The sequence below is a fragment of the Streptomyces sp. NPDC093085 genome (assembly GCF_040683935.1).
Classification (GTDB): Bacteria; Actinomycetota; Actinomycetes; order Streptomycetales; family Streptomycetaceae; genus Streptomyces.
The window spans coordinates 57,672-114,691 of the sequence record NZ_JBFBFB010000016.1 but is presented as its reverse complement, the minus strand read 5'-3'; the positions used below and the strand labels follow the sequence as shown (position 1 = coordinate 114,691).

At 70.5% G+C, this 57,020-nt stretch carries 49 protein-coding genes, 2 pseudogenes and 1 riboswitch (2 of these 52 cut by a window edge); of the genes and pseudogenes, 31 read left to right on the top strand and 20 right to left on the bottom strand.

Annotation, left to right across the window (positions count from 1 at the left end; genetic code table 11):
• Together AB0O07_RS31695 and AB0O07_RS31690 are read right to left on the bottom strand one after the other, a co-directional pair.
• Nucleotides 1–305: the start of an inositol-3-phosphate synthase gene (locus AB0O07_RS31695; RefSeq protein WP_365639844.1), read on the bottom strand. 778 nt of this gene lie to the left of the window's left edge; the window shows 305 of its 1,083 coding nt (coding positions 1–305); the start codon lies at nt 303–305; the stop codon falls past the left edge of the window.
• A gap of 58 nt (nt 306–363) precedes the next feature.
• Nucleotides 364–1,080 (bottom strand): helix-turn-helix transcriptional regulator, encoded by a 717-nt coding sequence (locus AB0O07_RS31690; protein WP_365639843.1) that lies wholly within the window; start codon nt 1,078–1,080, stop codon nt 364–366.
• 381 nt (nt 1,081–1,461) lie between these two features.
• On the opposite strand from AB0O07_RS31690, the gene AB0O07_RS31685 reads away from it, so the two are divergent.
• Together AB0O07_RS31685 and AB0O07_RS31680 are read left to right on the top strand one after the other, a co-directional pair.
• A complete protein-coding gene (locus AB0O07_RS31685) occupies nt 1,462–4,131 on the top strand; it encodes a transglycosylase domain-containing protein (RefSeq protein ID WP_365639840.1) in 2,670 nt (889 codons plus the stop codon).
• A gap of 186 nt (nt 4,132–4,317) precedes the next feature.
• On the top strand, nt 4,318–5,847 hold the full coding sequence (locus tag AB0O07_RS31680) for a glycosyltransferase 87 family protein (protein ID WP_365639837.1): 1,530 nt from the start codon (nt 4,318–4,320) through the stop codon (nt 5,845–5,847).
• Nucleotides 5,848–6,148: 301 nt separating this feature from the next.
• On the opposite strand, the gene AB0O07_RS31675 is transcribed toward AB0O07_RS31680, so the two are convergent.
• From AB0O07_RS31675 to AB0O07_RS31665, 3 genes are all read right to left on the bottom strand, one after another.
• Nucleotides 6,149–7,180 carry an alanine racemase gene (locus AB0O07_RS31675; protein ID WP_365639835.1) on the bottom strand — a complete coding sequence of 344 codons (1,032 nt, stop codon included), beginning with the start codon at nt 7,178–7,180 and terminating at the stop codon, nt 6,149–6,151.
• Nucleotides 7,181–7,355: 175 nt separating this feature from the next.
• Nucleotides 7,356–8,474 carry a peptidoglycan bridge formation glycyltransferase FemA/FemB family protein gene (locus AB0O07_RS31670; RefSeq protein ID WP_365639833.1) on the bottom strand — a complete coding sequence of 373 codons (1,119 nt, stop codon included), beginning with the start codon at nt 8,472–8,474 and terminating at the stop codon, nt 7,356–7,358.
• Between the two features lie 156 nt (nt 8,475–8,630).
• Nucleotides 8,631–8,945 (bottom strand): hypothetical protein, encoded by a 315-nt coding sequence (locus tag AB0O07_RS31665; protein WP_365639831.1) that lies wholly within the window; start codon nt 8,943–8,945, stop codon nt 8,631–8,633.
• A 282-nt stretch (nt 8,946–9,227) separates the two neighbouring features.
• Between AB0O07_RS31665 and rpsF the strand changes: the two genes are divergently transcribed.
• The 4 genes from rpsF (at nt 9,228) to rplI (ending at nt 10,926) form a co-directional block, all read left to right on the top strand.
• Nucleotides 9,228–9,518: a 30S ribosomal protein S6 gene (rpsF, locus tag AB0O07_RS31660; protein WP_006604399.1), complete on the top strand. Its 291-nt coding sequence runs from the start codon at nt 9,228–9,230 to the stop codon at nt 9,516–9,518.
• Between the two features lie 73 nt (nt 9,519–9,591).
• Nucleotides 9,592–10,182, top strand: a complete 591-nt coding sequence (locus AB0O07_RS31655) for a single-stranded DNA-binding protein (RefSeq protein WP_365639829.1) — start codon at nt 9,592–9,594, stop codon at nt 10,180–10,182.
• A gap of 42 nt (nt 10,183–10,224) precedes the next feature.
• A complete protein-coding gene (gene rpsR, locus AB0O07_RS31650; RefSeq protein ID WP_003967857.1) occupies nt 10,225–10,461 on the top strand; it encodes a 30S ribosomal protein S18 in 237 nt (78 codons plus the stop codon).
• Between the two features lie 18 nt (nt 10,462–10,479).
• A complete protein-coding gene (gene rplI, locus AB0O07_RS31645) occupies nt 10,480–10,926 on the top strand; it encodes a 50S ribosomal protein L9 (protein ID WP_365639828.1) in 447 nt (148 codons plus the stop codon).
• Nucleotides 10,927–11,146: 220 nt separating this feature from the next.
• On the opposite strand, the gene AB0O07_RS31640 is transcribed toward rplI, so the two are convergent.
• Entirely contained in the window at nt 11,147–12,484 is a 1,338-nt protein-coding gene (locus AB0O07_RS31640; RefSeq protein WP_365639826.1) for an MATE family efflux transporter, read from the bottom strand.
• A 407-nt stretch (nt 12,485–12,891) separates the two neighbouring features.
• Between AB0O07_RS31640 and dnaB the strand changes: the two genes are divergently transcribed.
• From dnaB to AB0O07_RS31610, 6 genes and pseudogenes are all read left to right on the top strand, one after another.
• Nucleotides 12,892–14,382: a replicative DNA helicase gene (dnaB, locus tag AB0O07_RS31635; RefSeq protein ID WP_365639954.1), complete on the top strand. Its 1,491-nt coding sequence runs from the start codon at nt 12,892–12,894 to the stop codon at nt 14,380–14,382.
• A gap of 270 nt (nt 14,383–14,652) precedes the next feature.
• A pseudogene (locus AB0O07_RS31630) lies at nt 14,653–15,152 on the top strand (ATP-binding protein); the annotation flags it as partial.
• 491 nt (nt 15,153–15,643) lie between these two features.
• A complete protein-coding gene (locus tag AB0O07_RS31625; protein ID WP_365639823.1) occupies nt 15,644–16,207 on the top strand; it encodes a hypothetical protein in 564 nt (187 codons plus the stop codon).
• 52 nt (nt 16,208–16,259) lie between these two features.
• Complete coding sequence (locus AB0O07_RS31620; protein ID WP_365639821.1) at nt 16,260–16,868, top strand: SMI1/KNR4 family protein; 609 nt, start codon at nt 16,260–16,262, stop codon at nt 16,866–16,868.
• Nucleotides 16,869–17,145: 277 nt separating this feature from the next.
• On the top strand, nt 17,146–17,736 hold the full coding sequence (locus tag AB0O07_RS31615) for a WHG domain-containing protein (RefSeq protein ID WP_365639818.1): 591 nt from the start codon (nt 17,146–17,148) through the stop codon (nt 17,734–17,736).
• Complete coding sequence (locus AB0O07_RS31610; protein ID WP_365639816.1) at nt 17,736–18,572, top strand: alpha/beta fold hydrolase; 837 nt, start codon at nt 17,736–17,738, stop codon at nt 18,570–18,572. The genes AB0O07_RS31615 and AB0O07_RS31610 overlap by 1 nt, the downstream gene beginning before the upstream one ends.
• A 66-nt stretch (nt 18,573–18,638) precedes the next feature.
• On the opposite strand, the pseudogene AB0O07_RS31605 reads toward AB0O07_RS31610, so the two are convergent.
• Nucleotides 18,639–19,007 (bottom strand): annotated as a pseudogene (locus AB0O07_RS31605) (VOC family protein); the annotation flags it as partial.
• A gap of 129 nt (nt 19,008–19,136) precedes the next feature.
• Here AB0O07_RS31605 and AB0O07_RS31600 point away from each other — a divergent pair.
• Nucleotides 19,137–20,519 carry a serine hydrolase domain-containing protein gene (locus AB0O07_RS31600; protein ID WP_365639814.1) on the top strand — a complete coding sequence of 461 codons (1,383 nt, stop codon included), beginning with the start codon at nt 19,137–19,139 and terminating at the stop codon, nt 20,517–20,519.
• A 95-nt stretch (nt 20,520–20,614) separates the two neighbouring features.
• Here the strand turns inward: AB0O07_RS31600 and AB0O07_RS31595 are convergent, their stop codons facing one another.
• The gene (locus AB0O07_RS31595; RefSeq protein ID WP_365639811.1) at nt 20,615–21,067 is read right to left on the bottom strand and encodes a GNAT family N-acetyltransferase; all 453 of its coding nucleotides are present in this window, start codon (nt 21,065–21,067) and stop codon (nt 20,615–20,617) included.
• 70 nt (nt 21,068–21,137) lie between these two features.
• Nucleotides 21,138–21,698, bottom strand: a complete 561-nt coding sequence (locus tag AB0O07_RS31590; protein WP_365639809.1) for a DUF2269 domain-containing protein — start codon at nt 21,696–21,698, stop codon at nt 21,138–21,140.
• A 76-nt stretch (nt 21,699–21,774) separates the two neighbouring features.
• Between AB0O07_RS31590 and AB0O07_RS31585 the strand changes: the two genes are divergently transcribed.
• On the top strand, nt 21,775–22,434 hold the full coding sequence (locus AB0O07_RS31585; RefSeq protein WP_365639807.1) for an HAD-IB family phosphatase: 660 nt from the start codon (nt 21,775–21,777) through the stop codon (nt 22,432–22,434).
• 317 nt (nt 22,435–22,751) lie between these two features.
• Nucleotides 22,752–24,824 (top strand): globin domain-containing protein, encoded by a 2,073-nt coding sequence (locus tag AB0O07_RS31580; RefSeq protein ID WP_365639805.1) that lies wholly within the window; start codon nt 22,752–22,754, stop codon nt 24,822–24,824.
• Between the two features lie 4 nt (nt 24,825–24,828).
• On the opposite strand, the gene AB0O07_RS31575 is transcribed toward AB0O07_RS31580, so the two are convergent.
• The 4 genes from AB0O07_RS31575 to AB0O07_RS31560 all read right to left on the bottom strand — a co-directional run bounded on the left by AB0O07_RS31575 (nt 24,829) and on the right by AB0O07_RS31560 (nt 28,106).
• The gene (locus tag AB0O07_RS31575) at nt 24,829–25,311 is read right to left on the bottom strand and encodes an NUDIX hydrolase (RefSeq protein ID WP_365639803.1); all 483 of its coding nucleotides are present in this window, start codon (nt 25,309–25,311) and stop codon (nt 24,829–24,831) included.
• 49 nt (nt 25,312–25,360) lie between these two features.
• Nucleotides 25,361–26,254, bottom strand: a complete 894-nt coding sequence (locus AB0O07_RS31570) for a LysR family transcriptional regulator (RefSeq protein ID WP_365639801.1) — start codon at nt 26,252–26,254, stop codon at nt 25,361–25,363.
• A gap of 279 nt (nt 26,255–26,533) precedes the next feature.
• Nucleotides 26,534–27,718, bottom strand: a complete 1,185-nt coding sequence (locus AB0O07_RS31565; RefSeq protein WP_365639799.1) for a cystathionine gamma-lyase — start codon at nt 27,716–27,718, stop codon at nt 26,534–26,536.
• 7 nt (nt 27,719–27,725) lie between these two features.
• Entirely contained in the window at nt 27,726–28,106 is a 381-nt protein-coding gene (locus AB0O07_RS31560; RefSeq protein WP_365639797.1) for a phage holin family protein, read from the bottom strand.
• A gap of 14 nt (nt 28,107–28,120) precedes the next feature.
• Here AB0O07_RS31560 and AB0O07_RS31555 point away from each other — a divergent pair, with 14 nt between their 5' ends.
• The 4 genes from AB0O07_RS31555 (at nt 28,121) to AB0O07_RS31540 (ending at nt 30,340) form a co-directional block, all read left to right on the top strand.
• Nucleotides 28,121–28,438 (top strand): cupin domain-containing protein, encoded by a 318-nt coding sequence (locus AB0O07_RS31555; RefSeq protein WP_365639794.1) that lies wholly within the window; start codon nt 28,121–28,123, stop codon nt 28,436–28,438.
• A gap of 226 nt (nt 28,439–28,664) precedes the next feature.
• On the top strand, nt 28,665–28,886 hold the full coding sequence (locus AB0O07_RS31550) for a DUF5326 family protein (RefSeq protein ID WP_365639791.1): 222 nt from the start codon (nt 28,665–28,667) through the stop codon (nt 28,884–28,886).
• 142 nt (nt 28,887–29,028) lie between these two features.
• On the top strand, nt 29,029–29,802 hold the full coding sequence (locus AB0O07_RS31545; RefSeq protein ID WP_365639789.1) for a helix-turn-helix domain-containing protein: 774 nt from the start codon (nt 29,029–29,031) through the stop codon (nt 29,800–29,802).
• Between the two features lie 103 nt (nt 29,803–29,905).
• Nucleotides 29,906–30,340, top strand: coding sequence for an SsgA family sporulation/cell division regulator (locus AB0O07_RS31540; protein WP_365639787.1), 435 nt, complete (start codon nt 29,906–29,908; stop codon nt 30,338–30,340).
• Between the two features lie 93 nt (nt 30,341–30,433).
• Here AB0O07_RS31540 and AB0O07_RS31535 read toward each other — a convergent pair whose 3' ends face one another.
• Nucleotides 30,434–31,798 (bottom strand): YibE/F family protein, encoded by a 1,365-nt coding sequence (locus AB0O07_RS31535; RefSeq protein ID WP_365639952.1) that lies wholly within the window; start codon nt 31,796–31,798, stop codon nt 30,434–30,436.
• A 141-nt stretch (nt 31,799–31,939) separates the two neighbouring features.
• Nucleotides 31,940–32,083: riboswitch (TPP riboswitch) on the top strand.
• On the opposite strand from AB0O07_RS31535, the gene thiC reads away from it, so the two are divergent.
• A complete protein-coding gene (gene thiC, locus AB0O07_RS31530; protein ID WP_365639785.1) occupies nt 32,076–33,977 on the top strand; it encodes a phosphomethylpyrimidine synthase ThiC in 1,902 nt (633 codons plus the stop codon). It overlaps the preceding riboswitch by 8 nt.
• A 134-nt stretch (nt 33,978–34,111) precedes the next feature.
• Here the strand turns inward: thiC and AB0O07_RS31525 are convergent, their stop codons facing one another.
• The 3 genes from AB0O07_RS31525 to AB0O07_RS31515 form a co-directional block, all read right to left on the bottom strand.
• Entirely contained in the window at nt 34,112–34,954 is an 843-nt protein-coding gene (locus AB0O07_RS31525) for a hypothetical protein (RefSeq protein WP_365639783.1), read from the bottom strand.
• Nucleotides 34,955–35,103: 149 nt separating this feature from the next.
• The gene (locus tag AB0O07_RS31520; protein ID WP_365639950.1) at nt 35,104–36,345 is read right to left on the bottom strand and encodes a metallophosphoesterase; all 1,242 of its coding nucleotides are present in this window, start codon (nt 36,343–36,345) and stop codon (nt 35,104–35,106) included.
• 448 nt (nt 36,346–36,793) lie between these two features.
• Nucleotides 36,794–37,906 carry a LacI family DNA-binding transcriptional regulator gene (locus tag AB0O07_RS31515; RefSeq protein ID WP_365639780.1) on the bottom strand — a complete coding sequence of 371 codons (1,113 nt, stop codon included), beginning with the start codon at nt 37,904–37,906 and terminating at the stop codon, nt 36,794–36,796.
• A gap of 473 nt (nt 37,907–38,379) precedes the next feature.
• Here AB0O07_RS31515 and hisC point away from each other — a divergent pair, with 473 nt between their 5' ends.
• The 5 genes from hisC to AB0O07_RS31490 all read left to right on the top strand — a co-directional run bounded on the left by hisC (nt 38,380) and on the right by AB0O07_RS31490 (nt 48,127).
• Nucleotides 38,380–39,492, top strand: coding sequence for a histidinol-phosphate transaminase (gene hisC, locus AB0O07_RS31510; protein ID WP_365639778.1), 1,113 nt, complete (start codon nt 38,380–38,382; stop codon nt 39,490–39,492).
• A 253-nt stretch (nt 39,493–39,745) separates the two neighbouring features.
• Nucleotides 39,746–41,254, top strand: coding sequence for a cytochrome ubiquinol oxidase subunit I (locus AB0O07_RS31505; RefSeq protein WP_365639776.1), 1,509 nt, complete (start codon nt 39,746–39,748; stop codon nt 41,252–41,254).
• Nucleotides 41,255–41,268: 14 nt separating this feature from the next.
• Entirely contained in the window at nt 41,269–42,267 is a 999-nt protein-coding gene (gene cydB / locus AB0O07_RS31500) for a cytochrome d ubiquinol oxidase subunit II (protein ID WP_365639774.1), read from the top strand.
• Between the two features lie 96 nt (nt 42,268–42,363).
• Nucleotides 42,364–46,269, top strand: coding sequence for a thiol reductant ABC exporter subunit CydD (gene cydD / locus AB0O07_RS31495; protein WP_365639771.1), 3,906 nt, complete (start codon nt 42,364–42,366; stop codon nt 46,267–46,269).
• 88 nt (nt 46,270–46,357) lie between these two features.
• Nucleotides 46,358–48,127: a GAF domain-containing protein gene (locus AB0O07_RS31490; RefSeq protein ID WP_365639947.1), complete on the top strand. Its 1,770-nt coding sequence runs from the start codon at nt 46,358–46,360 to the stop codon at nt 48,125–48,127.
• Between the two features lie 87 nt (nt 48,128–48,214).
• On the opposite strand, the gene AB0O07_RS31485 is transcribed toward AB0O07_RS31490, so the two are convergent.
• Nucleotides 48,215–49,108 (bottom strand): HAD hydrolase family protein, encoded by an 894-nt coding sequence (locus tag AB0O07_RS31485; RefSeq protein WP_365639768.1) that lies wholly within the window; start codon nt 49,106–49,108, stop codon nt 48,215–48,217.
• Between the two features lie 221 nt (nt 49,109–49,329).
• Here AB0O07_RS31485 and AB0O07_RS31480 point away from each other — a divergent pair, with 221 nt between their 5' ends.
• From AB0O07_RS31480 to AB0O07_RS31455, 6 genes are all read left to right on the top strand, one after another.
• On the top strand, nt 49,330–50,229 hold the full coding sequence (locus tag AB0O07_RS31480; protein ID WP_365639766.1) for an LLM class flavin-dependent oxidoreductase: 900 nt from the start codon (nt 49,330–49,332) through the stop codon (nt 50,227–50,229).
• A 339-nt stretch (nt 50,230–50,568) separates the two neighbouring features.
• Nucleotides 50,569–51,624, top strand: a complete 1,056-nt coding sequence (locus tag AB0O07_RS31475) for an ABC transporter ATP-binding protein (protein ID WP_365639944.1) — start codon at nt 50,569–50,571, stop codon at nt 51,622–51,624.
• Nucleotides 51,614–52,561 (top strand): ABC transporter permease, encoded by a 948-nt coding sequence (locus tag AB0O07_RS31470; protein WP_365639764.1) that lies wholly within the window; start codon nt 51,614–51,616, stop codon nt 52,559–52,561. Before AB0O07_RS31475 ends, AB0O07_RS31470 begins: the two co-directional genes overlap by 11 nt.
• On the top strand, nt 52,558–53,469 hold the full coding sequence (locus tag AB0O07_RS31465; RefSeq protein WP_365639763.1) for an ABC transporter ATP-binding protein: 912 nt from the start codon (nt 52,558–52,560) through the stop codon (nt 53,467–53,469). Before AB0O07_RS31470 ends, AB0O07_RS31465 begins: the two co-directional genes overlap by 4 nt.
• A 25-nt stretch (nt 53,470–53,494) precedes the next feature.
• Nucleotides 53,495–54,214 (top strand): ABC transporter permease, encoded by a 720-nt coding sequence (locus AB0O07_RS31460; RefSeq protein ID WP_365639760.1) that lies wholly within the window; start codon nt 53,495–53,497, stop codon nt 54,212–54,214.
• A 378-nt stretch (nt 54,215–54,592) separates the two neighbouring features.
• A complete protein-coding gene (locus AB0O07_RS31455; protein ID WP_365639758.1) occupies nt 54,593–55,285 on the top strand; it encodes a hypothetical protein in 693 nt (230 codons plus the stop codon).
• Between the two features lie 494 nt (nt 55,286–55,779).
• On the opposite strand, the gene AB0O07_RS31450 is transcribed toward AB0O07_RS31455, so the two are convergent.
• Together AB0O07_RS31450 and serS are read right to left on the bottom strand one after the other, a co-directional pair.
• Nucleotides 55,780–56,565, bottom strand: coding sequence for an HAD family hydrolase (locus AB0O07_RS31450; RefSeq protein WP_365639942.1), 786 nt, complete (start codon nt 56,563–56,565; stop codon nt 55,780–55,782).
• A gap of 92 nt (nt 56,566–56,657) precedes the next feature.
• Nucleotides 56,658–57,020, bottom strand: the final stretch of a protein-coding gene (serS, locus tag AB0O07_RS31445; protein WP_365639757.1) for a serine--tRNA ligase. The gene runs 915 nt beyond the window's last position; 363 of the gene's 1,278 nt are visible here — the last part of the coding sequence; the start codon falls outside the window, past its right edge — the gene reads right to left on this strand; its stop codon occupies nt 56,658–56,660.

Here is a 57,020-nt window from a genome sequence, read left to right as displayed (position 1 = left end):
TTGCCCAGACCGTCGAGGGTGTGGCCGCGCTGGACGGTGACGCCCGATGCTGGCACGTCGCAGATCTTGATGGTGTTGTTCTCGCTGGCGCCGATGGCGTCCGAGAGGTCGAGGCCGACCTTCTTCGCGTCCACGTCGAACGCGGCCACGAACTCGATGTCCCGTACGTGGTAGTCGCCGAACTGGACGTGCATCAGCCCCGGTACCTTGCCCGCCGGGTCGGCGTCCTTGTAGTACTCGACACCCTGCACCAGCGAGGCGGCGCAGTTGCCCACGCCGACGATGGCTACGCGAACCGAACCCATTGCGGTTGCTCCCTGTGTGTTCTCAGCTACGTGACGAGGCCCCGCGGAGATGCGGGCCTCAGGTGGTGGGGCCGGCGGACGGATCCGGCGGTCCGGGACGTCCCGGGGGCGTACCCCCGGGAGACGCGTCGTCCCGGTGCCGGGGCAGGCCGTCCGCTGCTCCCGATGTGCCTTCCCGCTCGGCGGGCTCCCGGGGGCCGGACCGCATCTGATCCCGCCCCGCCCGCTCGCTCTCGATCAGCTCGTTCAGCCAGCGCACCTCGCGCTCCACTGACTCCATGCCGTGACGCTGTAGTTCGAGCGTGTAGTCGTCGAGCCGTTCACGGGTACGGGCCAGCGAGGCGCGCATCTTCTCCAGGCGCTCCTCCAGCCTGCTGCGACGGCCCTCCAGCACCCGCATGCGCACCTCGCGCTCCGTCTGCCCGAAGAAGGCGAAGCGAGCCGCGAAGTGCTCGTCCTCCCAGGCGTCGGGGCCGGTGTGCGACAGCAGCTCCTCGAAGTGGTCCTTGCCGTCCGCCGTGAGCCGGTAGACGATCTTCGCCCGGCGCCCCGCGAGGGAGGCGGCGAGCGCCTCCTCCGGGGCGCTGCCCGGCTCCTCGATCAACCAGCCGTTGGCGACCAGCGTCTTCAGGCAGGGATAGAGCGTCCCGTAACTGAAGGCACGGAAGATCCCCAGCGAGGTGTTGAGCCGTTTCCGCAGCTCATAGCCGTGCATGGGGGACTCGCGGAGGAGGCCGAGGACGGCGAACTCAAGGATGCCCGAGCGTCTGCTCACCCTCGCCTCCTCTCCGGTCCCGAAGACCTTTCCGGACACTTATGCCGTACCGATGTATCGGCTCGATACATCCCGACGATAGAGCGAGGCCATGGCAGGGACAAGAGAGGCTTGAGTGAACGGCGTCACATCCCCGATTCTCATGATGCAACTTGCCTGATTTAGGGTGAACTTCAGCTCTCGGTGCGTTTTGACCGTGCGTAGTCTGTGCGGCATGCGGACCACCGGGAACCCCTTGACGCCCCTGCGCGTCGAGACTGTCGGCTCGCCGGATGCATACCGGATGAGCCCTACGCAGGGCCGGTCCGTATTCATTTCGGGGGGACCGGAACTCAACTGCCGCTTCCAGGCGTACATGCCTGCCCGAGGAGTAGTCGTTCGATGAGCGAGCACCGTCGCAAACAGTCGCAGCCACCAGGCGGCGGCCGTGCCGCGTCCAGGCGTGCGGCCCAGCAGCCGTCCGGTCGCCGTGCAGCCCCGCACCAAGAGACCACGGTTTCGCAGAGCGAGCCGTATGGAGAGCAGCCCGCCTACGGGGGCCGCGCCGAGGCCAGACGAGCCGCCCAGCGCGCCGGACGCCGGGGCGGCGGTTCCGGCCATGGCTCGGGCGGCGGCGGCCGTCGCGGTGGCGGCGGTGGCGATTACGGCAGCGACGAGCCGTACAAGAAGCGGCTGATCGACTACCCGCGCCAGAACAAGTACGGCTGGCGGCGCTGGATGCCGTCCTGGAAGCAGACGACCGGGCTCACCATCGCCTTCGTCGGCGGGATCCTGGCCGCCGGTACGGTCGCGTACGCCATGGTCGATGTCCCCGACCCGAACAAGGCGTCCGAGGCCCAGAAGAACGTCTACTACTGGGACGACGGCACGCAGATGGCCTCGGCCGACGGCGCGGTCAACCGGCAGATCATCGAGATCACGCAGATCCCCAAGGCGATGCAGAGCGCGGTCGTCTCCGCCGAGAACAAGACGTTCTACGACGACCCCGGTGTCGACTTCAAGGGGATGGCCCGCGCCGTGGTCAACATGGCCAAGGGCGAGAGCACCCAGGGTGGCTCCACCATCACCCAGCAGTACGTGAAGAACGCGCGGCTGGGCGACCAGAGCCAGACCTTCAGCCGTAAGTTCAAGGAACTCTTCATCGCCATGCGTGTCGGCAACGACATGAGCAAAGACGACATCATGGCGGGGTACCTGAACACGTCGTACTACGGACGCGGTGCCTGGGGCATCCAGGCCGCGGCCCGTACGTACTACGGCAAGGACGCCAAGGACCTCAACCCGAGCGAGTGCGCCTTCCTCGCCGCGCTCCTCAAGGGCGCGACGCTCTACGACCCGGCCGGCGCCACCGAGCTGAACCCCCTGGCCACCGCCGAGGGGAACACCAGGCGCGCCAAGATCCGCTGGAAGTCGACGATGGAGGCGATGGTGGCCGACGACCGGCTCGACGCCTCCGCGCTCACCAAGTACTCCGAGTTCCCGATGCCCGACCCGCCGAAGAAGTCCAACGAACTCGGTGGCCAGGTCGGCTATCTCGTCGACCTCGCCAAGGCGAACTTCATCAACAACAACGACCAGGGCTACACCGCCGACGACCTGAGCGCGGGCGGCTACGAGATCCACACGACCTTCAACAAGAAGAAGGTCGAGGCGCTGGAGAAGGCGGTCAAGAAGGTCTACGACGCCAACATCGACCCGGAGAAGCGTCCCGAGACCGACACCCACGTCCAGTTCGGCGGCGCCTCCGTCGAACCGGCCACCGGCAAGATCGTCGCCATCTACGGCGGCGCCGACGCCACCAAGCACTTCACCAACAACGCCGACCAGACCGGCGCCCAGGTCGGCTCGACCTTCAAGCCGTTCGTCCTGGCCGCTGCCATGGAGCACGGCAAGCGCAACCCGAGCCTCCCCGACGAGCAGACCGACGAGCAGCGCACCCCGGTCTCGCCCGACAAGGCCATCTACAACGGCGACAACAAGCTCAAGATCAGGAGGTACGACGGGTCGATCTGGACCAACGAAGAGGACAAGGAGTGGCTGCAGACCAACGACGGCGGCCATTCCTACGGCGACATCAACCTGCGCGAGGCCATGCGGGAGTCCGCCAACTCGCCCTATGTCCAGCTCGGCATGGACGTCGGGGTCGACAAGGTCCGTGAGGCCGCCATCAACGCGGGTCTGCGCCCCGACTCCCTCACCAAGGCCAACGTGCCGGCCTTCTCGCTCGGCATCTCCGACCCCAGCGCCATCCGGATGGCCGGTGCGTACGCGACCTTCGCCGCCAGCGGCAAGCAGCGCGACCCGTACTCCGTCGACAAGGTGCTGAAGGGCGGCAAGACCATCTACCAGCACAAGACGACCGCGACGAGCGCCTTCCCCGCGCAGATCGCGGACAACGTCACCGATGTGCTGAAGACCGTGGTCGAGAAGGGCACGGGCACCAACGCGCGGATTCCGGGCCGCGAGGTGGCCGGCAAGACCGGTACGACCGACGGCAACAAGTCGGCCTGGTTCGTCGGGTACACGCCGCAGCTCTCCACCGCCGTCGACATGTACCGGATGGACGACGACGCCAACAACACCAACCGCCAGTTCGAGAAGATGTTCGGCACCGGCGGCCAGAAGAAGATCCACGGCGCGTCGTTCCCGTCCGACATCTTCAAGGACTACATGTCGGAGGTCCTCAAGGGGGTGACCCCCGAGAAGTTCCCCAAGCCGGAGCCCATCGGTGAGGCCGTCTACGGAGGCGGCGCCGAGTCCCCGTCCCCGACCCCGTCCGAGACCCCGGAGGAGACGCCGTCGGAGACCCCCTCCGAGACGCCGTCCGAGACCCCGGAGGAGACGCCCTCCGACACGCCCACGCCGACGGACAGCTGCACCAAGCTCTTCGGCTGCGGCAACGACGGCAATACCAACCAGGGCAACAGCAACCAGGGCAACACCAACTCCGGCGCGGGAGGTGCCGAGACCCCGTCGTCCTCACCGAGCGACGACCAGACGGCCAGCGACGGCGGCGGAGGAGGCTTCATCCAAGGCCAGAACGGAGGCTGACGCCGCCACCGGCCGAGCCGACCGAGGCAGCCGAAGCCGCCGAGGCCGAAGCCGCCGAGGACGCCGCGAGCGCGACGTACAGGCCGCCGTTCACCGCGAGGGCCGTCGCACCGGATACGTACACCACGTACGTACGGTGCGGCGGCCCTCGCCGTGTCCACAGCGCCATACGGCAGGATGGGCGCCATGCCGAGCACAGAAGAGCACCCCGTGCACCCCGTGCACCAGGACCGGCCGGACGTGGCGCCCACCCGGCGGGACGAGATCGCCGCGGCCGGCAGCGAGCTGATCGGCGGGCCCCTCGGCCGCTGGGCCTGGCCCGGCGGCGGCCGGCTCTCGCCCGTACGGGTCGTCGCCCTGGTGGCCATCGGCATGTTCGCCCTCGGCATGGTGCAGAAGCTGCCCTGCTACAACTGGGCCTGGTTCCGCGGCGCCAGCTCCCAGTACACCCACGCCTGCTACTCGGACATCCCGCACCTCTTCATCGGACGCGGCTTCGCCGACAACCTCGTGCCGTATTTCGACCGGCTCAGCGGCGATATGCAGTACCTGGAGTACCCCGTCCTCACCGGCCTCTTCATGGAGGTCGCGTCCTGGCTCACCCCCGGCGGCTCCCTCCAGTACCGCGAGCAGATGTACTGGATGGTCAACGCGGGCATGCTGATGATCTGCGCCGTGATCATCGCCGTCTGTGTCGCCCGCACCCACCGCCACCGCCCCTGGGACGCGCTCCTGGTCGCCCTGGCGCCCGCCTTCGCGCTCACCGCCACCATCAACTGGGACCTGCTGGCCGTCGCCCTCACCGCCGCCGCCCTGCTCATGTGGTCCCGGAGCCGCCCGCTGGCCTTCGGCATCCTCATCGGACTCGCCACCGCCGCCAAGCTCTACCCCGCGCTCATCCTGGGGCCGCTGCTCGTCCTGTGCTGGCGCGCGGGCCGCTACCGCGCGTACGGTACGGCGCTGTTCGGCGCGGCGGCGGCGTGGCTGGTGGTCAACCTGCCCGTGATGGTGTTCGCCCCCGAGGGGTGGAAGAAGTTCTACACCTTCAGCCAGGAGCGCCAGGTCGACTTCGGTTCGTTCTGGCTGGTCATCACCCAGCGCACCGGCCAGTCCATCGAGGTCACCACCGTCAACACGTACGCCATGGTGCTCATGGTGCTGGCCTGCGCAGGCATCGGCGCGCTCGCGCTCACCGCGCCCCGCCGGCCGCGCTTCGCCCAGCTCGCCTTCCTCGTCGTGGCCGCGTTCATCCTCACCAACAAGGTCTACTCGCCGCAGTACGTGCTCTGGCTCATCCCGCTCGCCGTGCTGGCCCGTCCCCGCTGGCGCGACTTCCTCGTCTGGCAGGCGTGCGAGGTCCTGTACTTCCTGGGCATCTGGATGTATCTCGCGTACACGACCAGCGGAGACGCCCACAAGGGGCTGCCCGCCGAGGGGTACCAGCTCGCGATCGCCCTGCATCTGCTGGGCACGCTCTACCTGTGCGCGCTGGTCGTACGGGACATCCTGCTGCCCGAGCGGGACGGCGTACGCGCCGACGGCACCGACGACCCCTCCGGCGGCGTGCTGGACGGCGCCGAGGACCGCTTCGTCCTCGGCAGGAGCGCGCCGGAGCCGGCCGGGGCGCCCGTCACCCACTTCGGCGGGGTCAGGCTCGAATGGGGCGTACGGAAGAGCCTGCCGTCCGCGCAGGAACGCTCCCCCGACTTCGGCTGAGCACGCCCTGGCCCGGCTCGGGCCGGTCAAGGCCGGCCCGGCTCCGGGGACGACGGAAGGCTCCCCCCGCGTACGGTCGCGAGGGGAGCCTTCGGACGTTACGGTTCCGCGATTCCGCCTTACGGGGCCGACGCGGCCACGGTGGTACGGGCCGACGCGGCCCGAGAGGGCCACCAGGGGCCCGGCGGGGCGGAACGGGGGCCTTCCGGGGTTCCGGGGGCTCCAGGGCGTTCTGGCGAGCCCCCGGTGGCCTCCGGCGGTCAGTGGTCTCGGCACTCAGTGGCCTCGGCGCTCAGCGGCCTCAGCGGTCCACGAGGCGGTCGAACTGCGTCGTCGTGTGGCGCAGATGCGCCACCAGCTCGTCCCCGACCTTCGGCTCCCGAGCCTCCGCCGGTACGAAGAGGATCGACACCTGCATGTGCGGCGGCTCCGCGAACCAGCGCTGCTTGCCGTCCCAGACGAACGGCGACAGATTCCGGTTCACCGTCGCCAGCCCGGCCCGCGCGACGCCCTTGGCCCGGGGCATCACCCCGTGCAGCGCCTTCGGGGCCTCCAGGCCCACCCCGTGCGACGTACCTCCGGCCACCACCACCAGCCAGCCGTCGGAGGCGGCCTTCTGCTGCCGGTAGCCGAACCGGTCACCCTTGGCGACCCGTGTCACGTCCAGCACCGAGCCCCGGTACTCGGTCGCCTCGTGGTCGCCCAGCCACAGCCGGGTGCCGATCCGGGCCCGGAACCGTGTCTGCGGGAACTGCTGCTGGAGCCGCGCCAGTTCGGACGCCGCGAGATGGCTCACGAACATCGTGTGCAGCGGCAGCCGCGCCGCGCGCAGCCGGTCCATCCACGCGATGACCTCCTCCACCGCGTCCGAACCGTCCGTACGGTCCAGCGGGAGATGCAGGGCGAAGCCCTCCAGCCGTACATCCTCTATGGCGGCGTGGAGCTGCCCCAGCTCCTCCTCCTTGACGCCGTGCCGCTTCATCGAGCTCATGCACTCGATGACCACGCGGGCGCCCACCAGGGCGTACACGCCGTCCACGGAGGAGACCGAGCGCACCACCCGGTCCGGCAGCGGCACCGGTTCCTCGCCCCGCCGGAACGGGGTGAGCACCAGTAGATCGCCGCTGAACCAGTCCTTTATGCGGGCGGCCTCGTAGATCGTGCCCACGGCCAGCATGTCGGAGCCGAAACGCGTCGTCTCGTCCGAGAGCCGTTCGTGACTGAAGCCGTAGCCATTGCCCTTGCAGACCGGGACGAGCCCCGGGAACTGCTCGATGACCGACTTCTGGTGCGCCCGCCAGCGCGCGGTGTCGACGTAGAGGGAGAGCGCCATTGCCGGTCCGGAACCTTTCTCTCGGCCGCGGTGTGTTCGGAGTGCCGCGAAGTATGAAGAACGACTGGTCGTACGGGTGTGTACGGTACGGGTGTGTACGAGTGGGGAGGGGCGACCCCACTGATAAGGATCCGCCCCGGGAGTCCGCCGGAAACCTCCGGGGGCACATCTGCCGTCAGCGGCGGGACATGTACATGTCGAGTGCCTTGTGGAGCAGCTTGTTCAGCGGGAAATCCCACTCGCCGATGTACTCCACGGCCTCGCCGCCCGTTCCCACCTTGAACTGGATCAGACCGAAAAGGTGATCGGTCTCGTCGAGCGAATCGGAGATCCCCCGCAGGTCATAGACGGTCGCACCCATCGCATACGCGTCCCGCAGCATCCGCCACTGCATCGCGTTCGACGGCCGCACCTCACGCTTGTGATTGGCCGAAGCGCCGTACGAATACCAGACATGACCGCCGACGATCAGCATCGTCGCCGCCGCCACGTTCTCCCCCTCGTGACGCGCGAAATACAGACGCATCCGATTCGGGTCCTCGGCGTTCAGAACGCTCCACATACGCTCGAAATACGACTGCGGGCGCGGACGGAAATGATCCCGCTCGGCCGTGATCTCGTACAGCCGCTGCCACTCACCGAGATCCTGGTAACCGCCCTGCACCACATCCACACCGGCCTTCTCGGCCTTCTTGATGTTGCGCCGCCACAGTTGATTGAATCCTTTGAGCACATCATCGAGCGAACGATTCGCCAACGGCACCTGGAAGACATAGCGCGGCTGGACGTCCCCGAATCCCGCGCCGCCGTCCTCCCCCTGCTGCCACCCCATCTTGCGCAGCCGGTCCGAGACCTCGAAGGCGCGCGGCTCGATGTGCGAAGCCTCCACATCACGCAGCCGCTTCACATCCGGATCCTGTATCCCCGACTTGATCGCGGCCGCGTTCCACCGCCGGATCACCACCGGCGGCCCCATCTTCACCGAGAAGGCACCCTGGTGCTTCAGATGCGCCAGCATCGGCTGCATCCACTCCTCCAGGTTCGGCGCGTACCAGTTCAGCACCGGACCCTCGGGGAGATACGCCAGATACCGCTTGATCTTCGGCAGCTGGCGGTACAGCACCAGCCCCGCGCCCACCAGCTCGCCGTGCTTGTCGAACCAGCCCAGGTTCTCCGAGCGCCACTCCGTCTTGACATCAGCCCACGCCGGGACCTGGCAATGACTCGCCGCGGGCAGACTCTGGATGTACGCCAGATGCTGCTCACGGCTGATGGTCCTCAGGGTCAGACTCATACGGGGCGCTCCTCGGCAGGTGTGTCCCCATCGATACAGGGGCTCCGGCTCTCGCGCCGAAGCCTACTGCGCCCAAGGAGCGCCCCGTCTGGCGCTCGGCCGGAGCCGGCCGAGATACCCGGACCGATCCCGGAGCACGGTCCGGCCGGCGCGGCCCTACCCGATCACTCCACCGAACAGGCCGCCGTGCGCCATCCCCAGGAAGAACCCGACGGCCGAGGCACCCAGACCAATGATGATCAGGAAGCGTTCACGCGTCGTCACGGAGATGAACTGCCCGTACGCCCCCGTCAGGATTCCGATCAGCCCCGCCCATGAACTGATCAGATGCAGGTGGTGGAAGAACGCCGTGACGAACGCGAGCAGCCCCAGTGCCAGCGTCACCACCATCAGCGTGTCCTGCACCGGATGAGGCTTCCCGTCCGTCGCGAAAAGGGAGGTCGAGGGGTTCGGTCGCATTGCCTGTGCCATCTGGCACCTCCTGGCCTTGCCGGAGGCGGCGCATCGTAGCGCCGCGCACACCCGATGTGTACAGATTGCGCCCGCGGGCGGCAGGATTTCAACAGGAAGCCGCCCTGCGGGTAGTCTGTACGGTCTGCACCGGTGTCTGCCCAGGTCCGCTCAGGGCCCGTACCACGATCCCTCGCCCGTCGAGCCGGATTGTCAGTGGCGGCCGATACCGTTGCTCACGCATCACGACCCTCCTGCCACGGAACGACCGTGGCCGCTGAGTCCAAAGGAGGTGGGTTCCACATGCGTCACTACGAGGTGATGGTCATCCTCGACCCCGATCTGGAGGAGCGCGCTGTCTCCCCCCTGATCGAGAACTTCCTCTCCGTCGTCCGTGAGGGCAACGGAAAGGTCGAGAAGGTCGACACCTGGGGCCGTCGTCGTCTCTCCTACGAGATCAAGAAGAAGCCCGAGGGCATCTACTCGGTCATCGACCTCCAGGCCGAGCCCGCGGTCGTCAAGGAGCTCGACCGGCAGATGAACCTGAACGAGTCGGTCCTCCGGACCAAGGTCCTCCGCCCCGAGACCCACTGAGCCTCCCGCTCAGCGTCACGGGCTCCGAGTAGCAGCAAGCAGCCAGAAGCAATCCCCGCCGAGAGGTTCACCCATGGCAGGCGAGACCGTCATCACGGTCGTCGGCAATCTCGTCGACGACCCCGAGCTGCGCTTCACCCCGTCCGGTGCGGCGGTCGCGAAGTTCCGCGTCGCGTCCACTCCCCGCATGTTCGACCGGCAGACCAACGAGTGGAAGGACGGCGAGAGCCTGTTCCTCACCTGCTCGGTCTGGCGACAGGCGGCGGAGAACGTCGCCGAGTCGCTCCAGCGCGGCATGCGCGTCGTCGTCCAGGGCCGGCTCAAGCAGCGGTCCTACGACGACCGTGAGGGCGTCAAGCGCACGGTCTTCGAGCTGGACGTCGAAGAAGTCGGCCCCAGCCTGAAGAACGCCACGGCCAAGGTCACCAAGACCACCGGCCGAGGCGGCCAGGGCGGATACGGCGGCGGCCAGCAGGGCGGCGGCGGAAACTGGGGCGGCGGCTCCGGTGGCGGCGGCCAGCAGGGCGGCGGCGGTGCACCCGCCGACGACCCGTGGGCCACCAGCGGCCCGGCCGGCGGCGGTCAGCAGTCGCAAGGCGGAGGCAATGGAGGCGGCTGGGGCGGAAGCTCCGGCGGCGGCTACTCGGACGAGCCGCCCTTCTAGGGCGAGTCGTCCCCCACTTCTTGATCACACAGGAGAAACACCATGGCGAAGCCGCCTGTGCGCAAGCCTAAGAAGAAGGTCTGCGCATTCTGCAAGGACAAGACCCAGTACGTGGACTACAAGGACACGAACATGCTGCGGAAGTTCATTTCCGACCGCGGCAAGATCCGTGCCCGCCGCGTCACCGGCAACTGCACGCAGCACCAGCGTGACGTCGCCACGGCCGTCAAGAACAGCCGTGAGATGGCGCTGCTGCCCTACACGTCCACCGCGCGATAAGGGAAGGGTGACCGACACATGAAGATCATCCTCACCCACGAGGTCTCCGGCCTCGGCGCCGCCGGCGACGTCGTCGACGTCAAGGACGGCTACGCCCGCAACTACCTGGTCCCGCGCGGTTTCGCGATCCGCTGGACCAAGGGCGGCGAGAAGGACGTGGCGCAGATCCGCCGCGCCCGCAAGATCCACGAGATCGCCACGATCGAGCAGGCCAACGAGGTCAAGGCCCGCCTCGAAGCCGTGAAGGTCCGGCTGGCCGTCCGCTCCGGCGACGCCGGCCGTCTCTTCGGCTCCGTCACCCCGGCCGACCTCGCCTCGGCGATCAAGTCCGCCGGTGGCCCCGAGGTCGACAAGCGCCGTATCGAGCTGGGCACCCCCATCAAGACCCTGGGCGCCCACCAGGTCTCGGTACGCCTCCACCCCGAGGTCGCCGCGAAGCTCGGCATCGAGGTCGTCGCCGCCTAAGCGACACGCTCACCAGAGCACCACGAGAGGGCCGTACCCCGTAAGGGATACGGCCCTCTTCTCGTTCCCGGCTTCCTCTTGCCGCTGTTTTCACCGCTGCCCGCTGCCCGCTGCCCGCTGCCCGCTGCCCGCTGTCGGGTGTCGGGTGTCGGGTGTCAGGTTTCACGTGAAACATGGCGTGTGCCCGTTTCACGTGAAACGAGCGCCCGGCTTCCCCTTGTCACCGCGCCGCACCGGTCACCAGCCACCGCCCCGAACGGGTCCGCAGCCAGAGGGTCACCAGACGAACGCCCATCATCAGCCCCATCGCCCACCAGAGAGCCGTCAGGCCCCCGCCCACGACCGGCACGAGCAGGGCGACCGGGGCGAACACCGCCAGCGTCACCAGCATCGCCCCCGCGAGATACGGCCCGTCCCCCGCCCCCATCAGCACCCCGTCCAGTACGAAGACGATCCCCGCCACCGGCTGTGTCACCGCCACCACCAGCAACGCCGGCACCAATGTCCCCCGTACCGAGGGATCCCCGGTGAAGAGCGGAAGGAACAACGGGCGCGCGCCCACCAGCAGCACCCCCAGCACCACCCCCGACACGATCCCCCACAGCACCATGCGACGGCAGACCGCCCGAGCACCCTCCGTGTCCCCCGCACCCAGACAGCGCCCTATGATCGCCTGCCCCGCTATGGCTATCGCGTCCAGCGCGAAGGCCATCAGGCTCCACAGCGAGAGCAGAATCTGATGCGCCGCGATATCGGCATCCCCGAGCCGCGCCGCGACCGCCGTGGCGATCATCAGCACCGCGCGCAGCGAGAGCGTACGGACCAGCAGCGGCACCCCGGCCTGCGCACTGGCCCGTATCCCCGCCGCCTCGGGCCGGAGCGAGGCACCGTGGCGCCGCGCCCCGCGTACGACGACCAGCAGATAGACGGCGGCCATGGCGCACTGGGCGATGACGGTGCCCCAGGCGGAGCCGGCGATGCCCAGCCCGGCTCCGTAGACCAGCACGATATTGAGCACCGCGTTGGCGCCGAACCCGCCGATGGCGACGTACAGCGGTGTACGGGTGTCCTGGAGCCCGCGCAGGACGCCGGTGGCGGCGAGCACCACCAGCATGGCCGGGATGCCGAGGCTGGATATCCGCAGATACGTGAGGGCGTACGGGGCCGCGGTCTCCGAGGCGCCGAAGAGGCCGATGAGCCAGGGGGCGGTGGGCAGTGTGACCGCGATGACGGCGGCGCCGATCATCAGCGCCAGCCAGATCCCGTCCATGCCCTGGCGGATCGCGGCGGGCAGATCGCCCGCGCCGACCCGCCGGGCGACGGCCGCGGTGGTGGCGTAGGCGAGGAAGACGAAGACCGACACGGCGGTCGTCAGCAGGGCCGCCGCGATGCCCAGTCCGGCGAGCTGCGGGGTGCCGAGGTGGCCGACGACGGCGCTGTCGAAGAGCACGAAGAGCGGTTCGGCCACCAGCGCGCCGAAGGCCGGGAGGGCGAGCGCGAGGATCTCCCGGTCGTGCCGCCGCCGTCCGGTCGTGGAGGCTGTGGGGGCCTGTGTCATGCGCTCAACCCAATCTTCCACAGGTAAGTGATGAAAGCCGTTCAGGATCCTTACTCTAACCGTCGGTGAAGGATCGGTTGTGCGTCGGTTCCGCTGATCTTGGCCCAGTCGGGAAAGTTTTTCTCCTGCACAAGCGGTGGACGGAAAAATGCCAGGTCAGCGTAGGTGCGAAAGGGTGGCTATGACTTTGTCCACAGCGCTGTCCCCCGGTCCGTGCACAGGTTCACGCGAGTTCTCCACAGCATCTGGTCTTTCGTCCACACGGCCTGTGGATAACAAGATTGGCTGACGTCGCCGGCGGGCCTACCGTGGACCGGCGTCCGACGCGCCGGAACCGGAGTCAGACCTCTCGTTTTGTCAGTGTCGTGCCGTACAAAGAGTGGCACGGCGAGGTCCGCTGGGCGGACATGAGGAGGTGGCCGGTGAGCATTCCCGAGCCGTTGGACGACCCCTGGACCGAGGCCGGTCCCGGCGACCGTCTGCCCGTCTCCCGGCAGCGTCGTGGGGAGGGCCGGGGCCGCGAGGAGCAGCACGACCGTGGCTCCGAGAGCGGCCCCTGGGACAGCGGCTCCGGGTTCGAGCGGGTACCTCCGCAGGATCTCGACGCGGAACAGTCGGTTCTCGGCGGCATGCTGCTGTCGAAGGACGCGATCGCCGATGTCGTGGAGATCATCAAGGGGCACGACTTCTACCGGCCGGCGCACGAGACGGTCTTCCAGGGGATCCTCGACCTCTATGCGAAGGGCGAGCCGGCCGACCCGATCACGGTCGCGGCCGAGCTGGTCAAGCGCGGTGAGATCGGCAAGGTCGGCGGGGCCTCGTACCTCCACACGCTCGTCCAGTTGGTGCCGACGGCGGCGAACGCGTCGTACTACGCGGAGATCGTGCACGAGCGGGCGGTGCTGCGCCGGCTCGTCGAGGCGGGTACGAAGATCACACAGATGGGGTATGCGGCGGACGGGGACGTCGACGAGATCGTCAACTCCGCCCAGGCCGAGATCTACGCCGTCACGGAGCAGCGGACGAGCGAGGACTATCTGCCGCTGGGCGACATCATGGAGGGGGCGCTCGACGAGATCGAGGCGATCGGTTCGCGCAGCGGTGAGATGACCGGTGTGCCGACCGGTTTCACGGATTTCGACTCGCTCACGAACGGTCTGCACCCGGGCCAGATGATCGTCATCGCGGCGCGTCCCGCGATGGGCAAGTCCACACTGGCCCTGGACTTCGCGAGGGCGGCATCGATCAAGAACAACCTGCCGAGCGTGATCTTCTCCCTGGAGATGGGCCGCAACGAGATCGCGATGCGCCTCCTGTCGGCGGAGGCCAGGGTGGCGCTGCACCATATGCGGTCGGGCACGATGACGGACGAGGACTGGACGCGGCTGGCGCGCCGGATGCCGGATGTGTCACAGGCGCCGCTGTACATCGACGATTCGCCGAACCTGTCGATGATGGAGATCCGGGCGAAGTGCCGTCGTCTGAAGCAGCGCAATGACATCCGCCTGGTGGTCATCGACTATCTCCAGCTCATGCAGTCGGGCGGCTCGAAGCGGGCCGAGAGCCGTCAGCAGGAGGTCTCGGACATGTCGCGAAACCTGAAGCTGCTCGCCAAGGAGCTGGAACTGCCGGTGATCGCCCTGTCACAGCTCAACCGTGGCCCGGAGCAGCGTACGGACAAGAAGCCGATGGTCTCCGACCTGCGTGAGTCGGGCTCGATCGAGCAGGACGCGGACATGGTGATCCTGCTCCACCGCGAGGACGCCTACGAGAAGGAGTCCCCGCGCGCGGGCGAGGCGGACCTGATCGTGGCAAAGCACCGCAACGGCCCGACGGCGACGATCACGGTGGCCTTCCAGGGGCACTACTCCCGTTTCGTGGACATGGCGCAGACCTGATCGGGGTGTGCAGGTTCTCAAATGCCGTGTCATTTTCTCAGCCGCAATGTCATCTGACTGGCCGAACTGACACGGGATTGAGAACCGCTGTTCACCGCCATCACTCGTTTGGTTGACCTGCCCTCGGCCTGGCGTGGGAGCCTCGCGCGGATGCGGACGCAGCGCTCGCGGAGGCTGCCGACGTTCCGGGGTTGACTCATGGCGGCAGAGCTGAGCGCGACAGCGATCACCGTGAGCCTGCGGAGCGCGAGCGGCAGGCTGGTTGAGAACAAAGACCTTGCCGCCCTCTCCTTCGTCGAGGCCAAGGCCAGCGCTGCCCTCCTCGGGCCGCCAGGAGTGGGCAAGACACATATCGCCGTCGCTCTCGCGGTCGCGGTCTGTCTGGCCGGCTATTCGATCTACTTGACCAGCCTCGACGACAGGTCCGCAACGTCAAGACCACCGAGGCCGCCGGACGGCTGACCAGCAAACTCGGCAGCTACCTGCGGCCAGCTGTTCTCGTGGTCGACGAAGTGGGCTACCCGCCCCTCGAACGCGCAGAGGCCAACCTGGTCTTCCAGGTGATCTCAAAGCGCTACGAAAAGGGCTCGATCATCCTGACCTCGAACAAGACCTTCAGTGAATGGGGGCAGGTGTTCGGTGACGAGGTCCTGGCCACCGCCATCCTCGACCGTCTCCTCCACCACTGCGACGTCATCTCCATCAACGGCCCCAGTTGCCGGCTGAAGAATCGGATCGCCGCCATCGAGCGCGACACAGACGCGACCTGAGCCCGTCACGCCACCGGCCCCACTTGTCAGACCCTGCCTTTAGAGTGCGGCCGGATGGGGCCGGTTCCGAGGCCACCAGCACTGGAGAACGGCAGCCTCCCTGGTCTGCACGGGGGTGGTTACGGCCCAACCGGCGTCCAGGCATCGTCGAGGGCCACGAGTGCAGTCTGACAGCCCGGCCCCATCCCGCCCGACCCGTTCACTGCCAACTCACCACGACTGGCGCACGTATCTCCGTACTCCGCGATGCCCTTTCAGAAGTACGCCGACATCCCCTTCACAACTGAGCAGAGCGTTTTCCCGGTGGCTGCGGCTTCGACCTCACCAAGGCCAGAACGCTTCTGCTGCCCGCAGGCCATCCGGCGCTGACCACCCAGGACCGGCTGCTGGAGATCATCGACTCCGGGACAGCCGCCTTCGGTGCCTGCACCGCCAGCCCACCGTCGGCATTCGACGCTCTCGCGGACATCCGAGCAGTCGCGGGGCGAGTGTTGGCAGACCTCTCGGCCGACGTCATCACGAACCTGCTGCCCATCGATCTCGCCGACGAGCACTTCGCGCCCGACGCCGGCTTTCGACTCGCATCCCGAGCCGTGGAGCGGCCCGGCTCCATGGCTCCGCCAACGGCCGCGAGCGCCGCAGTCGCGGAGACCATCGCGCTGCGAATCCTTGAACACCGGGTTCTCCACCTGGCTGGGGAGGTGATGCGCGGACTGCTGGAGGCGATGCGCGAGGAGCTCTGGCAGATCAGTGCCACCAGCATCGACAGCTGGGGCCGTAGCCTGAGCTCCGTCCTCAACGCGGTGCACCTGGCCGCGCTCGCCCCGTCGCGCCGGCCCAGTGACCAGCTTCGCTTCCGCGTGGTTACCGCCATGCCCAGCAGACCGAAACGCCTCGAAGCCATCGGTTCGGACGCTGTAGTAGGCATCGTCCCGTCCGGCCCCAGATCGAAGTTCCGTGCTCGTGCTGGTCACCTCTCGTGCTGGTCACCTGGGGAGGATCCCAGCGCGCGACACCGGGCACAACTGGCTTACAGGCAGCGATCACAGCAGTGACATCCATGCCAGTGAGCAGGTACTTTGCGGGAGGACAGAGAGAAGAGTTCGCATGGACTCCCAGATCGCCCGCATCCGACGCAAGCTGGCCAAGGTGCCCTATGCCGCGATGCGAAGTCATTCCTTCGGCGAAGAGAAGCACGGGTTCCGCCTCGAACCCCCGTTGCCGGACGCGAAGGTCGCCGAGTTCGAGGCCGACCATCACATCGAGCTGCCCGGTCCCTACCGCAGCTTCCTGACCACACAGGGCGGGGGCGGAGCCTCGCCTTTCTACGGCCTGCTGCCGTTGCAGTCATGTCGGCTGTTCACGATGGACCCCTGCGGCGAGCCCGGCCGCCCTCGGGGGTTCACGTTCGCCGGTGGCCCGCCTCACCGAGGTGACCTCTTCCTGCACATCATCGAGGCAGGGTGCACCGACCTGGTGCTTCTCGGCATCACTGGTCCACTGGCCGGCCGCGTCGTCACCGGCAACGCCGACGGCTTCTGGGGCCCCGACGTCTCGTCGGCCACCGACTTCCTGGCCTGGTACGAACGCTGGCTCGACCACATGCTCGACGGCCGGGACAACCGTGATCTGGAACTGACCTCGCCCGCCCTGCGAGCGCCTCTCGACCGTCTGCTGAGGAAGCACCGCAGCCGAGAGGATCTTTCACGCAACTGAGAATCCGGGGCGATGTCATCCGATTGAAAATGGGCCGAAGGTGCAGGTCACCCATTCGGTCGCATGACATCGAGGCTGAGAACCTACAGGGAGCGCGCTGGTGTGCGCGGCCTCGGCCGGTTTCGGCGTCGGCGCGGATGCGACGGGGGCGTGGTGGGCGCCGCGTCACCTTGCTCACTGTCCGTGGAGGCTCGGGGTCATGGGCCGGGTCTGAAGTCGGTTGCCTCCCTAGGATACCTAGGTTAAAACTAGGGACACTAGGTTCTGGGAGGGTGCAATGGCTCGGGCTGGGCTGACGGCGGAGCGGCTGACGGCTGTGGGGGCGGAGTTGGCGGATGAGGTGGGGCTTGAGCAGGTGACCATGGCGCGGGTGGCGCGGCGTCTGGGGGTGAAGGACGCGAGCCTCTATACGCATGTGCGTGGCCTGGAGGATCTTCGGGGGCGGATCGCTTTGCTGGCGGCGGACGAGAAGACCCTCCGGATCGCGGAGGCGACGACCGGGCGGGCCGGGAAGGATGCGTTGGTCGCCTTCGCGGACGCCTGGCGTGGGTACGCGCACCAGCATCCGGGCCGCTACATGGCGACGCAGCTTCCGGTGCGGATCGATCCCGAGCTGGCGGCGGAGGCGCCCGGACCGCGACGGGCGGTCGAGCTGACGTACGGCATGCTGCGTGGGTACGGGCTGGCCGAGCCGGATCTGACCGACGCGGTGCGGTTGTTGCGCAGCACGTTCCACGGGTTTGTCGCCCTGGAGGCGGCGGGCGGCTTCGCGCACGAGCGTTCGCCGCAGCAGTCCTGGATCCGGACCCTCGACGCCCTGCACACCCTCCTGGAGCACTGGCCCGCTTCCGGAGGAGGGGATTTCTGATGGCCGGTCCGACAATCGGCAGTCTGCGGGTGAGCGGGGCGACCCTGCACTACGAGGTGCGGGGCAGGGGTCCGCTTCTGCTGCTGATTCCTGGAGGGACGGGTGGTGCGGCCGCCTTCGACGGCATCGCCGAGGATCTGGCGGGCGCGTACACGGTCGCCGCGTACGACCCGCGCGGTATGTCCCGCAGCCCCTTGGACGACCCCGAAGCCGAGCAGCATGTGGCCGAGCACGCCGAGGACGCGTTCCGGATGGTGGAGCTGCTGTCGCCGGGCGAGCCGGCTCGGGTGTTCGGCGCCAGTTCGGGGGCGATCGCCGCCCTGCATCTGCTCACCGCGCACCCGGACCGTCTCGCACGTGTCGTGGTGCACGAACCACCTGTGGTGGAGGTTCTGCCGGACGCCGCCGAGCACCGTGCGCTGCTCGCGCGCGTGCAGGCCACGTTCCGAACAGAAGGGCTCATGCCGGCGATGGCTGTGTTCGCGGCGGGGGTGAAGGGGGACGGAGCCACCGCAGCGCCGGAGACGGAGCCGAAACTTCCGCCCCAGGCGGCGGCGCGCGCCGAGCAGACGATGGCCGGCCTGCCGTATTTCGTCGGGCGGATCGTCCCCGCGTTCATGTCGTACGCGCCGGATGTCCTGAGGCTGGAGGCATTGGTGGACCGCCTGGTGATCGCCGGTGGTCAGGACTCACGTGGTGAGCTGCCCCACCGCGCGGCCGCCTTTCTGGCCGAGCGTCTTGGCGCGGAATTCCGGTATTTCCCGGGCGGGCACGTCGGGCTGACCACGCACCCTGTCCCGTTCGGGGAACGCCTGCGGGAGGTGATCGGGCCGTGAACGGGGTTGTTCCACCGCCGGGTGCTGGTGCCGGCCTCGCCGGGATGGCCGGAGCGCTGGTCAGGCGGCGCGTTCGGTGGCGCTGCGTTCTACGCAGAACTCGTTGCCTTCGGGGTCTGCCAGGGTGACCCAGCCCGTGCCGTCGGGGCGGCGGTGGTCGGCGACGAGGGTGGCGCCCAGTGCGAGGACGCGGTCGACTTCCTCGTCGCGGGTGTGCTCCTGGGGCTGGAGGTCGAGATGGACCCGGTTCTTGGTGATCTTGTTGTCGGGGACGGCGATGAAGAGCAGGGTGACGCCCCGCGCTTTCAGAAGCGCCTCGGGGTCACCCGGCTTGTCGTCGTCGGCGAGAGAGGCACCGAGGACCTTGGCCCAGAACGTGCCGAGGGCGTAGGTGTCGGCGCAGTCGATGGTGATGTGGCGTACGAGAGAGGTCATGCGGGCCACTGTGAGGAGCGCCGCCGGGCGTGTCCAGCGCATTTTGACGCCATGTCCGGTTACCGGCGGGCGGTCGGCGCACCGGGGAATGGGGTCGACGTGGAGGTCTGTCGGGGGTAGGTGTGGCCCATGAGTACTCCTTCGGAAGAGTTGTTGCCCGGTACGCGTCGGTCCCTGCTGCGCCGTGTCGCCGTCGCGCAGGCGGAGGGACGGGTGCCCTCGGTGGTCGCGGCGGTGGCGCGGGACGGGCGCTTGGTGTGGGCGGGGGCCCGGGGAGCGGTGGACGGGCGGGAGCCGGACACCGGTACGCAGTACCGGATCGGGTCGATCACCAAGACGTTCACCGCCGTGCTGGTGCTGCGCCTGCGGGACGAGGGGCTGATCGCTCTCTCGGACCCGCTGGAGAAGCATCTGCCGGGGACGGGGGTGGGCGAGGTCACCGTCGCTCAGCTCCTGGCGCACAGCGCGGGGCTCGCCGCGGAGGCCCCGGCGCCCTGGTGGGAGCGCACACCGGGAGCGCTCCGTCCGGAGCTGCGGGACGTGCTGGGCGAACGGCCGTCGCTTCACCCCGCGGGGCGGCGGCACCACTACTCCAACCCGGGTTACACGCTGCTGGGTTCGCTCGTCGAGACCGTACGGGGGGAGTCCTGGGAGGAGGTGCTGCGGCGGGAGATCCTGGAGCCGCTGTCCATGGACCGTACGACGGTACGCCCGGTCGCCCCGGCCGCCGATGGCTGGGCCGTGCACCCATGGGCCGATGTGCTGCTCCGGGAGCAGGTCGAGGACCTGGGGGTGATGGCACCGGCGGGGCAGTTGTGGTCGACGGCCGCTGATCTTCTGCGGTTCGCGGGGTTCCTTGCGGAGGGCGACGAACGGGTCCTGGGGGCGGCGTCCGTGGCGGAGCTGAGGACCCCGGCGGTGCCGCCGGAGCCGGGCCAGTGGGACGCCGGTTATGGCCTGGGCGCGCAGCTCCTGCGGCAGGGTTCCCGGACGCTGGTGGGCCATTCGGGCTCGCTGCCCGGCTTCGTCGCCGGCCTCTGGGTGAGCGTGTCCGACGGAGTGGCGGCGGTGACGCTGGCCAACGCCACCTCCGGGCTCGCCGCCGCTTCCGTGGCGGCGGAGCTGGTCGGGATCGTGGCGGACGCGGAGCCGCGCATCCCGGCGCCCTGGCAGCCGCTGCCCGAGGTGGACCAGGCGCTGCTGGCGCTCACCGGGCCCTGGTACTGGGGGACACAGGCCGTCGGGGCTCGGCTCACGGAGAACGGCGGGATGGAACTGCGGCCCCTGCGCGGCGGTGGCCGGGGCTCGGCCTTCATCGCGGCGGGCGACGACTGCTGGACAGGGCTCGACGGCTACTACGCGGGGGAGACCCTACGGGTCGTACGGCGGCCGGATGGTTCGGTGAGCCACCTCGACCTCGGGTCGTTCGTCTTCACCCGGGGACCGTACGAGCCGGACGACGCGGTGCCCGGCGGCGTGGACGAGGCGGGCTGGCGCGGGCTCGGGGGATAGCGGGGAAAGCGGCCGGGAGGGGGTGTTTCACGTGAAACACCCCCGATCCGGGCCCGCTGTTCGAGCGGCCGGGAGGACCGCCCGTGCCGCAGGCGTCAGATACTCAGTTTGAATCCGACGTGGGAGGCGGTGAAGCCGAGCCGTTCGTAGAAGCGGTGCGCGTCGGAGCGGGAGACGTCCGAGGTGAGCTGGACCAGGTGGCAGCCCTCGCTGCGGGAGGCGTCGATGGCCCAGGTGATGAGCCGGGTGCCGAGGCCGCTGCCGCGCTCCTCGGCGTGGACCCGTACGGCTTCGATGACCGAGCGGGTGGCGCCACGGCGGGAGAGCCCGGGGATGACGGTGAGCTGGAGGGTGCCGACGACGCGCTGATCGCGTACGGCCACGACGAGGTGCTGGTTCGGGTCGGCCGCGAGCCGTTCGAAGGCTTCGGTGTACGGGGCGAGGTCGTCCGGGGTCTCGCGCCGCGCGCCGAGCGGATCGTCCGCCAGCAGGGCGACGATCGCGGGGATGTCCTCGGGGGCGGCCGGCCGTATCTCCAGGTCGTTCATGGTCGGCAGCGTACGCCGCCGGGTGCCCCGGGCTCACGGAGAGGGCAGAGCTCTGCCGGGGGCACCGAGGTCACCGGGGTTGCAGAGCCCCGCGTGTTCCCCGGGCTGCCTTGGGCCCCTCGGTCCCCCGGGCCTCGTGAGCCTTCTGGGCTTCCTGGGCCTTGAGGCGGCGGCCGCGACGGGTGAGTCCCCACGGTTTGAGGACGGAGATGGCCGTCATGAAGAGATACGCCGTGGAGGAGACGATGGGGGCCGCGATCAGGCTGGAGTTGGGCTCCCCGAGGGCCGCTGCCTCGTGGACGGACGGCCGCAGCGCGAAGGTGGTCGCCGTGAGAGTGACCAAAGTCAGCCAGAACTTGATCCAGACCCAGTGGCGGCGGGCGAGTCCCCATGGGGTGCCGAGGGAGAGGACGAGACCGCTGATGAAGGTCGTCAGGCCGATGGGGACCATCAGCCAGTCGGTGAAGACCCGCATGGAACGGTAGGCGGCCTGGGTGGTGGTCGGGTCGTGGGCGGTGTAGCCGGCTGTGCCGAGAGCCAGCAGGCCGAGGCTGAGCCCCAGCCAGCTCACGGAGACGGCGACGTGGAGGACGAGGAGGGTCCGGCGCGTGGGCCGTTGGAGAGGTTTCACGTGAAACACGGTGCCTGGTGCGCGGCGTCCCGGCGTCTGCCCACGGGAGTAACCGCTCGTACTAACCTCGGCGTACATGGCGGGTATGACGGATACGGCGCGTGGACGCAGGCTGCACCTCTTCGACCTCGATGGCACGCTCATCCGGGGCTCGGCCGCGGCCGTGGAGATCTCGCGGCAACTGGGCGTGGAGCGGGAGATCGCGGCGCTGGAGCGCGAGTTCCACGCGCTCGGGCTGGCCCCGGACGAGTTCGCGGTGCGGGCACGGGAGCTGTGGTCCGAGCTGACGGTGGATCACGTGGCGGCGGCTTTCGAGGGCGCCCCCTGGCTCGCGGGAATTCGTGACGTGTGGGCGGACATCCGGAAGAGGGGTGATCACTGTGCCGTTATCTCCCTCTCGCCCGATTTCTTTGTGTCGCGGCTGCTGGAGTGGGGCGCCGATGCCGCACAGGGCTCGCGGTGGCCGGCTCCGCCTTTCACGGAGCCGGTGGACCGTGCGGGCATTCTCAATCCGGCGGCGAAGGTGAAGATCGCGAACCGGCTGTGTGCAGAGTTCGGGGTGGGGCTGGACCAGTGTGTTGCCTATGGTGATTCGATGTCCGATACGGAGCTCTTCACCGTGGTGCCCTGTGCGGTGGCCGTGAATGCCGATCATCATCTGGCCGGGCTCGCCACGCATGTGTACTCCGGTGGCGATCTGCGTGAGGTCTATGAACTGGTGAGCCTCCAGCAGTAATACTCTGACCCGGAGGTTGCCGCGGAAACGCGGTGAGGATCGGGCGATTGAGCGCGGGAGCGATGCACCCTAACGGTAAGTCCCTTGAGGATGACCGAATTTCGCGCTCTTTGTCCGACGTGGTGGCGTGGCCTGCCATGCTGCGACGACGGGCGCCGGGTGCTGTGCCGTATTCCTGTGCCTCGAATCCCTGAGAGTCTGTGGCGGGGAGGGGAGCGGGCTGCCGGCAGTCCGCGTCAGAACGGGGAATTGCCTGCGCATCCCGGGCCAGCGGAGCTGCGCAGACCGACCGAAAGATGTTCGAGGCGAGGCACATCATGGACGCTCCGACCACCACGTCGGCTGACAACGGCACTTCCGGGGACGACAGCGGCTCCGGAGAGGGCACGGGCGGCGGTTGGTTCGCGCCTCGGCGGGCGCCGGGTGGCGGGGGCCGCCCGGACCCGACAGGGCCCGGCGGGTCCGGGGAGGCCGCAGGCCGGGACCGAATAGCCGTCCAGGGCCGTACCTTCGCCTCGCTGCGCCCGGTGGGCTCCGGTGCCAACCGCACCGCGATGCCGTCTCGGCAGGGCGCGCAGGAACCGGGCCAGGCGCCCGGCACGGGCCAGGGGGTCCCCGGGCAGGCGCCGGTGGACGACGGCGTTCCCGAGGCGTTCCGGCCACGGGCCAAGGGCGCGCCTGCGGGCGAGGGCCCAGCGGCCCATCCGCAGCTCTCCGAGGGCCTTGGGGCGCCGGTCGCGGGGCCGGTCTCCGCCGCCGCCGCGGAGGCCGCCGTACGGTCGGCGGGCGCCGCCCCCGTTCCCGGGCCGGCGGAGGCGCCCGACGCCGTACGCCACCACCCCGTACCGCAGGAGTACGAGCAGCGGGAACAGGAATACGGGCGCCAGGATTTCGGGTTGCCGGAGTTCGAGCGGCCCGCGGGCGCGGAGGGCGTCGCCGGGGCACCCGCCCCCGTGGAGGGGCAGGGGGACGAGCGGCGGACGGTCTCCGCCGAACTGCCGCCGCAGCGCCCGGTGTCGGCCGTACTGCCGCCCGAAGCGCAGCCGCCCGCCGGGACGGCACCGGCTGCCGAGAGCCTGCCCGCCGAGTCACTGCCCCCCGAGGCCCCGCACCCCGCGGAGCAGCCCCCGCAGCAGCCCCCGCAGGCCGAGCAGACGCCTCAGGGCCCCGGGGCGGCGGCGGCCGGGTCGGTGGCTTCCTCGGCGGCCCCGTCGGGGCAGCCGTCGGTCGTACGGCCCGCGCCCGCGCCCCCGGATCCGAACGCCTCGCCGGACGCGATCCTCGTGCGCCGCACGATGGCCGAGGTCGGCCCGATGGCGGATCAGCTCACGTCGTACTTCTACTCACTGCTCTTCGTGCGCCACCCCGAGCTGCGGGCGCTCTTCCCGGTGGCGATGGACGCCCAGCGCGACCGGCTGCTCAAGGCGCTGCTGACGGCCGCCGAGCACATGGACTCGCCGGCCGTCCTCACCGACTACCTCCGCCAACTCGGGCGCGGCCACCGCAAGTACGGCACCCAGTCCGCGCACTACCCGGCGGTCGGCGAGGCGCTCATGGGCGCGCTGGCGCGTTACGCCTCGGCCTGCTGGGACGAGGAGACGGAGGCCGCCTGGGTGCGGACGTACACGACGATCTCCCAGATCATGATCGACGCGGCGGCCGAGAACGAGCAGTACGCCCCGGCGTGGTGGCAGGCGGAGGTGGTCGCGCACGAGTCGCGGACCTCCGATATCGCCGTGGTCACGGTCCGCCCCGACCAGCCGTATCCGTTCCTGGCGGGGCAGTACACGAGCCTGGAGACGCCATGGTGGCCCCGGGTCTGGCGGCACTACTCCTTCGCGTCGGCGCCCCGTCCGGACGGTCTGCTGTCGTTCCACGTGAAGGCGGTGCCGGCGGGCTGGGTCTCCAACGCGCTGGTGCACCACGCCCGCCCCGGTGATGTGCTGCGGCTCGGGCCGCCGGCCGGTTCGATGACCGTCGACCACACCACCGACAACGGTCTGCTCTGCCTGGGCGGCGGCACCGGAATAGCGCCGATCAAGGCGCTCATCGAGGATGTCGCCGAGCACGGGCACCGCCGTCCGGTGGAGGTCTTCTACGGCGCGCGCAGCGATCAGGACCTCTACGACATCGAGACGATGCTGGAGCTCCAGAGCACCCACCCGTGGCTGTCGGTCCGTCCGGTGGTGGCGGAGGGGCCCACGGCCGGGCTGACCGGGCGGCTTCCCGATGCGGTGCTCGACCACGGCCCCTGGCACGAGTTCGACGCGTATCTGTCGGGTCCGCCCGGGATGATACGGAGCAGCCTGGACGCGCTGCGGGTCTCGGGGATCCCCGCGGAGCGGATACGCCACGACTCGCTGGAGGAGCTGGTCGCCGCGGCCACCTGAGGGGTCACCCCAGGTCGGGGGCGTGCATCGCGCGTACGCCCTCGATGTTGCCGTCCAGGTAGTGGCGCAGGGAGAGCGGCACGAGGTGGACGGCGGCGATGCCGACGCGGCTGAACGGCACCCGGACGATCTCGTACTCCCCGCGCGGTTCGTCGACCTCGGGGCCGTGGCGCAGGGACGGGTCCATCGAGTCGAGGCGGCAGACGAAGAAGTGCTGCACCTTCACGCCCGTGATGCCGCCGCCCTCGCCGATGTGCTCGACGGTGTCGACGAAGCACGGCACCACATCGTTGATCTTGGCGCCGAGTTCCTCGGCCACCTCGCGGTGGAGGGCGTCGACCACGGTGGCGTCCGTTCTCTCGACACCGCCGCCCGGGGTCACCCAGTACGGGTCCACCCCCGGCTTGGTCCGTTTGATCAGAATCAGGTCGTCGCCGTCCAGCAGGATGGCGCGTGCGGTGCGCTTGACCACGGGCCGTTCGGTCATGGGAAGAGGTTCGCCCGTACCGCGGTGTCTGAAACTCCCGGGGGCTCGCTCACCACTCCGCGGCGGCCCTGAGCAGCCACTCGTGCGCCCGCGCGACCGGCGGCAGGGCGAGTGTGCCGGTGCGTACGGCCAGGAAATAGGTGCGCAGCGGGGGGACGGGTGGGTCGAGGAGGGCGACGACCTCGCCGCGCTCCAGGGCCGGCGCGCAGAGGTAGCGGGGCAGGACGGCGAGGCCGGCGCCGGCCGCCGCGCACTCCAGGACGGCCCGCAGGTCGGGGGCGATCACGGTGCCGGCGGCCGCGGGGCCGGTCTCGAACACGGCGGCCCAGTAGCGGGAGACGAACGGGAGGGACTCGTGGACCTCGACCACCGGGAGCTGTTCGAGGACCACGACGCCCTCGCGCAGTACCTGGCGGCCGAGGCGGGCGGCCCAGCGTGGCGCGGCGACCAGGATGTGTTCCTCGTCGCAGAGCGGAGTCGCGGTGAGGAGCTGGCCGCGTGGCCGGGCGGTGGTGATGGCCAGATCGTGGTGTCCGGCGGCCAGGCCCTCCAGGGTTTCCTCGGAGTTTCCGAAGAACGAGGTGCGCAGGGCGAGCCCCTGGGCGGTGAGCGGGGTGAGGGCGGGCAGGGCGCGCAGGGAGGTGAATTCGGGGGGTCCGGCGAGGTGGAGGGTGCGTACGCCGGAGTCCTCGTCGAGTCCGGCCTCGGCGATCTCGACCAGGGCGTCGAGGTGGGGTGCGGCCCGGTGGGCGAGTTCGTCGCCGATGGTGGTGGGGGTGACGCCGCGGGCCTGGCGGAGGAAGAGGGGGCGGCCGAGCTGCCGTTCCAGGGTTCTGATCTGGCCGGTCACGGCGGGCTGGGAGAGGCCGAGGAGGGCCGCGGCGCGGGTGAAGGAGCCGGCGCGGTGCACGGTGACGAAGGTGCGCAGCAGAGCCAGGTCCATGTGCCCGCTCTCCCGTCTCGAACCGCGCCCTCGCCGTGTCCGGACGGGGCCGAAGCATTACTGGCCCCCGTGTCAGCCCCGCGCGTCAACTATAAATAAGTCGATAGCCCCCTGTCGCTACTGTGATTGGACACTGACGCAGAGTCAACTAGCCTTGGTGGAGTGGTTCTCCGCGCGTGGATCCGGGGGGATTTGCGGGGAGCCCAGGACGGTCCGAGCCATGAGGGGGGAGGCTCGGACCGTCGCTTTCGTATACGGCTCGAACGGCCGCCCGGTGGGTCAGCGCACCGTGTCGAGGGCGCGCAGGATGTCCGCGAGGAGGTCCTCGGGGTCCTCGGCGCCGACGGAGAGGCGGATGAAGCCCTCCGGTACGGCGTCGCCGCCCCAGCGGCCGCGGCGCTCCGCCGTGGAGCGTACGCCGCCGAAGCTGGTCGCCTCCTCGACGAGGTGCAGCGCGGCGAGGAATCGTTCCGCCTTGTCGCGGTCGGGGAGGACGAAGGAGACCACGGAGCCGAAGCGGCGCATCTGGCCGGCGGCGACGGTGTGCGAGGGGTCGTCGGGGAGCCCGGGGTGGCGCACTCCGCTGACGTCGTCGCGTGCGGCGAGCGCGTGGGCGATGGTGAGCGCGCCGGCGCACTGCCGTTCGTGGCGGAGGTGGAGGGTGGCGAGCGAGCGGTGGGCGAGCCAGGCCTCCATCGGGCCGGGGATCGCGCCGACGACCTTGCGCCAGCGCCGTACGCCGGCCGCGAGTTCCGGGTCGGCGGTGGTGACATGGCCGAGGAGCAGATCGCCGTGGCCGGTCATGCCCTTGGTGTCGCTGGCCACGGAGAAGTCCGCGCCGAGTTCCAGGGGGCGCTGGCCGAGGGGGGTGGCGAGGGTGTTGTCGACGGCGACGAGGGTGCCGCCGGCGTGCGCCTCACGGACGAGCCGCCGGATGTCGCAGACGTCGAGCCCGGGGTTGGAGGGGCTCTCGATCCAGAGGAGGCGGGCGCCGGCCAGGACACGGAGCTGGGCGTCGCCGCCGGTCGGCGCGGTCCGTACCGTCACCCCGTACGCCTCCAGGCGTTCGCGGAGCAGCGGGAGGGCCTGGTAGCCGTCGTCGGGCAGGACGACCGTGTCGCCGGCGCGGAGCTGGGAGAAGGCCACCGCGGAGATCGCTGCCATGCCGGAGGCGAAGGTGACGGTCTCGACGGGCCTGCCGGGGGCTTCGAGCTCGCTGATGGCCGCTTCGAGCCGGTTCCAGGTGGGGTTCTCGTCGCGGCCGTAGGTGTACGGTCCGGTCGGCTCGCCGGGGAGGTGGAAGTGGGCGGCGAAGACCGGTCCGGGGAGGGTCGGTTCGTTCTTGACGGGTTCGGGGAGTCCGGCCCGTACGGCGCGGGTGCCGTCGCCGATGGCCGCCGCGGCGGTCTCCGCGGGGCCTGTGCCGGTGCTGTCCGGGGGGCCGGTGTGCGGGGAGGGGGGCATGGTGGTCTCAGTCCTTGTCGTCGGGGAGTGCGATGTTCAGGGCCCACGAGACGACGGAGATGACCAGGCCGCCGAGTACGGCGGTCCAGAAGCCCTCGACGTGGAAGCTCAGACTCAGCTTGTCCGCGAGCCAGGAGGTGAGCAACAGCATGAGCGCGTTGACCACCAGGGTGAAGAGCCCGAGGGTGAGGAGGAACAGGGGCAGCGTCACCAGCTTGAGGACGGGCTTGACGAGGAAGTTGACCAGCCCGAAGAGCAGCGCCACCAGGATGAGCGTCAGGACCTTGCGGCCGGTGTTCGCTCCGGTCAGGGTGATGTTGTCGAAGAGCCAGATCGCCACGGCGAGGGCTCCGGCGTTGGCAACCGTCTTGACTAGGAAATTCTTCATGGTCTGATCGTGGCATGAAGGCATTTCGACTTGATGAGCTGGAGGCGGAACGTGCCGCCAACGACGGTGCGTATCTGCAATTCCTGCGGGAGCGGAACATGTCCGTGGGGCTGTACGCGCTGGACGCGGGGGCGGTCGACCCGCAGCAGCCGCACCGGCAGGACGAGGTGTACTTCGTCGTGAGCGGCCGGGCGTCGATCACGGTCGGGACGGAGACGACGCAGGTGGGACGCGGAAGCGTGGTCTATGTGCCGGCCGGGGCCGTGCACAAGTTCCATCACATCACGGAGGATCTGAGGGTGATGGTGGTGTTCTCGCCGCCCGAGGGCTGACCTGTGTCCGAGGGCCGACCTGCGCCCGGGGGGCCGGTCCCGCTGATTCCGGCCCCTCTCCGAGGGCTTGTCCCGGGGGTTCGTCTGGGGGGTGACCCTCAGACGCGTCTCAGGGTCGGATCAGGGGAGAGCGGGGGCCGCGGGGCCACCATGGAGGCTGTCGCGGCCCTAGCATCGAAGGCGTACAGCGGATACGTCAGCGACATGGTGAAGCGAGGTAAGGACGATGGCGGTTCGGGAGATATTCATGGGCATGCCGTGGTGGGTCAAGTGGATCGCGGTGCCCGCGATCGCCGTCGTGGTCTTCGGCGGGTTGATCATGAGCGTGCTCACGTTCGTGATCGGGGTGCTGTTCAAGGTGCTGGTCTTCGTCGCACTGGTCGGTGGACTGATCTACGTCGTACGGAAGTTCACGGCGTCCTCCTCGTCCTCGCGGAGTGACTGGTAGGGCTGTCAGTCCATAGGTCTGTTAGCCCGCCCGGGGGAAAGGTGAAGGGGAAACCAACCCCCGCTCCGGGCTGCCCCTAAAGTGACTCACCTCTGCCGCACCCGGCGGGCCCCCGGCCCGTCCGCACGCCTGGGGGTGATCTTTGGTCACAGCTACATCCGCCGCGGCTCCCACGCTGATCGGTTCGGTGCGGCGGGCGCTGCGGCTGCTGGAGTCGGTGGGTTCGCACCCGGACGGCGCCAGCGCGAAACAGCTCGCACGGGAGGCGGGGCTTCCCCTCCCCACCGCCTACCACCTGTTGCGCACCCTCGCCCACGAGGGCTATCTCCGCCGTGAGCGCCGGGGTGTCTTCGTCCTCGGGGACGCCGCCCGGCGGCTGGCGGACGCCGAGGCCGTCCTGAGCCGCCGCACCGCCCTCGCCGGGCTCATGGGGCGGCTCCGGGACGCGATCGGCGTCCCCGTGTACTTCGCGGTCCACCACGACGGTGAGATGGACCTGGTCTCCGTGGCCGACAGTCCCGCGTGCCCCGCGGTCGACGCACGCGGAGACTTCCATGCGACGGCCCACGCCCATGCGATGGGCCAGTGTCTGCTCAGCCAGCTCGATGACGCGGCGCGCCGCGACCATCTCGACCGCTATCCCGTACGCCCCCTCACGCCCTACTCGGTGCCGGACCGCCGGACCCTGCTGGCGCGCCTCGACGCGCTGGGGCGTACGGAACCGGTCGTGTCCCGGCAGGAGTACCGGCTCGGTACGGTCTGCGCCGCCGTGCCGATCACCGTCGGATCCGTCGCGGCCACCGTGGCCATTTCTTTACCGCTTCGTCAACAGGAGCGACTGCTTCCGTCGGTCGAACGGTTACGCAGAGAGATCGGATCGCTGCTGACCTCGCATATTCTCTCTATCAGTATCTGAAAAATTACTCCTTGTGATCCGCTAGCGCTTACAGCACGATTGCGTCAAGAGGGTCAACGGGGATCATTCCCAGCCACTGTTCCATCTACTCCGGAGTACAACGATGCGCGAGTCGGTTCAGGCCGAGGTCCTGATGAGCTTCCTCGTCTCCGAGGAGCTGTCGTTCCGTATCCCGGTGGAACTCCACTACAAGGTGGCTGATCCCTACGCGGTGCGCATGACATTCCATCTGCCCGGCGATGCGCCTGTGACCTGGACTTTCGGGCGCGAACTGCTCCTCGACGGCATCAACACGCCCAGCGGGGACGGCGATGTGCACATCTCGCCGACCTCGCCCGAGGACCTCTCCGATGTCCATATGCGGCTCCAGGTCGGTGACGACCACGCGCTCTTCCGGGTCTCCGCCGCGCCCCTGGTGGCCTTCCTGGACCGTACGGACCGGCTGGTCCCGCTCGGTCAGGAGCGGGCGCTCAGCGACTTCGAAGGCAGCCTGGAGGAGGAGTTGGGGCGCATCCTCGCCGAGGAGAACGCCGGCTGAGGCTCCGTGGAGGGGGCCGTCCGGGTGATTTCCGGTGTCGAAATGACCCCCGCCGGGTAGGGCCCCGGGCGTTCTCGAACAGCGGCGCCGTCGCTACTTCTTCCGGCGGTGTCCCCGGCCCCCCGGAGCGGGCGGCACGAGCATCCCCTGGGACTCATGAGGCCCCCGGGCGGGACCGGCCGCCGGACCCGCTGCCGGACCCGTCCCCGGGCCGGAGGGACCGGAGGGTGCGGGGGCGGCGGAGGGGGTTGCCGGGTTCTCCGGGGCGGACCGGTCGGCGGAGACCACCAGGGCGGCCAGCGCCGTGGTCACCGGCACCGAGGCCACCAGACCGATCGACCCGACCAGTGTCCGTACGATCTCCTCCGCGACCAGTTCGCTGTTGGCGACGGTCCCCACGCTCGACTGCGCGATCGAGAAGAGCAGCAGGAGCGGCAGGGCGGCCCCCGCATACGCCAGGACGAGGGTGTTGACCACCGAAGCGATATGGTCCCGGCCGATCCGGATCCCGGCCCGGTAGAGCGCGCGCGGCCCCATCGTCGGGTCCGCCTGGCGCAGCTCCCAGACCGCCGAGGTCTGTGTCACCGTCACATCGTCCAGCACCCCGAGCGAGCCGATGATCACACCGGCCAGCAGGAGGCCGCTCATATCGATGTCCGGGTAGAGGCCGTGGATCAGCCCGGTGCTGTCGTCGGTGTTCCCGGTCAGACTCGCCCAGCCGATGAAGAGCGACCCCAGCAGCCCGATCAGCAGCAGCGAGATCAGGGTGCCGAGCACCGCCACCGAGGTCCTGGCCGTCAGACCATGGCAGAGATAGAGCGCGATCAGCATGATCGCGCTCGCCCCGACGACCGCCACCACCAGCGGATTCGAGCCCTGGAGGATCGCCGGCAGGATGAACAGCGTCAGGATCGCGAACGAGACCACGAGCGCGATCAGCGCCATGACCCCCCGCAGCCGCCCCACCACGACCACCGCGAGCGCGAAGATCCCGGCCAGCAGGAGCATCGGGAACTCCCGGTCCACATCGGTGACCGAGTACTGGAGATCCTGGGGAGCGTCCGGCGCGTAGGCGACCACAACGCCCTGTTTCACGTGAAACTGCCGCGGCGCGTCCGGCTGGACGATCTCGATGAAGGTGCGGCCCTTCTCCTTGCCGCTCGTCAGCTCGATCGTGGCCTTCTCACACTGGCCGGTCTCCTCCTGCACCGCCTCGCGGCCCTGCGGAGTCGAGGTGTCACCGGTCGACGGGACCTGCCCGGCGTTCACGTCCTTGCAGGGGATCTTCTCGATCTGGACCACCTGGCCCTCGACCGTCTGCCGGTCGAAGCCCACACCGGTCCGCTCGTGCGCCGGTGCGCCGCCCGGCCAGAGCACGGTGAGCCCGACCACGACGGCCGCCGCGAAGGGGATCAGGACCGCCGCGATCACCTTGCGGAGGTGCCGGGAGACCGGCATGGCGGGGCCATGGCTGTGCGTGTGGCCGTGCGATTCGTGAGTCTGCGTGGGTGGGGTCACCGCCCGATCATCGCAAGAAGGCGGAGGAAGCGGAGGGCCCTCTGGTCAGCGTGCCCGATATGACGCTAGCGTGGAGGCAACCTTTGCACACGCGGGAGCTCGGAGCACCGGGCTGAGAGGGCGCTGACGTGTAGGTCCCGGGACGCTTCCCGGACACCATCGCTGCGCCGACCGCTGAACCTGTTACCGGGTAATGCCGGCGTAGGGAGTAGGTCTCATGACCGATCAGGACACACATCTGTCTGCCTCCGGCCAGGAGGGCACGGACGGCCCGCGCCCCACCGGGGAGGCCGTCGGCTGGCACAAGGGGTATGTCGGGGGATCGCGCCCCGACCTCCGCGTACCGGTCCGCCGGGTCCACCTCACCAATGGCCGGGACGTCACGCTGTACGACACCTCCGGCCCGTACACCGACCCCGCCGTCGACACCGACGTACGCCGCGGTCTCGCGCCGCTGCGGGAGAACTGGATCATCGGCCGGGGCGACACCGAGGAGTACGCGGGCCGGGCGCCCCGTCCCGAGGACGACGGGCTCAAGCACACCACCCCGCGCGGCGGGACCCTCCCGGGCGGCTCCGGGAACCTGCGGGGGCTCGACGCGGTCTTCCCCGGCCGCCCGCGCCAGCCGCGCCGGGGCCGCGCGGGCCGGACGGTGACCCAGCTCGCGTACGCCCGCCAGGGCGAGATCACCCCGGAGATGGAGTACGTCGCGATCCGCGAGAACGTCTCCCCGGAGACCGTCCGCGACGAGATCGCGGCGGGGCGCGCCGTCCTGCCGGCCAACGTCAACCACCCCGAGAGCGAGCCGATGATCATCGGCAAGCGGTTCCTGGTGAAGGTCAACGCGAACATCGGCAACTCCGCCGTCACCTCCTCCATCGAGGAGGAGGTGGAGAAGATGACCTGGGCGACCCGCTGGGGCGCCGACACGGTCATGGACCTCTCCACCGGCCGCAACATCCACACCACCCGCGAGTGGGTGCTGCGCAACTCCCCCGTGCCCATCGGCACCGTGCCGCTCTACCAGGCGCTCGAAAAGGTCGACGGCAAGGCCGAGGAGCTGACCTGGGACATCTACAAGGACACGGTGATCGAACAGGCCGAGCAGGGCGTCGACTACATGACGGTCCACGCCGGGGTCCTGCTCCGCTATGTACCGCTCACCGCGCGCCGCAAGACCGGCATCGTCTCGCGCGGCGGTTCGATCATGGCCGCCTGGTGCCTCGCACACCACAAGGAGTCGTTCCTCTACGAGAACTTCGACGAACTGTGCGAGATCCTCGCCGCGTACGACGTGACGTACTCGCTCGGCGACGGGCTGCGCCCCGGCTCCATCGCGGACGCCAACGACGAGGCGCAGTTCGCCGAGTTGCGCACGCTGGGCGAGTTGAACACGATCGCGAAGAGCCACCAGGTCCAGACGATGATCGAGGGACCCGGCCATGTGCCGATGCACAAGATCAAGGAGAACATCGACCTCCAGCAGGAGATCTGCGAGGAGGCGCCGTTCTACACGCTCGGACCGCTGACCACCGATGTGGCCCCGGCGTACGACCACATCACCTCCGGGATCGGCGCGGCGATGATCGCGTGGTGGGGCACGGCGATGCTCTGCTACGTCACGCCCAAGGAGCATCTGGGGCTGCCGGACCGCGACGACGTCAAGACGGGCGTCATCACGTACAAGATCGCGGCCCATGCGGCGGATCTCGCCAAGGGGCATCCGGGGGCCCAGGAGTGGGACGACGCGCTGTCGGACGCCCGCTTCGAGTTCCGCTGGGAGGACCAGTTCAACCTGGCGCTCGACCCGGACACGGCACGGGAGTTCCATGACGAGACGCTGCCCGCGGAGCCGGCGAAGACGGCGCATTTCTGCTCGATGTGCGGTCCGAAGTTCTGCTCGATGAAGATCTCGCAGGACATCCGGCGCCGGCATGGCGACGACCTGTCCGGCGGCAGCGGCGCCGACGGTACGGAACCGGGTCGTACGGGTGAGGGCGGTACGGGGCCGGGCGGGGCCACGGCGGCCTCGGCGGCCGAGATCGAGGCGGGCATGGCGGAGAAGTCCAAGGAGTTCGCAGCGGCCGGTAACCGGGTCTATCTGCCGCTGGCCGACTGAGCCGCCGGGCGCCGTGGCCCGAGGCCGGGTGAGGGCCGCTCCGTCCCGGGTGACCGGGCGGCCCTCGACGGGGGCCCGGTCACCTCGGAGTCACCCCGAGGGGCACCCCGGAGCCGTTCCGGGGGCGGCCGGGGTCACTCCGGCCGGTGTTCCGGGCCGCCGAAGTCGGGGCTGGTGAAGTCCGGGCCGCTGAAGTCGGGGCTGCTGAAGTTCGGCCGCTTGCCCGCGTCGGAGCCGTCGTCGGGGCTGGAGAAGTCCGGCCTGCTGTAGCCGATCTTCGGGAGCTGGGTCGCCGACCGGGTCGGCGCGGGCGTGGCGGCCGGGGCCGTACCGGCGTCGTCGAGGGCCTTGCGCAGGAAGGGCAGGATGCCGCGCTCCAGCAGGGCGTGGCGCCAGGCCTCGCGCGCGCGGGCGACCTCGTCGGGCGGTTCGCGGCCCGCGGTCTCGTCGGCCGGCAGTTCGGTCGAGCTGTTGCGCATGGCGGTGACCAGCAGCCCCACCGCCGCGCCGAGGATGCCGATCGCGGTGATGGCGGCGAAGAACCAGCCGACCGCGACCAGGCTGCTCGCGAAGGCGGGCGGCGGGTCGAGCGCCTTCAGGAGGTAGCCGACGAGGAGGAAGATCACTGCCGCCACCCCGCCGAGGACCGGCACCAGGACGCTGACGACGGCCGTGAGTCCGGCGCCGGAGCCGGGCGGCTCCTCCGGGGCGGGGTCCCGTACGGAGTCGGGCGTGGTGGCGGCCGGCGCGCGGGACTCCTCGCGGAGCGTGGCGTAATGCTCGTACTCGGCGGCGGCGGCCGTGGCTATCCGGGCCGTCGCGTTGAGGGCCCGGGTGCGCAACTGCTCGGCGGTGAGCCGCTGCCCGACCTTGGCGAGGTCCGGACGTTCGTGCGCATTGCGCAGCACATCGTCGAGGATGCGCTCGAAATCCGCGCGATCCTCGCTCAGCAGGTGCGGAGCGCTATTCATGTGCATCCCCCGATACTCCGTAGGGCCGTCGCGCCCGTGAGGTACGAGCCGCAGTCGGCGGAAACGGAGGAGAGCCTGCTACGGATAAGCAGATGGTAGAGCGGTTTTGGCGTGCCGTGACAGGGGGTTTCCGGAAAACACCTGTCCACATCGAATCAGTTGGCCAGCGGAAGCCGTGCGACCAGCAGCTTTCCCGCCATCGTCACCCCGCCGTCCATCGCGATGGCCAGCCCGTCGGCATATACGTGCGGCCCTTCCACCACCGGCTCGGTGTCGCCTTCGTCGTCGGACGCGTCTTCTGTGCCGACTTCGCCGAGCAGATAGGGAATCGGGCTGTGGCCGTGGACCACTCGCCCTCCGCCGTACCGGGAGAGGAGTTCCCGTACGGCCTCCGGGCCGCCTTCGTCGCGGAAGGCGAAGCGTTTGGTGAGTTTGCGGAAGAGGTCCCAGCATTCGTCGGCGTCATTGCGCGTCAGGATCTGGTAGATGGTGTCGTTGACCTCGTCGATGGACGAGCCGTAGTCGAGATAGGCCGTGGTGTCGGAGTGCATCAGCAGATGCCCGTCCTCCTCGACGACCGCGTCGAGATGGGACATCCACTGGAGATGGACGTCCTGGAGGCGCTCCATGTCGGTGCGCTGGCCGCCGTTGAGGATCCAGGCGGCCTGGAAGGTGGCGGTGCCGGCGCCGGAGTTGACGGGGGTGTCGCCGAACCGCTTCGCGCCGATGAGGAGCAGTTCGTGATTGCCCATCAGGGCCTTGCAGTAGCCGCCGGCCGCCGCGGCCTCGGCGGAGAGCCGCATGACGAGGTCGATGACGCCGATGCCGTCGGGGCCCCGGTCGGTGAAGTCGCCGAGGAACCAGAGGCGGGCGTTGCCGGCGGCCCACCGGCGCTCGGCGTCGATCAGGCCCTGTTCGGTGAGGGCGGCGACGAGTTCGTCGAGATAGCCGTGGACGTCCCCGACGACGAAGAGCGGCCCGGGGCCTTCGATGTCGCTGCTCTCGGCGGCGGCGTCCACCTTGACCAGCACGGTGTCGCCCCGGTTGGCCATGGTGATCACCGGGAGGTCGCGCTCGGTCGGTGTGTACCCCTCCGGCGGCTCGTCCGCGGGGACCGCGTCACCGGGGTGGCCCGTGGGCGCCGGGGGCGGTGCCGACGGCCCGGCGGCGGGGTGCGGGGCGTGCGCGGGGGCCGCCGGTGCCGCTGCCGGGGCGGCCGGGGGCGGCGGCGCGGGTACGGCGGCGGGCGGGCCCGCCGGGCTGGGCGGGCCGGGCGGTGCCGGCTCTCCGGACTCCACGGGAACCTGCGCGTAGGGCGGTACGCGGAAGTCGCGCAACGTCGCCGTCCGCACCACGGGTCCCTGACCGGCCCCCTGTGTCATCGACCCCTCCACCACCGTCGTGCCGCCGTACACCTCTCGGGCCCGCCCGCCCCGCCCGGGTTGTGCCCGGCGGCGGAAAAGGGAAGGTCCGTGGTGTCGTGCGCCCATCATAGGAATGACCTCGGGCCTCTGTGACGCACCAGGGGTGGTGAATCCGATCGTACCGCCGGTTCGGTGGCTGATTTCGCGTCGATCGCCCGAAATGCCGAGGGTCCGGCCGTTCGGCGGGGTGCCGGAATCAGCCGGTCCGGTGGTGTCGTACGGGGGCGTGGTGGTCGCCTCGGGGCCTCGTACGGGCCCGTACGGCGCCGTAGGGGCCGGGGAAACGCGGGGCGGCGGGCGCTCACCTCGCGCTCGCGCCCCGTTCACGTCCCGCTTTCGTCCCGGCTCCGTCCCGGTTCCGTACGGCGTTCCGTGTGGCGTTCCCTGCGCCGGTTCCGTACGCCGGTTCCGTACGGGCCCCTCAGTCGCCCGCGGGGGAGCGGGGGGCGCTGACCGTGGTGCGGGGCGGGCGGCGCTGGGAGGAGGTCCTGACGATCAGTTCGGTCGGTATCACCTGCTCGACCGGCCGGTCGGTCTCGACGCCCTCGATGGCGTCGATGAGGAGCTGGATCACGGCGGTGCCGATGCGGCGGGGCTTCAGGGAGAGCGTGGTGACGGGGGGTTCCGTGGAGGCGTAGACCGTGGACTCGCTGCAGCAGACGATCAGCAGGTCCTCGGGGACCCGTAACCCGTAGCGGCGGGCGGCCGCGAGGAGGTCGGTGCCGTTGGGGTCGAAGAGGCCGTAGACGGCGTCCGGGCGGTCCGGGCGGGCCAGCAGCCGGTCGGCGGCGACGGCCCCGGCACAGGGGTCGTGGGCGGGGTAGGACTCGTAGACCGGGTCCTGGCCGACCCGCTCGCACCAGCGCAGATACGCCGTGGTGGAGAGCCGGGTGTAGGTGTCCGTGGTGGTGCCGGTGAGCAGGCCGATCCGGCGGGCGCCGGCGGCGGCGAGATGGTCGAGCAGGTCGAGGACGGCCGCCTCGTGGTCGTTGTCGACCCAGGCGGTGACCGGGAGGGTGCCGGCGGGGCGGCCGTCGGAGACGACCGGGAGGCCCTGGCGGACGAGTTCGGCGACGACGGGGTCGTGGTCGGAGGGGTCGATGACCACGGTTCCGTCGAGGGCGACATTGGCCCAGACGTCGTGGCGGGAGGTCGCGGGGAGGATGACGAGGGCGTAGCCGCGGGCGAGCGCGGCGGAGGTGGCGGCCCTGGCCATCTCGGCGAAGTAGGCGAACTCGGTGAAGGTGAAAGGTTCATCCCCGTACGTGGTCACGGTCAGGCCGATCAGCCCCGACTTGCCGGTACGGAGGGTGCGGGCGGCGGCGGACGGCCGGTAGCCGAGGCGCTCCGCCACTTCTCGGACATGGCTCCGGGTGGCCTCGGGTAACCGGCCCTTCCCGTTGAGCGCGTCCGAGACAGTCGTGATGGAGACACCGGCGGCGGCGGCGACGTCCCGGATGCCCGCCCGACTCTGCCGGCTTCCCCGGCGGGTTGTGTCCGTCCGGCTCACCTGGTGTTTCCCTGCTGCTGTCATGGCGAGCCGATAGTAGGGCGCTCGCGGGGGGTAGGGCCGGTCGCATATGCACCCGGCAGGAGGCACGTTTCTGCAAGACATATCTGGCTCAACGACCTTGAAAGGCAAGGGAGTTAATCGTTTCTGCCATGGTCTCCTCTGTAAGGGACGGTATGGGCCTGCCGAGGGGCCCATGTTTCGAAGAGGTCTCAACTCACCTCTACGAGGGATGCGCGCCACGGCGCGAGCCACCGGCGCACGCCGGAGGGAGAAGTGCTCCCCCTGTTTTTCCCGCGTTCCTCCGGGTTCCCTCGCCCGGGTTCCCCCGCGATGTCCGCGCCCGGGAGGGGGCCTCCGCGCCCGGCGTCGGGGGCGGAGCTGTGCCCGGCGTTCGTCCTGGCCACCGCTCCTCGTAGGGTGAGCGGCATCGATGGCGCCTGGACCGGGCAGGACGGACCGGGCCGCCGACCGCCGAACGGCCGAGGAGGACCCCGGTGAGCGAGACGAGCCCCAAGCTCCGGACGACCCCCAAGCTCCGTGCCGAACTGGACGGCATCCCCACGTACAAGCCGGGCCGGCCGGCCGCGTCGGGCGGGCCCGTCGCGTACAAGCTCTCCTCCAACGAGAACCCGTACCCGCCGCTGCCCGGGGTGATGGAGCAGGCGGTCGAGGCCGCCGGGGCCTTCAACCGCTACCCCGACATGGCGTGCACCGGGCTGATGAACGAGCTGGCGGACCGGTTCGGGGTGCCGCTCACGCATCTGGCGACCGGCACCGGATCCGTGGGGGTGGCCCAGCAACTGCTTCAGGCCACCTCGGGCCCCGGGGACGAGGTCATCTACGCCTGGCGCTCCTTCGAGGCCTACCCGATCATCACACAGATCTCGGGGGCGACGTCCGTACAGGTGCCGCTGACGCCGGGCGAGGGGCATGACCTGGACGCGATGGCCGACGCGATCACCGACCGGACCCGGCTGATCTTCGTCTGCAACCCCAACAACCCGACCGGCACCGTGGTGCGCAGGGCGGCGCTGGAACGGTTCCTCGACCGGGTGCCGGGCGATGTGCTGGTGGTGCTCGACGAGGCGTACCGCGAGTTCATCCGCGCCGCCGAGGGCGAGGGGGGCGGGGTGCCGGACGGCATCGAGATCTACCGCGACCGCCCGAACGTGGCGGTGCTGCGCACCTTCTCCAAGGCGTACGGGCTGGCCGGGCTGCGGGTCGGGTTCGCCGTGGCGCACGAGCCGGTGGCGGCGGCGCTGCGGAAGACGGCGGTCCCCTTCGGGGTGAGCCAGATCGCCCAGGAGGCGGCGGTCGCCTCGCTGCGCGCGGAGGACGAGCTGCTGGGGCGGGTCGGCGCGCTGGTGGCCGAGCGGGAGCGGGTGTACGCGGGCCTGGTCGGCCAGGGGTGGACGGTGCCGGAGACACAGGCGAACTTCGTCTGGCTGCGGCTCGGGGAGCGCACGGCGGCGTTCGCGGCGGTCTGCGAGGAGGCGGGCGTGGTCGTACGGCCCTTCGCGGGCGAGGGGGTACGGGTCACGGTCGGCGAGCCCGAGGCGAACGACCTCTTCCTCCAGGCGGCAGGGGCGTTCCGCAAGGGGCTGTAGGGGCTGCATACGTACATACGTTTGAGGGGTGGTCCCGGTGGGGGCCACCCCTCAAACGTGAGCGCGCGCGGCGCGTCTGGCTTGAAGTCGACGGAGGGGACCCCCCGCTCGAAGATCCGGAAGGCATGTGCGACATAATGCTTGTGAATGTGAACGCGTTCACAAGCTAGTCCGTTTCCAGACGGTACGCCCCGGTCAAACCGGACGGTACGCCACCGGTCGCACGGGACAGCTTGATGTAAGGAGAGAAGACGTGGATCTCGCTCTGGCGCCGGAGACCCTGGCGCGCTGGCAGTTCGGCATCACGACCGTCTACCACTTCCTCTTCGTCCCCCTGACGATCTCGCTCGCCGCGCTCACCGCCGGGTTGCAGACCGCGTGGGTCCGCACGGAGAACCCGAAGTACCTCAGGGCCACCAAGTTCTGGGGGAAGCTCTTTCTGATCAACATCGCGATGGGCGTGGTCACCGGCATCGTCCAGGAGTTCCAGTTCGGCATGAACTGGTCCGACTACTCGCGCTTCGTCGGGGACATCTTCGGGGCGCCGCTCGCCTTCGAGGCGCTGATCGCCTTCTTCTTCGAGTCCACCTTCATCGGGCTGTGGATCTTCGGCTGGGACAAGCTGCCGAAGCGGATCCACCTCGCCTGCATCTGGATGGTCTCGATCGGCACGGTCCTCTCCGCCTACTTCATCCTGGCGGCCAACTCCTGGATGCAGCACCCGGTCGGCTACCGGATCAACAAGGAGTCGGGCCGGGCCGAACTCACCGACTTCTGGCGTGTGCTCACCCAGGACACCGCCGTCACCCAGTTCTTCCACACCCTGACGGCGGCCTTCCTCGTCGGCGGCGCCTTCATGGTCGGTATCGCCGCCTTCCATCTGATGCGCAAGAAGAACATCCCGGTGATGCGCACCTCGCTCCGGCTCGGTCTGGTCACCGTGATCGTCGCGGGGCTGCTCACCGCCGTCAGCGGCGACACCCTCGGCAAGGTCATGTTCAAGCAGCAGCCGATGAAGATGGCCGCCGCCGAGGCGCTGTGGGACGGCGAGGGGCCGGCGCCGTTCTCCGTCTTCGCCTACGGGGACGTCGACAAGGGCCACAACGATGTCGCCATCGAGATCCCCGGGCTGCTCTCCTTCCTCGCCAACAACGACTTCACCTCGTACGTCCCCGGTATCAACGACGTCAACAAGGCCGAGCAGGAGAAGTTCGGCCCCGGCGACTACCGGCCCAACATCCCCGTCGCCTACTGGGGCTTCCGCTGGATGATCGGGTTCGGCATGGCGTCCTTCGGCCTCGGGCTGCTGGGGCTCTGGCTCACCCGGAAGAAGTTCCTGCTGCCGCCCGCGCTGCGGACCGGCGAGGACGAGGTCCCGAACCTGGTTCTCTTCCGCACCAAGGTGCTCAGCCCCCGGGTCGCCCGCTGGTACTGGCTCACCGCCCTCTGGACGCTGCTCTTCCCGCTGATCGCCAACTCCTGGGGCTGGATCTTCACCGAGACCGGCCGGCAGCCCTGGGTGGTCTACGGGGTGCTGCGCACCGCCGACGCCGTCTCCCCCGGGGTCTCCCAGGGCGAGGTGATCGCCTCCATGGTCGTCTTCACGCTGCTGTACGCGGCCCTCGCGGTCGTCGAGGTCAAGCTGCTCGTGAAGTACGTGAAGGCCGGCCCGCCGGAGCTGACGGAGGACGACCTCAATCCGCCCACCAAGATCGGCGGCGACCACGCGGACGCCGACCGGCCGATGGCCTTCTCGTACTGAGGAGTTGAGGAGCAATGCACCTTCACGACATCTGGTTCGTGCTGATCGCCGTCCTGTGGACCGGCTATTTCTTCCTCGAAGGCTTCGACTTCGGTATCGGGGTCCTGACCAAGCTGCTCGCCCGCGACCGTGCGGAGCGCCGGGTCCTGATCAACACCATCGGGCCGGTCTGGGACGGCAACGAGGTCTGGCTGCTGAGCGCCGCCGGGGCCACCTTCGCGGCCTTCCCCGACTGGTACGCCACCCTCTTCTCCGGCTTCTACCTGCCGTTCCTGCTCGTGCTGGTCTGCCTGATCCTGCGCGGGGTGGCCTTCGAGTACCGCGCCAAGCGGCCCGAGGAGCGGTGGCAGCGCAACTGGGAGCACGCCATCTTCTGGACCTCCCTGATCCCCGCGCTGCTCTGGGGGGTCGTCTTCGGCAACATCGTGCGCGGCGTGCAGATCGACGCGCAGAAGGAGTACGTGGGCTCCCTCGCCGATCTGCTGAACCCGTACGCACTGCTCGGCGGGGTGGTGACGCTGGCCCTCTTCACCTTCCACGGCACGGTGTTCGCCGCGCTCAAGACGGTGGGGGACATCCGGGCCAGGGCCCGGCGTCTCGCGGTCGTGCTGGGGGCCCTCACCGCGGTACCGGTCCTCGGCTTCCTGGCGTGGACGCAGGTGGACGGGGGCGACGGGGCGAGCCTGGTCGCGTCGGTCGTCGCGGTGGCCGCGCTGCTGGCGGCGGTCGGGGCGGTCGGCGCCGGGCGGGAGGGCTGGTCGTTCGTCTTCTCGGGGGTGACGGTGGTCGCGCTGGTCGCGACGTTCTTCCTGGCGCTCTTCCCGAACGTCATGCCGTCCTCGCTCAACGAGGCGTGGAATCTGACGGTGACGAACGCCGCGTCCACCCCGTACACCCTGACGATCATGACCTGGTGTGCCGGGATCGCGACTCCGGTCGTCCTGCTCTACCAGGGGTGGACGTACTGGGTCTTCCGCAAGCGGATCGGCACGCAGCACATCGCGGGCGCGTAGCGGATCCGGCGGCAGCGGCGCCGGTAACGGCGGTAGTGGCGGTAGTGACGGAAAGGCCATGTTTCACGTGAAACATGGCGGGAGGCGGTGTTTCACGTGAAACCAATCGATCCGCGTCTGCTGCGGTACGCCCGCTCCACCCGTCTCTTCCTGGTGGCCGTGGTGGCCCTCGGGGTGGCGGGGGCGGGGCTGGTGATCGCCCAGGCGATGCTGATCGCCGAGGTGGTGGTCGGTGCGTTCCAGCGCGGTTACGACGCCTCCGATCTCCGCACCCCCCTGCTGCTGCTCGTCGCGGTCGCCGCCGGGCGTGGACTGGTTTCCTGGCTGACCGGCCTCGCCGCCCACCGGGCGAGCGCGGCGGTCAAGTCCGAACTGCGGGGGCGTCTGCTGGCGCGGGCGGCCGAGCTGGGGCCCGGCTGGCTGGGCGGCCGGAGCGTCGGCTCGCTGGTGGCGCTCGCCACCCGGGGGGTCGATGCGCTGGACGGCTACTTCGCGCGTTATCTGCCGCAGCTCGGGCTGGCGGTGGTGGTGCCGGTGGCGGTCCTCGCGCGGATCGTTACCGAGGACTGGGTCTCGGCGGCGGTGATCGTGGTGACCCTGCCGCTCATCCCGATGTTCATGGTGCTCATCGGCTGGGCCACGCAGTCCCGGATGGACCGCCAGTGGCGGCTGCTCTCCCGGCTCTCCGGCCACTTCCTGGATGTGGTGGCCGGGCTGCCGACCCTCAAGGTCTTCGGCCGGGCCAAGGCGCAGGCCGAGGCGATCCGTACGATCACCTCCGCGTACCGGCAGGCGACGGTGCGCACCCTGCGGATCGCTTTCCTCTCGTCGTTCGCGCTGGAACTGCTCGCGACGCTGTCGGTGGCGCTGGTCGCCGTCGGGATCGGGATGCGGCTGGTCCACGGTGACCTCGACCTCTACACCGGGCTGGTGATCCTCGTCCTCGCGCCCGAGGCGTATCTGCCGATCCGGCAGGTCGGGGCGGAGTACCACGCGGCGGCCGAGGGGCTCTCCGCCGCCGAGGAGATCTTCGCCGTCCTGGAGACGGAGCCCGCCGGGCGCGGCACGGCCCCGGTGGTCCGTGCGGGCGCGGCGGAGGGGCCGCCCCGGCTGGAGCTGGCGGGGGTGACGGTCCGCCACCAGGGCCGTACGGAGCCGTCGCTGGACGCGGCCACCCTGACGGTCGAGCCGGGGGAGAGCGTGGCCCTGGTCGGCCCGAGCGGCGTCGGCAAGACCACGCTGCTCCATGCGGTGCTCGGGTTCGCCGTACCGGACGAGGGCCGGGTACGGGTGAACGGCCAGGACCTCGCCGATCTCGATCCGGAGCGCTGGCACGAGACCGTCGCCTGGGTGCCCCAGCACCCGTACCTCTTCGCCGGGACGATCGCGGAGAACGTCCTGCTCGCCCGGCCCGACGCGGACGACACGGCGCTGAAGCGCGCACTCCGGGACGCGGGCGCGCTCGATTTCGTGACGGCGCTCCCCCACGGGGTGCGGACCGTGCTCGGCGAGGACGGTGCCGGGCTCTCGGCCGGCCAGCGCCAACGCCTCGCACTGGCCCGCGCCTTCCTCGCCGACCGTCCCCTGCTCCTCCTGGACGAGCCCACGGCGGCGCTCGACGGCGAGACGGAGGCGGGCATCGTCGAGGCGGTACGCCGACTCTCCGCAGGCCGTACGGTCCTCCTGGTCGTCCACCGCCCCGCACTGCTCGCCGTGGCCGACCGGGTGGTCACCCTCGCGGGGCGGCCGGTGGGGACCGTCGGCGCGGAGGCGCGCGTGGGCGTGGTGTCCGGTGGGGAGCCGGGCGGTGCTGAGGTGCGTGCGGGCGTGGGGCGTGGTGGGGAGCCGGGCGGCATGGAGGCGCGCGGTGGCGTGGTGTCCGGTGGGGAGCTGCCCGGCGTGGAGGCGCGTGTGGGGGTGGGGCGGGGGCCGCTCGGGCGGATGCGGGGGGCCGCCGGGGCGTTGCGGGGGCGCTTCGTGCTGGCGCTGGTGCTCGGGGCGTGTGCCCTGGGGTCGGCGGTCGGGCTCATGGCCGTCTCCGGCTGGCTGATCTCGCGCGCCTCGGAGCAGCCGCCCATCCTCTATCTGATGGTCGCCGTCACCGCGACCCGCGCCTTCGGTATCGGGCGGGCGGTGTTCCGTTACGCCGAGCGGCTGGTCTCGCACGACGCCGTGCTGCGGATGCTCGCGGACCTCCGGGTCTCCGTCTACCGGCGGCTGGAGCGCGTCGCGCCCGCCGGGCTCCGCGCGGTGCGGCGCGGGGACCTGCTCTCCCGGCTCGTCGCGGATGTCGACGAACTCCAGGACTACTGGCTCCGCTGGCTGCTCCCGGTCTCCGCCGCCCTGCTCGTCTCGCTGGGCACCGTCGGCTTCACCGCCTGGCTGCTCCCCGAGGCGGGCGCCGCCCTGGCCGCCGGGCTGCTCGCCGCCGGGGCCGGCGTACCGCTGCTGAGCGGGGCCTGCGCGCGCCGCGCCGAGCGGCGGCTCGCCCCGGCGCGCGGGGCGCTCGCCACCCGGGTGGTCGACCTGCTGCGGGGGACGGCGGAGCTGACCGTCGCGGGCGCGCTGCGCGGCCGGCTGCGCCAGGTGCGCGCGGCCGACGCGGAGCTGACCTCGATCGCCTCGCGCAGCGCGGGCGCGCAGGCGCTGGGTGCCGGGCTCACCGCCCTGATCTGCGGCGCGACCGTGGCCGCCGCCGCCTTCCTGGGCGTCCAGGCGGTGCACACGGGGCGCCTGGACGGCGTGGAGCTCGCCGTGGTCGTCCTGACCCCGCTCGCCGCGTTCGAGGCGGTCGCCGGGCTGCCGCTCGCCGTGCTCCACCGGCAGCGGGCCCGCCGGGGCGCCGAGCGGGTGTGCGAGGTGCTGGACGCGCCCGTCCCCGTACAGGAGCCGGAGCGGCCCGCGCCCGCCCCCGGCACGCCGTTCCCGCTGGAGGTGCGGGGGCTGTCGGCGCGGTACGCGGGGCAGCGGCGTGCCGCGCTCACCGGCTTCGATCTGACGCTGACCGCAGGGAAGCGGGTGGCGGTCGTCGGCGCCTCGGGCGCGGGCAAGACCACGCTCGCGCAGGTGTTGCTGCGCTTTCTGGACCCGAGTGAGGGGAGCTGCCGGCTGGGCGGTACGGAGCTGACGGCGCTCGACGGGGACACCGTACGGCGCCTCGTCGGGCTCTGCGCCCAGGACGCCCACCTCTTCGACAGCTCCGTACGGGAGAACCTGCGCCTCGCCCGGCCCGAAGCGGCCGAGGAGGAGTTGCGGGACGCGCTCCGCCGGGCCCGGCTGCTCGACTGGGCCGACGGGCTGCCCGACGGGCTCGACACCCTGGTCGGCGAGCACGGCGCCCGGCTCTCCGGCGGCCAGCGCCAGCGGCTCGCGCTCGCCCGCGCGCTCCTCGCGGACTTCCCGGTGCTGATCCTGGACGAGCCAGCGGAACACCTCGACCTGGCGACGGCCGACGCGCTGACCGCCGATCTGCTGGCGGCGACCGAGGGCCGTACGACGCTGCTGATCACCCACCGGCTGCGGGGGCTCGACGCGGTCGACGAGGTGATCGTGCTCGACGGGGGCCGCACCGTACAGCGCGGCCCGTACGGTGAACTCGCCGCCGCCGAGGGGCCGCTGCGGCGGATGCTGGAGCGGGAGCGCGCGGGTGACCTGCTGGGCGCGCCGGTCGCGGCCGGGCCGGAAGCCGCGCGGATGCCCTCGGCCCGGGGGTCTTCTGGCCGGACGTCTTCCGCCGGCCAGGCGTCTTCCGCCCGGGTGTCCGCTGCTCGGACGTCTTCCTCCGGTTCCTCCGGCCGGACGTCTTCCGCCCGGGGGTCCTCCGGCCGTACGCCTGCTGTCGGTACGCCCGCTCCCGGTACGCCCGTGGCCCGTACGCCCGTTGCTCGTACCTCCGCTCAGGAGCCCGCGCGTACCTCCGCCTCCGGGGCTGCCGCCGCGTCGGCCGGCGAACCCGACCGGGGATCGGCCGGGGGATCGGCCCAAGGGCCCACTCCGCGCTGAATCCGACTTTCGGTGTGAATCACCCGTTACTACCCTCGGTTCCATGGCAGATCCCGACCCCTCCGTCCCCTCCGGCCCCTGGGACCCGCTGGATCCCCTCGATCCGCTCGACCCCCTCGAAGCGGCGATCCGCGCGGCGGGGAGCCTGGAAGGGCTCTCCGCCGAGACGACCGCGCGCGTGCCCCAGCTCCTGGAGGCGATGTGCTCCGTCGGCGCGGGGCTGGGGCTGCACGCCACGCTCGACCGGATCTGCGCGACGGCCGCCGAGCTCGTCGGCGCCCGGTACGCGGCGATCGGCGTCGTGGACGAGGCGGGCCAGGGGCTCGCCGACTTCGTCACGTACGGGGTCGACGCGGCCACCGCCCGGCGGATCGGCCGGTGGCCCGACGGGCACACCGGCCTCCTCGGCGCGCTGACCGGCCACCCCGACCCCATCCGCCTCACCGACCTGGCCGCCGACCCGCGAGCGGCCGGATTCCCGCCGGGGCACCCCCCGATGCGTACCTTCCTCGGCGTCCCGGTCCAGGGCCGGGGCGAGACCGTCGGCAACTTCTATCTGGCCGAGAAGACCGGCGCCGGCGAGGGCGCCGGCTTCACCGACCACGACCTGCACCTGCTGCGCGTGCTCGCCACCGAGGCGGGCATCGCGATCGGCAACGCCCGGCTGTACGAGGCGGCCCGGCAGCGCGAGCGGTGGATCGACGGCTCCGTCGCCGTCACCACCGCGCTGCTCTCCGGCGGCTCGGTCGAGGACGCGCTCAGCATCGTCGCCGAGCAGGCCCGCCGCCTCTCCGACTCGGCCATGGCCTCCGTGCTGCTCCGGACGCCCGGCGGCGGGCTCGAAGTCGTCGCCGTCTCCGCCGAGGACCCCTGTGTCCGGCCCGGCTATCCCATCCCGGCGGAGAGCCGCGCCGCCGCCTCGCTGCTGGCGGGCGAGGCCGTCTTCGTGGAGGACGCGCCCACCGACCCGAGGATGATCACCGATACGGCCTCGCTCTTCGGGCCGATCATGCTGTTGCCGCTGCGGACGGACGGGCGGGTGCTCGGCGCGCTGGTCATGCCGCGCGAGCGGGGCGCACCGTCCTTCGGCGAGCGGGAGCGCACCCTGGCGGGCCAGTTCGCGGCCCAGGCGGCGCTGGCGCTGATGCTGGCCGGGGCGCAGCGCGACCGGGAGCGGCTGGCGGTGCTGGAGGACCGCGACCGGATCGCCCGCGACCTGCACGACCTGGTGATCCAGCGGCTGCACGCCACCGGGATGATGCTGGAGAGCGCGCAGCGCGGCACGGTCGCGCCCGAGGTCCATCAGGGCATCGACCAGGCCGTCGAGGCGCTGGATGTGACGATCCAGGAGATCCGGGCGGCCATCTTCGCCCTCCAGCAGGGCCCGGCGGAGGCGCCCTCGGGGGTACGGACCCGGGTCCTGCGGGAGATCCATATGGCGGCGGTGCCGCTGGGCTTCACGCCCACGTACCGCTTCGTCGGCCCGGTCGACGCGGCGGTGGGCGAGCCGTACGGGAAGAACCTGATCGCCGCGCTCCGGGAGGCGCTCTCCAACGCCTTCCGGCACGCGCGCGCGTCCCGGATCGAGGTGGTGGTCGACGCGACGGTACGGCTCGACGACGGCCGGCGGGCGGTACGGCTGACGGTCGCGGACGACGGGGTGGGCATCCCGCCCGGGGGCCGTCGCAGCGGACTGCGCAACCTCCGGCGACGGGCCGAGTCGCTGGGCGGGTCGAGTTGGTCGGAGCCGGGGCTGGGCGGGGACGCGGGGAGTGCGGGAGGGGAGGGTGGTGGCGGGGGTGGTGCGGGTGGTGCAGTGGGGCGCGGCGCCGCGGTGATCTGGGAGGTGCCGTTGTAGGCCACCCTCCCCCCGTAAGGCGCTCCCCCCTGCGGAGCGCCCCTCTGCGGAGCGCCGCCCCCTGCGGAGCGCCCCCGCGTCCCCGTCCTACCGGCGCGCCAGGATCTGTTCGATGACGATCGCGACGCCGTCCTCGTTGTTGGTGAGGGTACGGCCGGACGCGGCGGCCAGGACGTCGGGGTGCGCGTTGCCCATCGCGTACGACGTGCCCGCCCAGGTCAGCATCTCCAGGTCGTTGGGCATGTCCCCGAAGGCGACGACCTCGTCGGCGGAGATCGAGCGCTCCGCGCAGCAGAGGGCCAGCGTGCTCGCCTTGCTCACGCCGAGGCCGCTGATCTCCAGGAGCGCGGTCGGGCTGGAGCGGGTGATGGTGGCGTGGTCGCCGGCCACCTCGCGGGCCAGGCGGAGGAAGCCGTCCGGGGTGAGTTCGGGGTGGTGGGCGAGGAGCTTCAGCACGGGGGCGGGGGAGGCGCCGTCCGCCGCCGCTCCGGCCCCGGCTCCGGACCCGGCCCGGAGGAGCTTCTCGGCGGTGGCGACGATCCCGCCCGGGTCCTGGGGGAAGCCGGGGTACTCCGGCTCGTAGTTGATGCCGTCGGTGTCCTCGACCGCGAACGTCGTCCCGGGGGCGGCGGCCCGCAGCGCCGCCACGACCTCCAGGGCGGTCTCGCGCTCCAGCGGGCGGGCCTTCAGCAGGCGGCCGCCGGAGTGCAGGTCGACCACCACGGCACCGTTGGCGCAGATGGCCATCCCGTGGCCGTGCACATGGGCGCTGACCACGTCCATCCACCGGGCCGGCCGGCCGGTCACGAAGAAGACCTCGATCCCCGCCTCCTCGGCGGCCTCCAGCGCGGCGACGGTGCGCTCCGAGACCGACTTGTCGTCGTGCAGGAGCGTGCCGTCCAGATCCGTGGCGATCAGCCGGGGCCGGGCCGGGAGCGGAGAGGGGGCGGGTGCGGAAGAGGAGCCAGAGGGGGAGGTCACCGGGCCATTCTCGCGTACGTCCGCGCACGGGCGGGCAGAGGGGCGCACGTATGAGCCGTCACGCCCCCCTACCCGCGCCGCACCCGTCCGCGTCGTCGTACCTGTCCCCCCCCGTCCCTGTCCCCCCGTCGCGCCCGTCCGCCCTCTCCGCCGTGCCCGGTCCTCCTCGGTCCCCCGGGCGGCCCGTACCGGCCGGGGCCCGGGCCCGTATCGTCGCGGGCATGCGTCTGAGTACCGTGATCCTTCCTGTCCGCCGCTGGCACGACGGTGGCCGCGACGAGTGGCTGCGTGCCGAGCGGCTCGGCTTCCATGCCGCGTACACCTATGACCACCTGACCTGGCGGACCTTCCGCGACGGCCCGTGGTTCGGGGCGGTCCCCACGCTGACCGCGGCCGCCGCCGCGACCGCGCGTATCCGCCTCGGCACGCTGGTGACCTCGCCGAACTTCCGGCACCCGGTGACGCTCGCCAAGGATCTGCTCACGCTCGACGATGTGTCGGACGGCCGGATCACGCTGGGGATCGGCGCGGGCGGCATGGGGTGGGACGCCACGGCGCTGGGGCAGCGGGCGTGGTCGCCGAGGGAGCGGGCCGACCGGTTCGCCGAGTTCGTACCGCTGCTGGACCGGCTGCTGACGGAGGCGGACGTGTCGTACGACGGGACGTTCTACTCCGCGGTCGAGGCCCGCTCGATCCCGGGGTGCGTGCAGCGGCCCCGGCTGCCCTTCGCGGTGGCGGCGACGGGGCCGCGCGGGATGCGGCTCGCGGCCCGGCACGGGCAGGCGTGGGTGACCACCGGGGACCCGAAGCTGTTCGAGACGGGCACGCCGGAGGAGTCACGGGCGGCCGTCCGCGGGCAGATCGAGCGGCTCGGCGCGGCATGCGCGGAGATCGGGCGGCCGGTGGCGGAGGTCGAGAAGATCCTGCTGACCGGGTTCACGCCGGACCGGAGCGGGCCGATGGAGTCGCTGGACGCGTTCGTGGACTTCGCCGGCCGCCACTTCGAGCTGGGGATCACGGAGATCGCGGTGCACGCCCCCATTCCGGACTCGGACTTCGCCGCGGACGAGAAGGTCTTCGAGCGGATCGGCACGGAGGCGTTGGCCCAGCTCCGTCCTTGACCGGCCGGACGGATGCCGGGCCTGCCGGAGTTCGAATTGGTGGTGGCTCACAGGTTTGATCCACAGTCAACTTGACTTATCCACAGGCTATTTGATGCTTCTGTGGACAAGGGGTGAGTGATTCATCCCTGTTTCTGGAGAATGCCGCTTTTGTGCCATGAGTGGGGTGGGGACGCCTCAGGGGCCCCATCCCCGTTCTCCTCCTCCTAGGGGAAGGCCCCCTACGGGTCTGTACGCCTGGAGGCTGACCCGGATACAGGCGTCTGGTCTGACGCCCGCTGTGGCCCGCGCCACTACCGTCGAGGGGTGACCACAGTGATCGCGACCGAAAGCCTGAGCATGCGGTACCCCCGGGTGACCGCACTCGACCGGCTCTCCCTGGACATCGGGCCCGGTGTGACCGGCCTCGTGGGTTCCAACGGGGCCGGCAAGTCCACCATGATCAAGATTCTGCTCGGCCTGTCACGGGCCACGGAGGGCCGGGCCACGGTGCTCGGGCTCGACGTCGCCACCAGTGGCAGCGCCATCCGCGAGCGGGTCGGATACATGCCCGAGCACGACTGCCTGCCCCCGGACGTCTCCGCCACCGAGCTGGTCGTCCACATGGCGCGCATGTCGGGGCTGCCGCCGGCCGCCGCCCGCGAGCGGACCGCCGACACCCTGCGCCACGTCGGCCTCTACGAAGAGCGCTACCGCCCCATCGGCGGCTACTCCACCGGCATGAAGCAGCGCGTCAAACTCGCGCAGGCGCTGGTGCACGACCCGAAGCTGGTCCTTCTCGACGAGCCGACCAACGGTCTCGACCCGGTCGGCCGCGACGAGATGCTGGGCCTGATCCGCCGCGTCCACACCGACTTCGGCATCTCCGTCCTCGTCACCTCGCACCTCCTGGGCGAGCTCGAACGCACCTGTGACCATGTCGTCGTCATCGACGGCGGCCGGCTGCTGCGCTCCAGCTCGACCAGGGACTTCACCCAGATGACCACGACCCTCGCGGTCGAGGTCACCGACACCGACACGCACCCCGACGGGACCCGGGCGCTGCGCGACGCGCTCACCGCCGCCGGGATCACGCTCCACGCGGGTACGGAGGAGGGGCTTCCGGGCGCGGGCCACATCCTGCTGATCGAGGCCCAGGGCGAGGAGACGTACGACACCGTCCGCGACACCGTCGCGGGGCTCGGCCTCGGACTCGTACGGATGGAACAGCGCCGCCACCAGATCGCCGAGGTCTTCCGCCCGCAGCAGGCCGCCGCCGCCCACGGCGCGGGCGAGCCCGCCGCCCAGGCGCCCGCCCAGGCCGCAGCCCACGGCACCGACCACGCCGCCGCCCAGGGTGCCGACCCGGCGGCGTACGTATCGCAGCAGAAGGGAGGTTCCCGCGATGAGCGCTGAGACCGACGCCCGTACCGGCACGGCCGCGGGCCTCGCCGCCGGCAGCCCCGCCGTGGCCGGTTCCGGGGACAGCCGGATCCACAACATCGGATACCGCTCGTACGACGGCCCCCGGCTCGGCCGGGCCTACGCCCGCCGCTCGCTCTACACGCAGTCCCTGCGCGGCGCGTACGGACTCGGCCGGTCGGCGAAGTCCAAGGTCCTGCCGATGATCCTCTTCGGTGTCATGTGCCTGCCCGCCGCGATCATCGTCGCGGTCGCCGTCGCGACCAACCTCAAGACGCTGCCCCTCTCCTACACGGGGTACGCGCTCACCACCCAGGCCATCATCGGCCTCTACCTCGCGGCGCAGGCCCCGCAGTCCGTCTCGCGCGACCTGCGTTTCAAGTCGATTCCGCTCTACTTCTCGCGCCCCATCGAGCGCTCCGACTACGTCCTGGCGAAGTTCGCCGCGATGACCTCCGCGCTGCTCATCCTGACCGGCGCGCCGCTCGTCATCCTCTATGTCGGCTCCCTGCTGGCCAAGATGGACTTCGTCGAACAGACCAAGGGCTTCGGCCAGGGGCTGGTCTCGGTGGCGGTGCTCTCCGTCCTCTTCGGCGGGCTCGGCCTCGTCGTGGCCGCGCTCACGCCGCGCCGCGGGTTCGGGGTGGCCGGTGTGATCGCGCTGCTGACCATCTCGTACGGGGCCGTCTCGGTCCTCCAGGTGATCGCCATGACCGCGGACGCGAACAGCGCCGTCAAGTGGATCGGCCTCTTCTCCCCCATCACGCTGGTCGACGGGGTGCAGACCGCGTTCCTCGGCGCCTCGACGTCCTTCCCGGGCGGCTCGGGTCCCTCCACCGCGTTCGGCGTGATCTATCTGCTGGTCGTCGTCGCGCTTGTCCTCGGCTCGTACGCCGTCCTCATGCGCCGTTACCGGAAGGCCGGGCTGTGACCACCATCAACATCGAGCACACGTCCCGCTGGTTCGGGAACGTGGTCGCCGTCAACGACGTGACCATGACCATCGGCCCGGGGGTGACCGGTCTGCTCGGCCCCAACGGCGCCGGCAAGTCCACGCTCATCAACATGATGGCGGGCTTCCTCGCCCCCTCGACCGGCGCCGTCACCCTCGACGGGGCGAAGATCTGGCGGAACGAGTCCGCGTACCGGCAGATCGGGATCGTGCCCGAGCGGGAGGGGATGTACGACTTCCTCACCGGCCTGGAATTCGTCGTCGCCAACGCCGAACTCCACGGTCTCGGCGGCAAGGCGGCGCGGGCCGCGCTCGCCACGGTCGAGATGGAGTACGCGCAGGACCGCAAGATCGCGACGTACAGCAAGGGCATGCGCCAGCGCGTGAAGATGGCGTCGGCCCTGGTCCACAACCCGTCCGTGCTCCTGCTCGACGAGCCGTTCAACGGGATGGACCCGCGCCAGCGCATGCAGCTCATGGAGCTGCTGCGGCGCATGGGGGCTGAGGGGCGTACGGTGCTCTTCTCCTCGCACATCCTGGAGGAGGTCGAACAGCTCGCCTCGCACATCGAGGTGATCGTCGCGGGCCGGCACGCCGCGTCCGGGGACTTCCGCAAGATCCGCAGGCTGATGACCGACCGGCCGCACCGCTATCTCGTACGGTCCAGCGACGACCGCGCGCTCGCCGCCGCCCTGATCGCCGACCCGTCGACCTCCGGGATCGAGGTCGACCTCGGCGAGGGCGCCCTGCGGATCCAGGCCGTCGACTTCGGCCGCTTCACCGAGCTGCTGCCGCGGGTGGCCAGGGAACACTCCATCCGGCTGCTCACGGTCTCGCCCTCGGACGAGTCGCTTGAGTCGGTCTTCTCCTACCTCGTAGCGGCCTGAGCGGCCTGAAAGGAGCTGTGACGTCATGTACAACCCCACAGTCGCCCGGCTCACCTACCGGGCCCTGCTCGGCAGGCGCCGGGCCCTGATCCTCTTCGCGCTGCCCGCGCTGCTGATCCTGATGTCGGTCGTCGTCCGGATGTTCGTCGGCGTGGACGACCGGGTCGCCGCGGAGGTGCTGGGCGGCTTCGCCCTCGCGACGATGGTGCCGCTGATCGGCGTGATCGCCGGTACGGGGGCGATCGGCCCCGAGATCGACGACGGCTCGATCGTCTATCTGCTCTCCAAGCCGGTGAAGCGGTCGGAGATCATCATCACCAAGCTCTTCGTGGCCGTCGCCGTCACCATGGCGTTCTCCGCGATCCCCACCTTTGTCGCGGGGTGGATCCTCAACGGCAACGGCCAGCAGATCGCGATCGCCTACACGGTCGCCGCGCTGGTCGCCTCGATCGCGTACAGCGCGCTCTTCCTGCTGCTCGGCACGGTCAGCCGGCACGCGGTCGTCATCGGCCTCGTCTACGCGCTGGGCTGGGAGGCCCTGTTCGGCAGCCTGGTGGCCGGCGCGCGCACGCTCAGCGTCCAGCAGTGGTCGCTGGCGGTCGCCGAACGGATCGGCACGGGCGACGAGATCACCTCGGACGTGGGGCTGCCGCTGGCGACGACCCTGCTGGTGGCCGTCTCGGTGGCGGCGACCTGGTACGCGAGCCAGAAGCTCCGGACGCTCACGCTGGCCGGCGAGGAGTGAGGGGCGGTGCGGTGATGGTGCTCCTGGGCCGCCGTGGCGCGGAGCCGTGGTGGTTCCGGGCCACGGTGGCGCAGGGACGCCATCACCGCACGGGCGCCGTCGTCGTACGGGCGCCGTCGTCGTACGGGCCGTGCGCGTCGCGTAACGAACGTTCGCGTTTGCCCGTGACGGTACGTTTATCGGCTCGTTGTTCCGTGTGCGTGGAGGCAACTGGAGTTCGTAGCGTCGAGAGTTCGTGAATTCGGGGATTGCCGCCAGCGGTTCGGGAGTGCCCCGCCGCGCCGGTCATTGAGTGAGTAGCCACCGTGAGCCGACCTCCACCCCTGAAGCCCGGGGAGAGGGCCGTCCTTCATCGGTTCACGAACGAAAGGCATGCTCATGCCACCCGAAGCGGCTCTGCTCGAATCGCGCACCATGCGCGACAGCGTGATGACTCGCGTCGAAGTGCTCGACAAGGTGAAGGCCCTCCGGCTGCTGCCGGACGGCGTACACCTCACGACAGACGGTGTCGCCCGCTACTTCGAAGTATCCACAGACGTCATCAGGCAGTTGACCGCACGGCACCGTGCAGAGCTGTCGGAGAACGGTCTGCATGTGCTGCGAGGCTCTGACCTGCGGGAATATCAAAGTGACAACTTGTCACTCTCATCCGGCGAGGGTGGAAGTTATCCACAGAGGCGTTCCAGCCTCACTCTCCACACCCGCCGTGCCGTCCTCAACATCGCCATGCTGCTCCGTGACAGCGACATCGCGCGGTGCGTCCGTACGTATCTCCTCGACGCCGAGGAGGGGTGGCGCGAGGGGTACGCCTCGCTCGACCGGCGCGTGACGGACGTCGAGTCGTGCCTCGGCAGGGTCGGTGTCGCGCTCCAGGAGCTGGGGCCGGTGCTGAACCGGATGTCGTACCGGCTCGACAGCCTCGACCGGCGGCTCGACGCCACCAACCAGGTGGTCGCCGCGATGAGCAACCGGCTCTGCGAGATGTCCGACCGGATCGACCGGGTGGACGCCAAGGTGGATCGCGTCGCTCAGCAGGTGGGGGAGTTGCGGCGAGGCCGTAAGCGCCGCTGATCCCGGACCGGCCGGCCGAGTGGCCCGGGTCCGTCCCGCCGTTGCGCGGCGGGCGGGCCCGGGTCTGTAGGGACAAGCGGCGAGCGGGCCCGGTTCTGTACGGACCACCCGTACGGGACCGGGCCTGTGCGGGCAACCGGGATACCCGTACGGATAACCGGGATACCCGTACGGATAACCGGGATACCCGTACGGATAATCAGTGGCGGACCGGGGCGCATCGGGGCACAGTAGGTGGAGCCGCGGCAAGGCGATGCGCCGGGGCGCACCACAGACCGGGAGCGGAGCGCGACGACGACCGGCTGACCAGTCCGCTGGGTCGGCCGGGTCCTTCGTGCTCCGCAGAGGGCGGCACCGCGCAGGCACCGGAGTAGCCATCACCACTCCGCGCAGCCGCGTGCGTTCCGCCCGGGGGCGGCCGCTTCGAGCGCGCATCCGCGCGGGCCGCCCCTCCCGTACGTTCGTACACCCGTACGCCTGTATGAAGGCGCGGCTCAGCCGAGCAGCAGCCTCTCCAGGACCACCGCGATGCCGTCGTGCATGTTGGACTCCGTGATCTCGTCCGCGACGGCCTTCAGCTCCTGGTGCGCGTTGGCCATCGCCACGCCGTGCCGCGCCCAGCCGAACATCGGAATGTCGTTGGGCATGTCGCCGAACGCGATGGTGTCCGCCGCCGTCACGCCGAGCCGGCGCGCGGCCAGCGAGAGGCCGGTGGCCTTCGTCAGGCCCAGGGGAAGGATCTCCACTATCCCCTCGCCCGCCATCACCACGTCGACCAGGCCGCCGACGGTCGCCCGCGCGGCCTCGGCCAGCGCGTCGTCGTCCAGCTCAGGGTGCTGGATGTAGACCTTGTTGAGCGGCGCCGTCCACAGTTCGGCCGTGTCCTCGACGAGGGTCGCCCGCAGCGGGCCGTCCTGGAGCCGGAAGCCGGGGCCGACCACGACCTCGCCGTCCAGCCCGTCCCGGCTCACGGCCAGCGCGAGCGGGCCGATCCCGCCCTCGATCTTGGCGAGCGCCAGACCGGCGAGCTGCCGGTCCAGCGTCAGCGAGGTCAGCAGCCGGTGCTCACCGGCGTGGTACACCTGCGCCCCCTGCCCGCACACCGCCAGGCCCTCGTACCCGAGGTCGTCCAGGACATGGCGCGTCCAGGGGACGGCACGTCCGGTGACGATGATGTGCGCAGCGCCCGCCGCCGTCACCGCGGCGAGCGCCTCGCGGGTACGCGCCGAGACCGTGCCGTCCTCACGCAGCAGAGTGCCGTCGAGATCGGTCGCGACCAGTCGGTACGGGAACGACGCCCCGCCCGACGGCGCGGACGGCGCGGACGGCGCGGTTCCGGGGGGTACGGCGGCGGCCGGGTCGGGGGTGGTGGTCACTTGGGGGTCGGCTCCAGGAGCGTGCGGCCGCCCAGGTACGGACGGAGCACCTCGGGCACCCGGACCGAGCCGTCGGCCTGCTGGTGGTTCTCCAGGATCGCCACGATCGTGCGCGGCACCGCGCACAGCGTGCCGTTCAGTGTGGCGAGCGGCTTGACCTGCTTGCCCTCGCGCATCCGGACGGAGAGCCTGCGGGCCTGGAAGCCGTCGCAGTTGGACGCCGAGGTCAGCTCGCGGTACTTGCCCTGGGTCGGGATCCACGCCTCGCAGTCGAACTTGCGCGAGGCCGAGGCCCCCAGGTCGCCCGTCGCCACGTCGATCACCTGGAAGGGCAGCTCAAGGCCGGTCAGCCACTGCTT

Coding starts and splice junctions, on each gene's coding strand:
- AB0O07_RS31685 (WP_365639840.1), top strand. CDS start 1,462: ATGAGCGAGCACCGTCGCAAACAGTCGCAGCCACCAGGCGGCGGCCGT.
- AB0O07_RS31680 (WP_365639837.1), top strand. CDS start 4,318: ATGCCGAGCACAGAAGAGCACCCCGTGCACCCCGTGCACCAGGACCGG.
- AB0O07_RS31675 (WP_365639835.1), bottom strand. CDS start 7,180: ATGGCGCTCTCCCTCTACGTCGACACCGCGCGCTGGCGGGCGCACCAG.
- AB0O07_RS31670 (WP_365639833.1), bottom strand. CDS start 8,474: ATGAGTCTGACCCTGAGGACCATCAGCCGTGAGCAGCATCTGGCGTAC.
- AB0O07_RS31665 (WP_365639831.1), bottom strand. CDS start 8,945: ATGGCACAGGCAATGCGACCGAACCCCTCGACCTCCCTTTTCGCGACG.
- rpsF (WP_006604399.1), top strand. CDS start 9,228: ATGCGTCACTACGAGGTGATGGTCATCCTCGACCCCGATCTGGAGGAG.
- AB0O07_RS31655 (WP_365639829.1), top strand. CDS start 9,592: ATGGCAGGCGAGACCGTCATCACGGTCGTCGGCAATCTCGTCGACGAC.
- rpsR (WP_003967857.1), top strand. CDS start 10,225: ATGGCGAAGCCGCCTGTGCGCAAGCCTAAGAAGAAGGTCTGCGCATTC.
- rplI (WP_365639828.1), top strand. CDS start 10,480: ATGAAGATCATCCTCACCCACGAGGTCTCCGGCCTCGGCGCCGCCGGC.
- AB0O07_RS31640 (WP_365639826.1), bottom strand. CDS start 12,484: ATGACACAGGCCCCCACAGCCTCCACGACCGGACGGCGGCGGCACGAC.
- dnaB (WP_365639954.1), top strand. CDS start 12,892: ATGAGGAGGTGGCCGGTGAGCATTCCCGAGCCGTTGGACGACCCCTGG.
- AB0O07_RS31620 (WP_365639821.1), top strand. CDS start 16,260: ATGGACTCCCAGATCGCCCGCATCCGACGCAAGCTGGCCAAGGTGCCC.
- AB0O07_RS31615 (WP_365639818.1), top strand. CDS start 17,146: ATGGCTCGGGCTGGGCTGACGGCGGAGCGGCTGACGGCTGTGGGGGCG.
- AB0O07_RS31610 (WP_365639816.1), top strand. CDS start 17,736: ATGGCCGGTCCGACAATCGGCAGTCTGCGGGTGAGCGGGGCGACCCTG.
- AB0O07_RS31600 (WP_365639814.1), top strand. CDS start 19,137: ATGAGTACTCCTTCGGAAGAGTTGTTGCCCGGTACGCGTCGGTCCCTG.
- AB0O07_RS31595 (WP_365639811.1), bottom strand. CDS start 21,067: ATGAACGACCTGGAGATACGGCCGGCCGCCCCCGAGGACATCCCCGCG.
- AB0O07_RS31585 (WP_365639807.1), top strand. CDS start 21,775: ATGGCGGGTATGACGGATACGGCGCGTGGACGCAGGCTGCACCTCTTC.
- AB0O07_RS31580 (WP_365639805.1), top strand. CDS start 22,752: ATGGACGCTCCGACCACCACGTCGGCTGACAACGGCACTTCCGGGGAC.
- AB0O07_RS31575 (WP_365639803.1), bottom strand. CDS start 25,311: ATGACCGAACGGCCCGTGGTCAAGCGCACCGCACGCGCCATCCTGCTG.
- AB0O07_RS31570 (WP_365639801.1), bottom strand. CDS start 26,254: ATGGACCTGGCTCTGCTGCGCACCTTCGTCACCGTGCACCGCGCCGGC.
- AB0O07_RS31565 (WP_365639799.1), bottom strand. CDS start 27,718: ATGCCCCCCTCCCCGCACACCGGCCCCCCGGACAGCACCGGCACAGGC.
- AB0O07_RS31560 (WP_365639797.1), bottom strand. CDS start 28,106: ATGAAGAATTTCCTAGTCAAGACGGTTGCCAACGCCGGAGCCCTCGCC.
- AB0O07_RS31555 (WP_365639794.1), top strand. CDS start 28,121: ATGAAGGCATTTCGACTTGATGAGCTGGAGGCGGAACGTGCCGCCAAC.
- AB0O07_RS31550 (WP_365639791.1), top strand. CDS start 28,665: ATGGCGGTTCGGGAGATATTCATGGGCATGCCGTGGTGGGTCAAGTGG.
- AB0O07_RS31540 (WP_365639787.1), top strand. CDS start 29,906: ATGCGCGAGTCGGTTCAGGCCGAGGTCCTGATGAGCTTCCTCGTCTCC.
- AB0O07_RS31535 (WP_365639952.1), bottom strand. CDS start 31,798: ATGCCGGTCTCCCGGCACCTCCGCAAGGTGATCGCGGCGGTCCTGATC.
- thiC (WP_365639785.1), top strand. CDS start 32,076: ATGACCGATCAGGACACACATCTGTCTGCCTCCGGCCAGGAGGGCACG.
- AB0O07_RS31525 (WP_365639783.1), bottom strand. CDS start 34,954: ATGCACATGAATAGCGCTCCGCACCTGCTGAGCGAGGATCGCGCGGAT.
- AB0O07_RS31515 (WP_365639780.1), bottom strand. CDS start 37,906: ATGACAGCAGCAGGGAAACACCAGGTGAGCCGGACGGACACAACCCGC.
- cydB (WP_365639774.1), top strand. CDS start 41,269: ATGCACCTTCACGACATCTGGTTCGTGCTGATCGCCGTCCTGTGGACC.
- AB0O07_RS31480 (WP_365639766.1), top strand. CDS start 49,330: ATGCGTCTGAGTACCGTGATCCTTCCTGTCCGCCGCTGGCACGACGGT.
- AB0O07_RS31475 (WP_365639944.1), top strand. CDS start 50,569: ATGCGGTACCCCCGGGTGACCGCACTCGACCGGCTCTCCCTGGACATC.
- AB0O07_RS31470 (WP_365639764.1), top strand. CDS start 51,614: ATGAGCGCTGAGACCGACGCCCGTACCGGCACGGCCGCGGGCCTCGCC.
- AB0O07_RS31460 (WP_365639760.1), top strand. CDS start 53,495: ATGTACAACCCCACAGTCGCCCGGCTCACCTACCGGGCCCTGCTCGGC.
- AB0O07_RS31455 (WP_365639758.1), top strand. CDS start 54,593: ATGCCACCCGAAGCGGCTCTGCTCGAATCGCGCACCATGCGCGACAGC.